53 protein-coding genes and 2 tRNA genes (2 of these 55 cut by a window edge) are annotated in these 56,678 nt (G+C 66.1%); 23 read left to right on the forward strand and 32 right to left on the reverse strand.

From position 1 onward, the window contains the following. The 15 genes from LX70_RS03005 to LX70_RS03075 all read left to right on the forward strand — a co-directional run. Positions 1–93, forward strand: the final stretch of a protein-coding gene (locus LX70_RS03005) for an NADP-dependent isocitrate dehydrogenase (protein WP_105513036.1). The gene continues 1,119 nt to the left of window position 1, outside the view; 93 of the gene's 1,212 nt are visible here — the last part of the coding sequence; its start codon lies beyond the left edge, outside the window; it ends in the stop codon at positions 91–93. A 144-nt stretch (positions 94–237) separates the two neighbouring features. Then, complete coding sequence (locus LX70_RS03010) at positions 238–840, forward strand: YitT family protein (protein ID WP_105513569.1); 603 nt, start codon at positions 238–240, stop codon at positions 838–840. A gap of 10 nt (positions 841–850) precedes the next feature. After that, complete coding sequence (locus tag LX70_RS03015; RefSeq protein ID WP_105513037.1) at positions 851–1,186, forward strand: SMR family transporter; 336 nt, start codon at positions 851–853, stop codon at positions 1,184–1,186. Positions 1,187–1,250: 64 nt separating this feature from the next. Beyond that, complete coding sequence (gene typA, locus LX70_RS03020; RefSeq protein ID WP_105513038.1) at positions 1,251–3,068, forward strand: translational GTPase TypA; 1,818 nt, start codon at positions 1,251–1,253, stop codon at positions 3,066–3,068. Positions 3,069–3,252: 184 nt separating this feature from the next. Beyond that, on the forward strand, positions 3,253–4,173 hold the full coding sequence (locus LX70_RS03025) for a TAXI family TRAP transporter solute-binding subunit (protein ID WP_245884907.1): 921 nt from the start codon (positions 3,253–3,255) through the stop codon (positions 4,171–4,173). A 64-nt stretch (positions 4,174–4,237) separates the two neighbouring features. Further along, positions 4,238–6,340, forward strand: a complete 2,103-nt coding sequence (locus tag LX70_RS03030; RefSeq protein ID WP_425430567.1) for a TRAP transporter permease — start codon at positions 4,238–4,240, stop codon at positions 6,338–6,340. Continuing rightward, positions 6,337–6,699, forward strand: a complete 363-nt coding sequence (locus LX70_RS03035) for a DUF1850 domain-containing protein (protein ID WP_105513040.1) — start codon at positions 6,337–6,339, stop codon at positions 6,697–6,699. Before LX70_RS03030 ends, LX70_RS03035 begins: the two co-directional genes overlap by 4 nt. Before the next feature lie 136 nt (positions 6,700–6,835). Continuing rightward, positions 6,836–7,453 (forward strand): helix-turn-helix domain-containing protein, encoded by a 618-nt coding sequence (locus LX70_RS03040; protein WP_245884908.1) that lies wholly within the window; start codon positions 6,836–6,838, stop codon positions 7,451–7,453. Between the two features lie 136 nt (positions 7,454–7,589). Further along, the gene (locus LX70_RS03045) at positions 7,590–9,182 is read left to right on the forward strand and encodes an ABC transporter substrate-binding protein (RefSeq protein ID WP_105513041.1); all 1,593 of its coding nucleotides are present in this window, start codon (positions 7,590–7,592) and stop codon (positions 9,180–9,182) included. Positions 9,183–9,231: 49 nt separating this feature from the next. Next, positions 9,232–10,323: a M24 family metallopeptidase gene (locus LX70_RS03050; protein WP_105513572.1), complete on the forward strand. Its 1,092-nt coding sequence runs from the start codon at positions 9,232–9,234 to the stop codon at positions 10,321–10,323. Then, positions 10,323–11,330, forward strand: coding sequence for an ABC transporter permease subunit (locus tag LX70_RS03055; RefSeq protein ID WP_105513042.1), 1,008 nt, complete (start codon positions 10,323–10,325; stop codon positions 11,328–11,330). The genes LX70_RS03050 and LX70_RS03055 overlap by 1 nt, the downstream gene beginning before the upstream one ends. Then, entirely contained in the window at positions 11,330–12,235 is a 906-nt protein-coding gene (locus LX70_RS03060; protein ID WP_105513043.1) for an ABC transporter permease subunit, read from the forward strand. Before LX70_RS03055 ends, LX70_RS03060 begins: the two co-directional genes overlap by 1 nt. A 4-nt stretch (positions 12,236–12,239) precedes the next feature. After that, positions 12,240–13,217 (forward strand): ABC transporter ATP-binding protein, encoded by a 978-nt coding sequence (locus LX70_RS03065; RefSeq protein ID WP_105513044.1) that lies wholly within the window; start codon positions 12,240–12,242, stop codon positions 13,215–13,217. Continuing rightward, positions 13,214–14,170: a dipeptide ABC transporter ATP-binding protein gene (locus LX70_RS03070; protein WP_105513045.1), complete on the forward strand. Its 957-nt coding sequence runs from the start codon at positions 13,214–13,216 to the stop codon at positions 14,168–14,170. The genes LX70_RS03065 and LX70_RS03070 overlap by 4 nt, the downstream gene beginning before the upstream one ends. Positions 14,171–14,262: 92 nt before the next feature. Further along, positions 14,263–15,459 (forward strand): amidohydrolase family protein, encoded by a 1,197-nt coding sequence (locus LX70_RS03075; RefSeq protein WP_105513046.1) that lies wholly within the window; start codon positions 14,263–14,265, stop codon positions 15,457–15,459. A gap of 126 nt (positions 15,460–15,585) precedes the next feature. Here LX70_RS03075 and LX70_RS03080 read toward each other — a convergent pair whose 3' ends face one another. Beyond that, entirely contained in the window at positions 15,586–16,728 is a 1,143-nt protein-coding gene (locus tag LX70_RS03080; protein ID WP_105513047.1) for a pyridoxal phosphate-dependent aminotransferase, read from the reverse strand. A gap of 150 nt (positions 16,729–16,878) precedes the next feature. Here LX70_RS03080 and LX70_RS03085 point away from each other — a divergent pair, with 150 nt between their 5' ends. The 3 genes from LX70_RS03085 (at position 16,879) to LX70_RS03095 (ending at position 20,990) form a co-directional block, all read left to right on the forward strand. After that, entirely contained in the window at positions 16,879–17,625 is a 747-nt protein-coding gene (locus LX70_RS03085; protein WP_105513048.1) for a DsbA family protein, read from the forward strand. Between the two features lie 95 nt (positions 17,626–17,720). Continuing rightward, positions 17,721–18,878 (forward strand): low temperature requirement protein A, encoded by a 1,158-nt coding sequence (locus LX70_RS03090; RefSeq protein ID WP_105513049.1) that lies wholly within the window; start codon positions 17,721–17,723, stop codon positions 18,876–18,878. A gap of 78 nt (positions 18,879–18,956) precedes the next feature. Continuing rightward, a complete protein-coding gene (locus LX70_RS03095) occupies positions 18,957–20,990 on the forward strand; it encodes an ASKHA domain-containing protein (protein ID WP_105513050.1) in 2,034 nt (677 codons plus the stop codon). Between the two features lie 71 nt (positions 20,991–21,061). Here LX70_RS03095 and LX70_RS03100 read toward each other — a convergent pair whose 3' ends face one another. From LX70_RS03100 to hemA, 5 genes are all read right to left on the reverse strand, one after another. After that, positions 21,062–22,144: a CaiB/BaiF CoA transferase family protein gene (locus LX70_RS03100; RefSeq protein ID WP_105513051.1), complete on the reverse strand. Its 1,083-nt coding sequence runs from the start codon at positions 22,142–22,144 to the stop codon at positions 21,062–21,064. After that, positions 22,141–23,952 carry an ABC-F family ATP-binding cassette domain-containing protein gene (locus LX70_RS03105; protein WP_105513052.1) on the reverse strand — a complete coding sequence of 604 codons (1,812 nt, stop codon included), beginning with the start codon at positions 23,950–23,952 and terminating at the stop codon, positions 22,141–22,143. The genes LX70_RS03100 and LX70_RS03105 overlap by 4 nt, the downstream gene beginning before the upstream one ends. A 129-nt stretch (positions 23,953–24,081) precedes the next feature. Further along, positions 24,082–25,203, reverse strand: a complete 1,122-nt coding sequence (gene ispG, locus LX70_RS03110) for a flavodoxin-dependent (E)-4-hydroxy-3-methylbut-2-enyl-diphosphate synthase (RefSeq protein ID WP_105513053.1) — start codon at positions 25,201–25,203, stop codon at positions 24,082–24,084. A 67-nt stretch (positions 25,204–25,270) separates the two neighbouring features. Further along, complete coding sequence (locus LX70_RS03115; RefSeq protein WP_105513054.1) at positions 25,271–26,503, reverse strand: helix-turn-helix domain-containing protein; 1,233 nt, start codon at positions 26,501–26,503, stop codon at positions 25,271–25,273. Positions 26,504–26,611: 108 nt separating this feature from the next. Continuing rightward, entirely contained in the window at positions 26,612–27,835 is a 1,224-nt protein-coding gene (hemA, locus tag LX70_RS03120) for a 5-aminolevulinate synthase (protein ID WP_105513055.1), read from the reverse strand. Between the two features lie 193 nt (positions 27,836–28,028). Here hemA and LX70_RS03125 point away from each other — a divergent pair, with 193 nt between their 5' ends. From LX70_RS03125 to LX70_RS03135, 3 genes are read left to right on the forward strand one after another with little or no spacing between them, the layout of a single operon-like run. Beyond that, entirely contained in the window at positions 28,029–29,408 is a 1,380-nt protein-coding gene (locus LX70_RS03125; RefSeq protein ID WP_105513056.1) for a M20/M25/M40 family metallo-hydrolase, read from the forward strand. After that, entirely contained in the window at positions 29,405–30,268 is an 864-nt protein-coding gene (locus LX70_RS03130; RefSeq protein WP_105513057.1) for an alpha/beta fold hydrolase, read from the forward strand. The genes LX70_RS03125 and LX70_RS03130 overlap by 4 nt, the downstream gene beginning before the upstream one ends. Continuing rightward, positions 30,265–30,708, forward strand: a complete 444-nt coding sequence (locus LX70_RS03135; RefSeq protein WP_105513058.1) for a GNAT family N-acetyltransferase — start codon at positions 30,265–30,267, stop codon at positions 30,706–30,708. The genes LX70_RS03130 and LX70_RS03135 overlap by 4 nt, the downstream gene beginning before the upstream one ends. A gap of 42 nt (positions 30,709–30,750) precedes the next feature. On the opposite strand, the gene LX70_RS03140 is transcribed toward LX70_RS03135, so the two are convergent. From LX70_RS03140 to capB, 15 genes are all read right to left on the reverse strand, one after another. Beyond that, the gene (locus LX70_RS03140; protein WP_105513059.1) at positions 30,751–32,292 is read right to left on the reverse strand and encodes an alkaline phosphatase D family protein; all 1,542 of its coding nucleotides are present in this window, start codon (positions 32,290–32,292) and stop codon (positions 30,751–30,753) included. A 103-nt stretch (positions 32,293–32,395) separates the two neighbouring features. Then, positions 32,396–32,617: an RND transporter gene (locus tag LX70_RS03145; RefSeq protein WP_105513060.1), complete on the reverse strand. Its 222-nt coding sequence runs from the start codon at positions 32,615–32,617 to the stop codon at positions 32,396–32,398. Positions 32,618–32,708: 91 nt separating this feature from the next. Continuing rightward, positions 32,709–32,785, reverse strand: a tRNA-Asp gene (locus tag LX70_RS03150). A 57-nt stretch (positions 32,786–32,842) separates the two neighbouring features. After that, positions 32,843–32,919, reverse strand: a tRNA-Asp gene (locus LX70_RS03155). Positions 32,920–33,034: 115 nt separating this feature from the next. Continuing rightward, positions 33,035–33,472, reverse strand: a complete 438-nt coding sequence (aroQ, locus tag LX70_RS03160) for a type II 3-dehydroquinate dehydratase (protein WP_105513573.1) — start codon at positions 33,470–33,472, stop codon at positions 33,035–33,037. A gap of 117 nt (positions 33,473–33,589) precedes the next feature. Beyond that, positions 33,590–35,329, reverse strand: coding sequence for a dihydroxyacetone kinase subunit DhaL (gene dhaL, locus LX70_RS03165; protein WP_105513061.1), 1,740 nt, complete (start codon positions 35,327–35,329; stop codon positions 33,590–33,592). A 54-nt stretch (positions 35,330–35,383) separates the two neighbouring features. Next, positions 35,384–35,788, reverse strand: a complete 405-nt coding sequence (locus LX70_RS03170; RefSeq protein ID WP_245884909.1) for a LysR family transcriptional regulator — start codon at positions 35,786–35,788, stop codon at positions 35,384–35,386. A gap of 141 nt (positions 35,789–35,929) precedes the next feature. Beyond that, complete coding sequence (locus LX70_RS03175; RefSeq protein ID WP_105513062.1) at positions 35,930–36,220, reverse strand: cupin domain-containing protein; 291 nt, start codon at positions 36,218–36,220, stop codon at positions 35,930–35,932. Positions 36,221–36,280: 60 nt separating this feature from the next. Then, positions 36,281–37,462 carry an ABC transporter substrate-binding protein gene (locus LX70_RS03180; RefSeq protein WP_105513063.1) on the reverse strand — a complete coding sequence of 394 codons (1,182 nt, stop codon included), beginning with the start codon at positions 37,460–37,462 and terminating at the stop codon, positions 36,281–36,283. Next, entirely contained in the window at positions 37,459–38,541 is a 1,083-nt protein-coding gene (locus tag LX70_RS03185) for a branched-chain amino acid ABC transporter permease (RefSeq protein WP_105513064.1), read from the reverse strand. The genes LX70_RS03180 and LX70_RS03185 overlap by 4 nt, the downstream gene beginning before the upstream one ends. A 2-nt stretch (positions 38,542–38,543) precedes the next feature. Beyond that, positions 38,544–39,458, reverse strand: a complete 915-nt coding sequence (locus LX70_RS03190; RefSeq protein ID WP_170076103.1) for a branched-chain amino acid ABC transporter permease — start codon at positions 39,456–39,458, stop codon at positions 38,544–38,546. Beyond that, on the reverse strand, positions 39,458–40,192 hold the full coding sequence (locus LX70_RS03195; RefSeq protein WP_105513065.1) for an ABC transporter ATP-binding protein: 735 nt from the start codon (positions 40,190–40,192) through the stop codon (positions 39,458–39,460). The genes LX70_RS03190 and LX70_RS03195 overlap by 1 nt, the downstream gene beginning before the upstream one ends. After that, entirely contained in the window at positions 40,189–40,941 is a 753-nt protein-coding gene (locus tag LX70_RS03200; protein WP_105513066.1) for an ABC transporter ATP-binding protein, read from the reverse strand. Before LX70_RS03200 ends, LX70_RS03195 begins: the two co-directional genes overlap by 4 nt. Next, positions 40,941–43,028, reverse strand: a complete 2,088-nt coding sequence (capA, locus tag LX70_RS03205; protein ID WP_105513067.1) for a caprolactamase subunit alpha — start codon at positions 43,026–43,028, stop codon at positions 40,941–40,943. The genes LX70_RS03200 and capA overlap by 1 nt, the downstream gene beginning before the upstream one ends. A 13-nt stretch (positions 43,029–43,041) precedes the next feature. After that, complete coding sequence (gene capB, locus LX70_RS03210) at positions 43,042–44,829, reverse strand: caprolactamase subunit beta (RefSeq protein ID WP_105513068.1); 1,788 nt, start codon at positions 44,827–44,829, stop codon at positions 43,042–43,044. A 254-nt stretch (positions 44,830–45,083) separates the two neighbouring features. On the opposite strand from capB, the gene LX70_RS03215 reads away from it, so the two are divergent. Then, positions 45,084–46,046, forward strand: coding sequence for an AraC-like ligand-binding domain-containing protein (locus LX70_RS03215; protein ID WP_105513069.1), 963 nt, complete (start codon positions 45,084–45,086; stop codon positions 46,044–46,046). Here LX70_RS03215 and LX70_RS03220 read toward each other — a convergent pair. The 6 genes from LX70_RS03220 to LX70_RS03245 are packed head-to-tail and all read right to left on the reverse strand — an operon-like array spanning position 46,043 to position 50,808. Then, positions 46,043–46,588, reverse strand: coding sequence for a biotin transporter BioY (locus LX70_RS03220; protein ID WP_105513070.1), 546 nt, complete (start codon positions 46,586–46,588; stop codon positions 46,043–46,045). The two genes, LX70_RS03215 and LX70_RS03220, sit on opposite strands and share 4 nt — an antisense overlap. 22 nt (positions 46,589–46,610) lie before the next feature. After that, positions 46,611–47,582: a 5-oxoprolinase subunit C family protein gene (locus tag LX70_RS03225; RefSeq protein WP_105513071.1), complete on the reverse strand. Its 972-nt coding sequence runs from the start codon at positions 47,580–47,582 to the stop codon at positions 46,611–46,613. After that, a complete protein-coding gene (locus LX70_RS03230) occupies positions 47,572–48,447 on the reverse strand; it encodes a 5-oxoprolinase subunit B family protein (RefSeq protein WP_105513072.1) in 876 nt (291 codons plus the stop codon). The genes LX70_RS03225 and LX70_RS03230 overlap by 11 nt, the downstream gene beginning before the upstream one ends. Before the next feature lie 13 nt (positions 48,448–48,460). Next, positions 48,461–49,837: an acetyl-CoA carboxylase biotin carboxylase subunit gene (locus LX70_RS03235; protein WP_105513073.1), complete on the reverse strand. Its 1,377-nt coding sequence runs from the start codon at positions 49,835–49,837 to the stop codon at positions 48,461–48,463. Further along, complete coding sequence (locus LX70_RS03240) at positions 49,837–50,070, reverse strand: acetyl-CoA carboxylase (protein ID WP_105513074.1); 234 nt, start codon at positions 50,068–50,070, stop codon at positions 49,837–49,839. The genes LX70_RS03235 and LX70_RS03240 overlap by 1 nt, the downstream gene beginning before the upstream one ends. Positions 50,071–50,073: 3 nt before the next feature. Beyond that, positions 50,074–50,808: a LamB/YcsF family protein gene (locus LX70_RS03245; protein WP_105513075.1), complete on the reverse strand. Its 735-nt coding sequence runs from the start codon at positions 50,806–50,808 to the stop codon at positions 50,074–50,076. A 110-nt stretch (positions 50,809–50,918) separates the two neighbouring features. On the opposite strand from LX70_RS03245, the gene LX70_RS03250 reads away from it, so the two are divergent. Next, a complete protein-coding gene (locus LX70_RS03250) occupies positions 50,919–51,824 on the forward strand; it encodes a LysR family transcriptional regulator (RefSeq protein WP_105513076.1) in 906 nt (301 codons plus the stop codon). A 97-nt stretch (positions 51,825–51,921) separates the two neighbouring features. Here the strand turns inward: LX70_RS03250 and LX70_RS03255 are convergent, their stop codons facing one another. The 5 genes in view from LX70_RS03255 to LX70_RS03275 are tightly spaced (at most 10 nt apart) and all read right to left on the reverse strand, a layout consistent with a single transcriptional unit that may run on beyond the window. Then, entirely contained in the window at positions 51,922–52,845 is a 924-nt protein-coding gene (locus tag LX70_RS03255; protein WP_105513077.1) for a sugar kinase, read from the reverse strand. Further along, positions 52,842–54,911, reverse strand: coding sequence for an FAD-dependent oxidoreductase (locus tag LX70_RS03260; protein ID WP_105513078.1), 2,070 nt, complete (start codon positions 54,909–54,911; stop codon positions 52,842–52,844). Before LX70_RS03260 ends, LX70_RS03255 begins: the two co-directional genes overlap by 4 nt. Before the next feature lie 4 nt (positions 54,912–54,915). Beyond that, positions 54,916–55,941, reverse strand: a complete 1,026-nt coding sequence (locus LX70_RS03265; RefSeq protein ID WP_105513079.1) for a LacI family DNA-binding transcriptional regulator — start codon at positions 55,939–55,941, stop codon at positions 54,916–54,918. Between the two features lie 4 nt (positions 55,942–55,945). After that, positions 55,946–56,269 carry a Dabb family protein gene (locus LX70_RS03270; RefSeq protein WP_105513575.1) on the reverse strand — a complete coding sequence of 108 codons (324 nt, stop codon included), beginning with the start codon at positions 56,267–56,269 and terminating at the stop codon, positions 55,946–55,948. A 10-nt stretch (positions 56,270–56,279) separates the two neighbouring features. Beyond that, positions 56,280–56,678, reverse strand: partial view of a GMC family oxidoreductase gene (locus tag LX70_RS03275; RefSeq protein ID WP_105513080.1) — the 3' portion only. It continues 1,185 nt past the right edge of the window; only the last 399 of its 1,584 coding nucleotides appear in the window; the start codon falls outside the window, past its right edge; its stop codon occupies positions 56,280–56,282.

Here is a 56,678-nt window from a genome sequence, read left to right on the forward strand (position 1 = left end):
CTCGCGCTTCTGGTCGGGCCGGACCAGAAATGGCTGACCACGATGGGCTATCTGGAAAAGGTCGACGAGTACCTGAACAAGGAGCTCGCCTGACGATATTTCGCCCCGGCTGACGCCGGGGCGACCCGCCGGGAGGGCGCTGCCCTCCCGGACCCACCCGGAGTATTTTGGCAACGAAGAAGCCGGGGGATGGTCCGCCCTCTGGACCTTTGCGCGGCTTTGGCCCATCAGGCCGGGATGGCCGATCTGAACCGACACAGCATGCTGGAGGACGCGCAGGGCATCGCCTACGGGGCGGGCATGGCGGCCTTTGCGATCACCATCCTGACGCATCTGGGGCTGGTCACCGGCCAGACCGCCGGGCTTGCGGTGCTGATCTCCTACGCGACGGGCTGGGGCTTTGGCCCGGTCTTCTTCGCGGTCAACCTGCCCTTCTACTGGCTCGGCTACAAACGGATCGGCCTGCGCTTCGTCCTCAAGACCTTCGTCGCCGTGGGGCTGATGTCGGCTTTGGCCATGGTCTTCCCGCACTGGGTGCGCTTCGATCACCTGAACCCCATTGTCGGGGCGGTGCTGTTCGGGGCGATCTCGGGCTCCGCGCTGCTGGCGCTTTTCCGGCACGGGGCGAGCCTCGGCGGCGTCGGGATCGTGGCGCTTTACCTACAGGACAAGACCGGCTTTCGCGCCGGCTGGACACAGCTTATCTTCGACGTCGCGATCTTTGCGCTGGCGCTGACCCTGCGCGATGTTCCGACGGTCGCGATCTCGGCGCTGGGTGCGCTGGTCGTCAATCTGGTGATCGCGGTCAACCATCGCCGCGACCGTTACGTCGCCACCTGAGGAGCCGTCCATGGGCAAGACCTATCTTTATCTTCTCATCGCCGTCGCTTTCGAGGTGTTCGGCACCTCCTGCCTTCAGGCGAGCCAGCAGCTGACGCGGCTCTGGCCCTCGCTCGGGATCGTGGTGGGGTTCGGCGGCGCGTTCTTTTTCTTCATGCAGGTTCTGAAGGAACTGCCGCTTGGCATCACCTATGCGCTCTGGTCCGGGCTGGGCATCATCCTTGTCTCGATCTCCGGCTGGGTCGTCTTTGGCCAGAAGCTCGACCTGGCCGCGCTTCTCGGCATCGCCCTCATCATCGCGGGGATCGCGGTCATCAACCTTTTCTCGATCTCCTCGCCGCACTAGCTTTGGGCTGGCCTTTGTCCCGCCTTTCGTCTATCGCGGCGGCGCAGCACGAACAGGCGGACCCATGGACCTTCGCAATATCGCGATCATCGCACACGTTGACCACGGCAAGACCACGCTGGTGGACGAGCTTCTGAAGCAATCCGGCGCGTTCCGGGAAAATCAGGCCGTGGCCGAACGGGCGATGGATTCGAACGACATCGAGCGTGAGCGCGGGATCACCATCCTTGCCAAGGCGACCAGCGTCGAGTGGAAAGGCACGCGGATCAACATCGTCGACACGCCCGGCCACGCCGATTTCGGCGGCGAGGTGGAGCGAATCCTGTCGATGGTCGATGGCGTGGTCCTTCTGGTGGACGCCGCCGAAGGGCCTATGCCGCAGACGAAATTCGTGACCTCGAAGGCGCTGGCGCTTGGCCTCAGGCCCATCGTGGTGCTGAACAAGGTCGACAAGCCGGATGCCGAACCCGACCGGGCGCTGAACGAGGTCTTCGACCTGTTCGCCAATCTCGGCGCCGATGACAACCAGCTGGATTTCCCGCATATGTATGCCTCTGGCCGCTCGGGCTGGGCGGATATGGAGTTGGACGGGCCGCGCAAGGACCTGTCGGCGCTTTTCGACCTGATCGTCCGCCACGTTCCCGCGCCGAAGCAGGTGGCGGATGCGGGCAAGCCTTTCCGCATGCTGGCGACAACGCTGTCGGCCGACCCGTTCATCGGCCGCATCCTGACGGGCCGCGTCGAAAGCGGCACGCTGAAGGTGGGCGAGACGATCAAGGCGCTGTCGCGCAAGAACGAGCGGATCGAACAGTTCCGCGTGACCAAGATCCTCGCCTTCCGGGGCCTCGCGCAGGCGCCCATCGACATGGCCGAGGCGGGCGACATCGTCACGCTGGCGGGCATGACCAAGGCCACCGTCGCCGACACGCTTTGCGCGCTTGAGGTCGATACCGCCCTGCCCGCGCAGCCGATCGACCCGCCGACCATCTCCGTGACCTTCGGCATCAACGATTCCCCCCTCGCGGGCAAGGACGGCAACAAGGTGCAGTCGCGGGTGATCCGCGAACGGCTGATGAAAGAGGCGGAATCCAACGTCGCGATCAAGATCGAGGACACGCCGGGGGGTGAGGCCTTCGTCGTCTCGGGCCGTGGCGAATTGCAGATGGGGGTTCTCATCGAGAACATGCGCCGCGAGGGGTTCGAGCTGTCGATCTCCCGCCCGCGCGTGATCTTCCGCGAGGAGGACGCCCAGCGCATGGAGCCGATCGAAGAGGTCATCGTCGATGTCGATGACGAATATTCCGGCACCGTGATCGACAAGCTGACCGGCCAGCGCAAGGGCGATCTGGTGGAGATGAAGCCCGCGGGCGCGGGCAAGACCCGGATCGTCGCCCATGTGCCGTCGCGCGGGTTGATCGGCTATCACGGCCAGTTCCTGACCGACACGCGCGGCACCGGCGTCCTGAACCGCATCTTCCACGGCTGGGCGCCGCACAAGGGCGCCATCGAGGGGCGGCGCGTCGGCGTCCTGATCTCGATGGAAAATGGTGTCAGCGTGGCCTATGCGCTGTGGAACCTCGAAGAGCGTGGCAAGCTTTTCATCGGTGCGCAGGAACAGGTCTATGAGGGGATGATCATCGGCGAACATTCCCGCGACAACGATCTGGAAGTGAACCCGCTGAAGGGCAAGAAGCTGACCAACGTCCGCGCCTCTGGCACTGACGAGGCCGTGCGCCTGACGCCGCCGGTCAGGATGAGCCTTGAGGAAGCCATCGCCTATGTGCAGGACGATGAACTGGTCGAGGTCACGCCCAAGATCGTCCGCCTGCGCAAGCGCCACCTCGACCCGCACGAACGCAAGCGGCAGGCGCGGGCCAACTGACCGCCCCCGGCAGAAACCTGCGCCCTGCCGGGCAGAAAGCTGCGCCCGAAATCTCCCAAGGGGCAAAAAACCGGGTGACCTTCGGCCCCCGTCCGTCCTAGCCTGCATCATCCCGCGCCCCGCGTGAGGACGACATTGTCTATGGGAGGACATCATGATTACGTTGAAGGGCAGGATCGCTGCCATGATCACGGCTGCCGCGCTGGTGGTGCCGACGGCGTCTCAGGCCGAGGAATTTATCAATATTCTCACCGGCGGCACCTCGGGCGTCTATTACCCGCTGGGCGTCGGCCTGTCGGAGATCTATGCCGAAGGGATCCCCGGCGCGCGCACGCAGGTGCAGTCCACCAAGGCCTCGGTCGAGAACCTGAACCTGCTTCAGCAGGGCAAGGGCGAACTGGCGCTGGCGCTGGGTGACAGCGTCAAGATGGCCTGGGAGGGCAACACGGACGCAGGCTTCAAGGGGCCGCTCGACAAGCTGCGCGGGATTGCCGCCGTCTATCCGAACTACATCCAGATCGTCGCGACGAAGGAGAGCGGCATCAAGACGCTGGCCGACCTGAAGGGCAAGAGCGTGTCGGTCGGCGCGCCGAAATCGGGGACCGAGCTGAACGCCCGCGCGATCTTTGCCGCCGCCGGGATAAGCTACGACGACTTCGCCAAGACCGAATACCTGCCCTTCGCGGAATCGGTCGAGCTGATGAAGAACCGCCAGTTGGACGCGACGCTGCAATCGGCGGGGCTTGGCGTGGCCTCGATCAAGGACCTGTCCACCTCCATCGCCGTGCAGATGGTCGAGGTTCCGGCCGATGTCGTCGCCACGCTTGGCGCGCCCTATATCGACGCGACGATCCCGGCTGGCACCTATGACGGGCAGGACGGCGACGTGAAGACCGCCGCCGTGGTCAACTTCCTTGTCACCAATGACGGTGTGTCCGACGACACCGCCTATGCGATGACGAAGCTGCTGTTCGAAAACCTCCCGAAGCTTGAGGCCGCGCACAAGGCCGCTGCCCAGATCAAGCTGGAAAACGCGCTGAAGGGGATGCCGCTGCCGCTGCATCCGGGTGCGGAGAAGTATTACAAGGAACAGGGCCTGATGTAAGGCCCCGCGCCGGGCGGCCGCCGCGCCGCCCGGCCCATTCGATTTCCGGGGAGGGGAAATCCGCATGGCAACGCTTGCCCAGGACGATCACGAAATGCCGAAGGACGCGCCCGATCTGGGGCTGCACGATCCCCTGGCCGACAATTTCCCCGCCGGGTTCGAGGGACGGTTCCTGTTCTGGATCGCGGTCGCCTTTTCGGTCTTTCAGGTCGCCACCGCCGCGCATCTGATCGACATGCCAAGTCAGGTCGTGCGCGCCATCCATGTGGGCTTTCTGGCACTTCTGGGCTTTCCGCTGCTGGCGCTGGCCCGGCGCCGGGCGCTGCCTTTCAAGGCCGTCGCCTGGGCGCTGGCGCTGGCGGGCGTTTCGGTCGCGGCCTATCAGTGGGTGGAATACGCGCCCCTGATCCTGCGCGCGGGCGATCCCTTGCCGCGCGACATCGTCATGGGGGTGATCTCCCTCATCGTGGTCTTCACCGCCGCCTGGATGCTGATGGGGCCAGCACTGCCGATCATCGCGGGGCTGTTCCTGTCCTATTGCCTTTTCGGGCAACACCTGCCCTCACCCCTGAACCATCGCGGCTATGATTTCGCGCAGGTGATCGACCACATGACCTATGGGACCGAAGGGATCTACGGCATCCCGGTCTATGTCTCCTCGACCTATATCTTCCTCTTCATCCTCTTCGGGTCGTTCCTGGAACGCGCGGGGATGATCAAGCTGTTCACCGATGTCTCGCTTGGCCTTGTCGGCCACAAGCAGGGCGGCGCGGCGAAGGTCGCGGTGATCTCGTCCGGCCTGATGGGGACGATCTCGGGTTCCGGCGTCGCGAATGTCGTGACCACGGGCCAGTTCACCATCCCGCTGATGAAAAGCTTCGGCTACCGGCCGGCCTTCGCGGGGGGCGTGGAATCCACCGCCTCCATGGGCGGGCAGATCATGCCGCCGGTCATGGGCGCGGTCGCCTTCATCATGGCCGAGACGCTGGGCGTGGACTATGTCGAGGTCGTGAAGGCCGCGCTGATCCCCGCCATCCTCTACTTTCTCGGCGCCTTCTGGATGGTGCATCTTGAGGCCGGGCGCCATGGCCTTGTCGGCATGGCCAAGGAAGACCTGCCCTCGCCCCTGAAGGCGGTGAGGGAGAACTGGTATCTCCTCCTGCCGCTGGCTGTGCTGGTCTACCTCTTGTTCAGCGGTTACACGCCCCTCTTCGCAGGCACCATCGGGCTGGCGCTGACGATCCTGCTGATCCTTGGCGGGTCGGTCATCCTCGGCCTGCCGTCGCAGGCGCTGCGTATCCTCGTCTGGATCGGGCTTGGCCTTGTCGCCGCGTCGTTCTTCGAATGGGGGATCATGCCGGTTCTGGCCGCGCTGGTGGTGCTGGTCGGCTGGAACGCGCTGTCGAAGGGCGGGCGCGAGACGCTGATCCTGTGCCGCAACTCGCTCGCCGAGGGGGCCAAGACCGCCCTGCCCGTCGGCATCGCCTGTGCGCTGGTGGGTGTCATCATCGGCACCATGACCCTGACCGGCGTCGCCACGACCTTTGGCCAGTTCATCGTCCATGTCGGCGATAAAAGCCTGATCCTGTCGCTGATCCTGACCATGATCACCTGCATCATTCTGGGCATGGGCATCCCGACGATCCCGAATTACATCATCACCTCCTCCATCGCCGGTCCGGCGCTGCTGGAGCTGGGGGTGCCGCTGATCGTCAGCCATATGTTCGTCTTCTACTTCGGCATCCTGGCCGACCTGACGCCCCCGGTGGCGCTGGCCTGTTTCGCCGCCGCCCCGATTGCGAAGGAAAACGGGCTGAAGATCTCCATCGAGGCGATCAAGGTCGCGGCGGCGGGCTTCGTGATCCCCTTCATGGCGGTCTATACGCCCGCGCTGATGTTGCAGGATGGCGGGCCGCTGGCGGCGTCCATCGGCTATTGGCCCGCCGTGATCTGGATCGTCTTCAAGGCGGTGCTGGCGATCGGGCTTTGGGGCAGCGCGGTGATCGGCTGGCTGGGTCACCCGCTGCCCGTCTGGCTGCGACTGCTGGCGGCGGCCGCCGCCGCATCGCTCGTCGCGGCCCTGCCCCTGACGGATGAGATCGGACTGGCCCTGACGGCTGCCTTCGCGGTCCTCGCCTGGCGGATGCAGCCCGCCCGCGCGGCATGAGCGCGGCCTGCCTTCTGGTCGGCGCGACCGCGCTGTCGCTGGCCTCGGGCGGGTTCGAGCTCAGCTGGACCCATTCGGTCGAAAAGACCGGCTGGCGGGAGCATTGGGTGGTGGAGGGCCGCGCGCTCCGCCTGACCGAGGCGGCAGTGAAGGGATCGGGCGCGGGGATGGACCCCGGACCCGGCGCGATGCTGAAAGGCGGTTGGTGGGTCTGGACCCCCGACCTGCCCCCGGTGCCAGAGGTCAACCTCGCCGCCTCGGGCGCGACCATCGGCGGCTGGCATCTATGCGCCGACGGCGCCTGCCGCGACCTTGGCGTCACCCCCGGCGCGGGCATCCGCCTGCGCCCCTGCGACTGACCGCCCGGAAAGCCACACGCCGATATGCCGTCGCGCCTCGACATCCACCCCTGACGCCGCGCCGCAGAATAAATTTCTGCAAGACAAAAATTTTTTTACTCGTTACGTTCACGGTGTCGAGAGGGATTCGTCTGACTTGAGCCTGCCGCAGAAACACACGACGCCGACGCTTGGCCCGCTGATCCGGTCGCGCCGCCGCAAGATGTCGATCACGTTGCAGGACCTGTCCGACCGTTCCGGCGTGTCGGTCGGCTATCTCAGCCAGGTCGAACGCGACAACGCGACCCCCACGCTTGGCACGCTGGCGCAGATCGCGCAGGCGCTTGGCGTCGGCGTCGATTACTTCATCGCCACCCCGCGCCCCGCCGATGCGCTGACCCAGGCCGACGCGCGGATGCGCTTTTCCATCGACGGGTCGTCCATCGTCTACGAACGCATCGGGGCCGAGTTTCCGGGCAGCCAGATGTCCTCCTTTATCCTTCATGTGCCTGACGGGTTCCGCTCGGAAACCATGCAGCATGCGGGGGAAGAGATCGTCTATGTCCTTGAAGGCAACGTCGTGCAGGTGCTGGAGGGGGAGGAGTTTCGCATGATGCCCGGCGACAGCCTGCATTATCGCGGCAACCGCGCCCATGCCTGGTACAATGACAGCGGCGCGCCCGCCCGGATCCTGTGGACCGGCACGCTTGAGCTCTTTCACGGAATGCCCGCCCCCGGTGGCGCGATGAAGCGGGGGGCGGACACGACGACTTGACCTTGCGGCAGGCCCCGACGTCACCCGACGCGCGGGGTTGAAGGCCCACAAGAAGGCGCTAAGCCTCATCTATCGAGCCAAAAGAACGAAACTTTCAGCCAGAGCGGCCGATGCGCCGCCAACACGGAGGAAGACCATGAATCTCAGATATCAACTCGCCACGGGCCTCGTCCTTGCCGCGCTCGCGGCCGGATCGGCCGGCGCCAAGACGCTGGTCTATTGCTCGGAAGGCTCGCCCGAGGGCTTCGACCCGGCGCTTTACACCGCCGGCACGACCTTCGACGCCTCCTCGCACCCGGTCTACAACCGCCTGGTGGAATTCGTCACCGGCACGACCGAGGTCGTCCCCGGCCTTGCCGAAAGCTGGGAAACCTCGGAAGACGGGCTGGAATACACCTTCCACCTGCGCAAGGGCGTGAAGTTCCATGCCAGCGACAAGTTCACGCCGACGCGCGACATGAACGCCGATGACGTGATCTTTTCGTTCGAGCGTCAGTGGAAGGAAGACAATCCCTACAACAAGGTCTCCGGCGGGACCTGGGAATATTTCAACGGCATGTCGATGCAGGACCTGCTGAAAAGCATCGACAAGGTCGATGACTACACCGTCAAGTTCGTCCTGAACCGGCCCGAGGCGCCGATGATCGCCAACCTCGCGATGGACTTCGCCTCGATCCAGTCGAAGGAATATGCCGACGCGATGCTGGCCGCGGGTACGCCCGAGATGCTGAACCAGGAGCCGATCGGCACCGGCCCGTGGAGCTTCGTCGCCTATCAGAAGGACGCCGTGATCCGCTACAAGGCCAACCCGGACTACTGGGAAGGCAAGCCCGCGATCGACGATCTGGTCTTCGCCATCACGCCCGATGCCTCGGTGCGCTACCAGAAGATGAAGGCGAACGAATGCCAGATCATGCCCTATCCGAACCCGGCCGATATCGAGGCGATGAAGGCCGACCCGGACATCAACATGCTGGAACAGGAAGGCCTGAACGTCGGCTACCTCGCCTATAACACCAAGCAGGCCCCCTTCGACAATCCGAAGGTCCGCAAGGCGCTGAACATGGCGATGGACAAGCAGGCGATCATCGACGTCGTCTTCCAGGGCTCGGGCAAGATCGCCAAGAACCCGATCCCGCCGACCATGTGGTCCTACAACGACGCCGTGGTGGACGATGCCTACGATCCCGAAGCCGCCAAGGCGATGCTGGCCGAGGAAGGCGTTTCCGACCTGTCGATGAAGGTCTGGGCGATGCCGGTGCAGCGCCCCTACAACCCGAACGCGCGGCGGATGGCCGAACTGATCCAGTCCGACTTCGCCAAGGTTGGCGTGAACGTGGAAATCGTCTCCTACGAATGGGGCGAATACCTCGACCGGTCGAAGGCCGAGGACCGCGACGGCGCCGTGCTTCTGGGCTGGACCGGCGACAACGGTGACCCGGACAACTTCCTCGCCGTGCTGCTGGGCTGTGACGGTGTGGGCGGGTCGAACCGCGCGCAATGGTGCTACCAGCCGTTCGAGGACCTGATCCAGAAGGCCAAGGTGACCTCGGACATGGCCGAGCGCACCAAGCTTTACGAAGAGGCGCAGGTCGCCTTCAAGGAGCAGGCCCCCTGGGCCACGATCGCCCATTCGGTCGTGTTCATGCCCGTCCGCAAGGAGGTGACCGGCTACAAGGTTCACCCGCTGGGCGGCCATATCTTCTACGGCGTCGATATCGCCGAATAAGCGACACGGCGCGGGGGTTCCGGCCCCCGCGCCTGCCCGCCTTATGCACATGACAGATCGTTATCAGGATTTCCGGCGCCTTGCCGCAGCGCTTGGGACCGAGGCCGTGGCCCTCGTCCCCGGTCCGAATTTCACCCGCCTTTACGGGCATGTGTTCCACACCAACGAACGCCCGCTTGTCGTGGTGATCCCGGTGACGGGGACGCCCGCCGCCGTGGTGCCGAACCTTGAGCTGACCAGCTTTGCCGCGCTGAATTTCGAGGGCGAGGTTTTCGACTGGCGCGACCAGACCGGCTACGCCGACGCCTTCGCCGCGCTGGCCGCCCATATGCCTTTGAAATCATTGGCCGTCGAAGGCCAGGTCATGCGCGTCTTCGTCCAGCTTGCGCTGACCGAAACGCAGCCGAGGCTACGGATCGTCGATGGCGAAAAGGCGATCACCAGCCTGCGCTACCGCAAGACACCCGAAGAGATTGCCGCGATGGAACGCGCCATCGCTATTTCCGAGGCCGCCCTTGGCGACACGCTCGACCGCGTCCGCATCGGCCAGACGGAACGCCAGATCGAGGCGATGCTGGTGCAGGCCATGTTCGCCCACGGGGCCGAGGAACAGGCCTTTGGTGCGCTTGTCGCCTGTGGCCCGCATTCCGCCGCCTCCCACGCCCATGCCCGCGATGTGGCGGTCAGGGCGGGCGATCCCTTGCTGATCGACTTCGGCGCCCGCTGGGGCGGGCTGTGCGCCGACATCACCCGCACCGTCTTTGTCGGCCATTGCACCGACGCGGCAGCGGCGGTCTATGAGGTGGTGCTGGCCGCGAACGAAAAGGGCCACGCGGTCACCAAGCCCGGCATCACCGCCCATGACGTCGACGATGCGGTGATCTCGGTGCTTGAGGCCTCCGCCTATGCCGACCGCATCCGCACCAAGACCGGGCATGGCCTCGGCCGCGACGTGCATGAGGCGCCCTATATGATGCGCGGCAATCATCAGATCCTTGAACCCGGCGTGGTGTTCACCAATGAGCCGGGGCTTTACCACCCCGACCATTTCGGCATCCGTATCGAGGATGATATGCTTGTCACCGAAACCGGAAGCCGGTCGCTGACCCGCTTCCCCAAGGACATCAGGATTGTCGGCTGATGCTCAGATTCATCTTCTCGCGACTGCTCACCTTCCTGCCGACCTTCTTCGGCGTGACGCTGATCGCCTTCGCCTTCATCCGCGTGCTGCCGGGCGATCCGATCATCGTCATGGCGGGCGAACGCGGCGTGACGCCGGAACGGTATCAGGAGCTTATCACCCAGTTCGGCTTCGACCGGCCGGTGATCGTGCAATACTGGGACTACCTGAAAGGCGTGCTGCACGGCGATCTGGGACACAGCTTTGTCACCAAGAAGCCGGTCTGGGACGAATTCTTCACCCTCTTCCCGGCCACGCTGGAACTGTCGCTTTGCGCCATCGTCTTCGCCACACTCCTTGGCCTGCCCGCGGGCGTGATCGCCGCCGTGAACCGGGGCAAGTTCTTTGACCGGACGCTGATGTCCTCGGCCCTGATCGGCTATTCGATGCCGATCTTCTGGTGGGCGCTGCTGCTCATCATCGTCTTTTCCGGCTGGCTTGGCTGGACGCCGGTGTCGGGCCGGATCAGCCTGATGTATTACTTCGACAATCCCACCGGCTTCATGCTTTGGGATGCGCTCTGGTCGGGGCAGAAGGGCGCGCTCTGGTCCGCGATCCATCACCTGATCCTGCCCACGATCGTCCTTGGCACCATCCCGCTGGCCGTCATCGCGCGCCAGACCCGGTCGGCCATGCTTGAGGTGCTGTCAGAGGATTACATCCGCACCGCCCGCGCCAAGGGCCTTGCCCCCTTCCGCGTCAACGGCGTCCATGCGCTCAGGAATGCGCTGATCCCGGTCATCACCGTCATCGGCCTGTCGGTCGGCACGCTTCTGGCGGGCGCCATCCTGACCGAGACGATCTTTTCCTGGCCCGGCATCGGCAAGTGGATGGTCGATTCGATCTTCCGCCGCGACTACCCGGTCGTGCAGGGCGGGCTGGTCCTGATCGCGGTCATGGTGATGATCGTGAACCTGACCGTGGACATGCTCTACGGCTTCATCAATCCCAAGATACGGAAGCGCTGATGGCCGAGACAACCGCCTCCACCCCGACCGCCGCCGTCGCCCGTCCCGGCCGCCTGCGTGAGTTCTGGTATTACTTCCGCGAGAACCGGGGCGCCGTCATGGGCTTCTGGGTCTTCGCGGCCTTCATTGTCGTGGCGCTGTTCGCCCCCTGGATCGCGCCGCATGATCCCAGCCAGCAGTTCCGCGACCACCTGCTGCAACCGCCCTTCTGGCAAGAGGGCGGCAGCCTCGCCTTCCCGCTTGGCACCGACGCGCTGGGCCGCGACATGCTGTCGAGGCTGCTGAACGGCGCGCGCTATTCCTTCTATGTCGGCATCGTCGTCGTCGCCTTTGCCGCCACCGGCGGGATCATCATCGGCCTGATCGCGGGCTTCGCGCCGAAATGGCTCGACACGATCATCATGCGGATCATGGATATCGTGCTGGCCTTCCCGTCGCTTCTGCTGGCGCTGGTGCTGGTGGCGATCCTCGGGCCCTCGCTGACCAATGCGATGATCGCCATCGCCATCGTTCTGCAACCCCACTATGTCCGCCTGACCCGCGCCAGCGTCATGTCCGAACGATCCAAGGACTATGTGACGGCGGCCAAGGTCGCGGGCGCCGGGACGGTGCGGCTGATGTTCGTCACCGTCCTGCCGAACTGCCTGTCGCCGATCATCGTGCAGGGCGCGCTGTCGTTTTCGACCGCGATCCTCGACGCGGCAGCGCTCGGCTTTCTCGGCATGGGCGCACAGCCGCCGACCCCGGAATGGGGGACCATGCTGGCCGAGGCGCGCGAATTCATCCTGCGCGCCTGGTGGGTCGTGACCTTCCCCGGCCTCGCCATCCTCATCACCGTTCTGGCCATCAACCTGATGGGCGACGGCCTGCGCGACGCGCTCGACCCGAAACTGAAGCGGAGCTGATCCGATGCCCCTTCTTGAACTCCGCAACCTCTCGGTCGATTTCGCCACCGCCTCCGGCCCGTTCCGCGCCGTCGACGGCGTCGATGTCTCGGTCGACAAGGGCGAAATCCTCGCCATCGTGGGTGAAAGCGGCTCTGGCAAATCGGTCTCGATGCTCGCCATGATGGGCCTCTTGCCCTGGACCGCGACCGTCACCGCCGATGTGATGAACTTCGACGGCAAGGACCTGCGCCAGCTTTCGCCGAAAGCGCGCCGCAAGATCATCGGCAAGGACATGGCGATGATCTTTCAGGAGCCGATGTCCTCGCTGAACCCCTGCTTCACCGCCGGCTACCAGATCAAGGAAGCGCTGCGCCTCCACCTTGGCCTTGACGCGAAGGCCCGCCAGAAACGCGCGGTGGAACTCTTTGAGATGGTCGGCATCCCGGCGCCTGAGGAACGGCTGAAAGCCTTCCCGCACCAGTTGTCAGGCGGCATGAACCAGCGCGTGATGATCGCCATGGCCATCGCCTGCAACCCCAAGCTGCTGATCGCCGACGAACCCACGACCGCGCTTGACGTGACCATTCAGGCGCAGATCCTCGACCTTCTGACCGGCTTGCAGCGCGACACCGGCATGGCGCTGATCCTCATCACGCATGACATGGGCGTGGTGGCCGAAACCGCCGAACGTGTGTCGGTCCAATACGCGGGCCAGAAGGTCGAAGAGCAGCCGGTCGCGGACCTTTTCGCGACCCCGCACCACCCCTATACATCCGCCCTTCTGGCAGCCCTGCCCGAACGCGCGACCGAACGCCACCTGCCGACCATTCCCGGTGTCGTGCCGGGACAGTTCGACCGGCCCGAGGGCTGCCTCTTCAGCCCGCGCTGCAAATTCGCCGATGACCGCTGCCGCACCGTACCGCCCGTCCCGGCCAGCGCCGATCTGGGCTTTGCCCGCTGCCACTATCCCCTTTCCGTTTCCGCCGAGGCCGAAGCATGACCGCCCCCGTCGTCGTCGCCGACAAGCTGACCCGCCATTACGAAGTCAAGCGCGGCCTCTTCGCCGCCCCCGGCATCGTCAAGGCGGTCTCGGAAACCTCCTTCACGCTGGAACCGGGCAAGACGCTGGCCATCGTGGGCGAAAGCGGCTGCGGCAAGTCCACGCTGGCCCGCGTGATTACCATGATCGAGGAACCGACCTCGGGCAGCTTCTCCATCGGCGGCGTGACGGCGGGGCCGGACACGCAGGCGCAATTGCGCACCGATGTGCAGATCGTCTTTCAGGACCCCTACGGCTCGCTCAACCCGCGCCAGCGGATCGGGTCTATCCTTGAAGAACCGCTGAAGATCAACCGCCCGAAGATGAGCGCCGCCGAACGCACCGCGAAGGCGCGCGAGATGCTGGCGCTGGTCGGCCTGCGCCCCGAACATTTCGACCGCTACCCGCATATGTTCTCCGGCGGTCAGCGCCAGCGCATCGCGGTCGCCCGCGCGCTGATGCTGGAACCCAAGGTCCTCGTGCTGGACGAACCCGTCTCGGCGCTCGACCTGTCGATCCAGAGCCAGATCCTCAACCTTCTGGTGGATCTGCAGGAACGGATGGGGCTGGCCTATCTGTTCATCAGCCATGACCTGTCGGTGGTCAAACACATGGCCGACGACATCATCGTCATGTATCTCGGTCGCCCCGTGGAAATGGGACCGAAGGACCTGGTCTTCGCCCATCCGCGCCACCCTTATACCAAGGCGCTTCTGTCGGCGACGCCGGTCGCCGACCCGAAGGGCGCACGCCAAAGGATCAAGCTGGAAGGCGAACTGCCCTCACCCCTGAACGTGCCGCCCGGCTGCGCCTTCGCGCCGCGCTGCTGGAAGGCCGAGGCGCGTTGCCGGGCCGAGAGGCCGGAACTGGAAGGCGCCCCCCAGTCCGCCGCCTGCTTCTTCCCCGAAGGCTAAGGCCGCCCGCGCAGCCCAAAATCATTTGCCTGCAAACGAAAGCTGTGGGAGCATCCGGGCGAAGAGTCCCCCGCAACGCGAAAGGCAATCCCATGGCCGATCCCGCCCCCGCCGCCACCGGCAAGACGAAACTCGTCATCCGCAACATCGGCCAGATCCTGTCCGGCAAGATCGAGGAACCGCTGATCGACGGCGATTGCGTGGTCTGCGACGGCGGCAAGATCACCGCCGTGGGCTACGCCAAGGACCTCGACACCGACCGGGCGACGACGGTGGTCGATGCCAAGGGCGTGACGCTCTGCCCCGGCCTGATCGACAGCCATGTCCACCCGGTCATCGGCGACTACACGCCCCGGCAACAGCAGCTGAACTGGATCGACTCGTGCCTCCACGGCGGCGTCACCACGATGATCTCGGCGGGTGAGGTCCACGCGCCGGGCCGTCCCAAGGACATCGTCGGCCTCAAGGCGATGGCGATCGCCTCGCAGCGCTGGTACGAGAATTTCCGCCCCTCCGGCGTCAAGGTCCATTCCGGCGCCCCGGTGCTGGAAGAGGGCATGGTCGAAAGCGACTTCAAGGACCTTGCCGATGCCGGCGTGACCCTTCTGGGCGAAGTCGGCCTCGGCTCCGTCAAGGCGGGTGAAACGGCGGCGCAGATGGTCAAATGGGCGCGCAAATACGGCATCCAGTCGACAATCCACACCGGCGGCCCCTCGATCCCCGGCTCCGGCCTGATCGACAAGGACGTGGTGCTTGAGGCCGACGCCGACATCATCGGCCATATCAACGGCGGCCATACCGCCCTGCCCGACGACCAGATCATGTGCCTTTGCGAAAGCTGCCTGCGCGGGATCGAGATCGTCCATAACGGCAACGAACGCGCGGGCCTTCTGGCGATGCGCACCGCCTTCGAACTTGGCCAGCCGGAGCGGGTGATCCTTGGCACCGACGCGCCCGCAGGCTCCGGCGTCCAGCCGCTCGGCATCCTGCGCATGATCGCGATGCTGTCTTCGTTGGGCGACGTCCCGGCCGAGATCGCCTTCTGCTTCGCCACCGGCAACACGGCGCGGATGCGCGAGCTTGACTGCGGCATCATCGAACCCGGCAAATCGGCCGATTTCATCCTGATCGACATGGCCCAGCACGCGCCCGGCAAGGACATGCTGGAATCGATCCGCCAGGGCAACCTGCCCGGTGTCGGCATGACGGTGATCGACGGCGTGGTCCGCTCGGCCCGCAGCCGCAACACCCCGCCCGCCGCCCGGTTGCCGGAAATCGTCGAAGGCTGATCCCGGCCGCCCCCGCCGGACGCCTCCGGCGGGAGTATTTGGACAACGAAGAAATCCGGCCTACTTCTTCGTTGGAAAAGTACTCTCCAGGGGGTCCGGGGGATGGAAAATCCCCCGGCCTTCGCCTTAGCCGCGCGCGGCCATGAAGGCCTGAAGCCGCTTCAGCCCCTCGGCAATATCCGCGGTGGAGCGGGCATAGGAAAAGCGCAAGGTACGCCCACCCCGGCGCGGATCGAAATCCAGCCCCGGCGTGACCGAGACGCCCGCCTTTTCAAGGAGTTCCGCCGCGAAGCTCAAGCTGTCATCGGTCAGGTCCGACACATCGGCATAGATGTAGAAGGCGCCATCGGGCGGCGCGATGCGGGTGAAGCCCGCTTTCGGCAGGCCTTCCAGCATCAGGCGGCGATTTTCCGCGTAGACGGAACGGTTTGCCTCCAGTTCCTCAACCGCGCCCAGCGCGCCGAGGGCGGCGATCTGGCTGGCATGGGGCGGGCAGATGAACATGTTCTGCGCCAGACGCTCCACCGTGCGCACATGCGCCTCTGGCACGACCATCCAGCCGATGCGCCAGCCGGTCATGGAAAAGTATTTGGAAAAGGAGTTTATGACGTAAACTTCATCCGATACTTCAAGGGCGGAGACAGCGCGCCCCTCATAATGCAGCCCGTGATAGATCTCGTCCGAGACGAAGCTGACGCCCTTCTTCCCGGCCGCCCCGATCAGCGCGGCAAGCGCGTCATGGTCGAGCATCGTGCCGGAGGGGTTGGCGGGCGAGGCGACGATCAGGCCCTGCACACCGTCAGGGATCGCCTCGGGGCGCGGCTGATAGCGGTCCCCGGCCGCCGTGGGGATGCCGACCGGGGTCAGCGACAGGGCGCGCAGGATCTGCCGGTAGGAGGGGTAGCCCGGCTCCCCCAGCGCCACGCGGTCACCGGCATCGAAAAGCGCGGTGAAGGCCAGCAGGAAGGCCGCCGAGGATCCCGCCGTCACCACCACCCGCGCGGGGTCAAGATCCACCCCGTACCAGCGGCGGTAAAGCGCCGCGATCCCCTCGCGCAACTCCGGCAGGCCAAGCGCCACGGTATATCCCAGCGCGTCGCCCTCCATCGCCGCCGCCAGCCTGTCGCGCGCCAGACGCGGCGCGGGGGTGGAGGGCTGGCCGACCTCCATATGGATGATGTGGCGCCCGGCGGCCTCGGCCTTGCGGGCGGCTTCCATGACGTCCATCACAATGAAGGGATCGACCTCACCCCGGCTTGATAAACGCATCCCCGCCCTCCATTCTGGCCACCGACAATCCGGGCCTTCTTTCCAGCGCCGCCGCGAAAGGTCAATCGGGCCTGCGACGGCGCGACGCTTGCGCGGGACCGGCCCACCCCCTATTCCCGGGCCAACGCCTTGGACAGACCGGAGCCGACGATGAAACTTGCCCCCCTTGCGACCGCCGCCCTTCTGGGCCTTGCCAGCCCCGCCCTGGCCGTCGATCTCAGCGCCATGTCGGCCGAGGAGAAGGCCGCCTTCGGCGATGCCGTGCGCGCCTACCTGCTGGAAAACCCCGAGGTGCTGACCGAGGCGATCGAGGTCCTGAAGGACCGTCAGGCGGCGGCGGAAGCGGTCGCTGATGTCGAACTGGTCAAGGCCAATGCCGCGGATCTTTTCGCCGACACCGCCAGCTATACCGGCGGCAATCCCGAGGGCGACCTCACGGTGGTGGAGTTCATCGACTACCGCTGCGGCTACTGCAAGAAGGCGCATTCCGAGGTCATGGACCTTGTGAACGGCGACGGCAATATCCGCTACATCGTCAAGGAACTTCCGATCCTGAGCGAGGACTCGGCGACCGCCGCCCGCTTTGCCATCGCCACCCTTCAGGTTGCGGGGCCAGAGGCCTATGCCAAGGTCAATGCGGGCTTTTACGAAAGCTTCCGGGGTGAGGTGACGCCCGACACGCTGTCGGCCTTTGCCGATGATCTGGGCCTTGATGCGGCGCCGATCCTGGCGCGGATGGAGGCGCCCGAGGTCACGAAGGTGATCGAGGACAATCACGCGCTGGCGCAACGGATGCAGATCTCCGGCACGCCGACCTTCGTCATGGGCGAACAGATGGTGCGCGGCTATATCCCGCTGGCCCACATGCAGCAGGTCGTGGCCGAGGAACGCGGCTAACCCCGCCCTTCCCTGCCCGGCACGGGTCTTGCGCTGCCGCGCCGGATCGGCTTGTCTGGACCGACCTCTGTCCAGCCAAGGGTCCGTGCCTCCCCGTGTCCAAAATCGCCCCCCTCACCGCCCGCGATCCCGACGAACATCACCGCGCGGCGACGACGCTTGAGCTTTTCTTCGACCTCGTCAGCGTGATCGCCATCGCGGCGGTGACGGTGGGCCTGCACCATGCCATCGCCGAGGGCCACGGGATCGAGGCGCTGCCGCGCTTTGTCTTCCTCTTCCTCGCGATCTGGTGGGCCTGGATGAACTTTACCTGGTTCGCCTCGGCCTTCGACAATGACGATACGCTCTATCGCCTGCTGGTCATGGTCATCATGGGCGGCGCGCTGATCTTCGCGGGCGGCGCGGGGCATATCTTTCAGACGCTGGATCTCTCCTTCGGCCTCTTCGGCTGGGTGGTGATGCGGCTGGGGATGATCGGGCTTTGGCTGCGCGCCGCGCGGGTGCCGGGCTATCGCACAACCTGCCTGCGTTACGCCGCCGGGATCGCCGTCGCGCAGATCGCCTGGTGCGTGACCTACTTCGCCGCCGCGCCGGGATCGGCGGTCTTCTACGCCCTCGGCCTTGCCTGTTTCCTGATCGAATTCGCCGTCCCGCCCTTTGCCGAAAGCGCCCGCGTGACGCCCTGGCACCGCCACCACATCATCGAACGCTACGGCCTTTTGATGATCATCTCGATGGGGGAGATCGTGCTGTCGATCAGCCACGGTTTCGGCGCGCTCTTTTCCGACCATCCCAGCCTTCATGCCGCCTTCGTCTCGGTCTCGGCGCTGGTCATCGTGTTTTCGATCTGGTGGGTCTATTTCTGCGAGGAAGAGCATCTGGTCAGCACGAAACTGCGGACCGCGCTGATCTGGGGCTATGGCCATGTCTTCCTGTTCATGGCCACGGCAGCCTTGGGCGCGGCCATCGCGGCCTCGATCGACGTGGCAACGGATCACGCCCATGCCAGCCAGCATGAGGTGTCGAAATGGCTGGGCGGCAGCCTTGCCGTGGGGAGCCTCGCGCTTTGGGTGACGCGCGACCGGGTGCTGGCGCTGCCAGCCCGGCTGAAAGCCGCGCTGCCGGTGATGACGCTGATCTTCGCCCTTGCCGCCACCCTTGGCCTGCCGGTCTGGGCCTTCGCCCTTCTCTCGGTCGTGACCGCGCTTTGGCGCGCGCCCGGTACGCGGCGCGACCATCCTGCCGCAGCCTGACCGCTTCATGCCGCTTGCGGGACATTGCCCTTGCCGCGAAAGGGCTTAGATAGGCAGGCGAACAGAGTGAGTAGTGCCATGACCGACGACGCCCTCGTGATCTTCACCCCCTCGGGCAAAAGGGGGCGGTTTCCGTTGGGAACGCCGGTCCTCACGGCCGCGCGGCAATTGGGGGTGGACCTCGACAGCGTCTGCGGCGGGCGCGGCATCTGCTCCAAATGCCAGATCACGCCGGGCTATGGTGAGTTTCCCAAGCATGGCGTCACCGTCACCGAAGCCGCGCTGTCGGAATGGAATGAGGTCGAGGCGCGCTATGACCGGATCCGGGGCCTGAAAGAGGGCCGCCGCCTCGGCTGTCAGGCCAAGGTGATGGGCGATGTGGTCATCGACGTACCGCCCGAAAGCCAGGTCCACCGCCAGGTGATCCGCAAATCCGCCACCGCGCGGGCGATCACCATGCACCCGGCGACGCATGCCTATTACGTCGAGGTGGCCGAACCCGACATGCACGAACCCTCGGGCGATTTTCAGCGCCTCTGCGTGGCGCTGAAGGACCAGTGGCAGATCGAGGGGGTAGAGGCCGACCCCGCCCTTCTGCGCCGCTTGCAACCGATCCTGCGCAAGGGCGAATGGAAGGTGACGGTGATCCTTTACAAGGACCACCACGACAAGGTGCGCATCATCGACATCCATCCCGGTTTCTGGGAGGGGCGGCTTTACGGCCTTGCCATCGACCTCGGGTCCACCACCATCGCGGCGCATCTGTGCGACCTGCGCAATGGCAATGTGCTGGCCTCATCCGGCCTGATGAACCCGCAGATCCGCTTTGGCGAGGACCTGATGAGCCGGGTCAGCTACGCGATGATGAACCCCGGCGGCGACCGCGAAATGACCAATGCCGTGCGCTCGGCGATCAACGAACTGGCGCTGGCGATTGCGACCGAGGGCGGCATCGACCCGATGCTGATCGTGGAAACGGTCTTTGTCTGCAACCCGGTGATGCACCACCTGCTTCTGGGCATCGACCCGGTTGAGCTTGGTCAGGCACCGTTTGCGCTTGCGACCTCGGAAAGCCTGTCGATCCCGGCGCGCGATCTGGACCTTCTGTCGATCCACGAAAACGCGCGGGTCTATATCCTGCCCTGCATCGCGGGCCATGTCGGCGCCGATTGCGCCGCCGTCGCGCTGTCGGAAGAGCCCTACACCTCCGAGGACATCGCCCTGATCGTCGATGTCGGCACCAATGCCGAGATCCTTCTGGGCAACAAGGACCGGGTTCTGGCCTGCTCCTCGCCCACCGGGCCTGCCTTCGAGGGCGCGCAGATTTCCTCCGGCCAACGCGCCGCACCCGGCGCCATCGAGCGGGTGGAGATCGACGCCGAAACGAAGGAACCGCGCTTCCGCGTCATCGGCTGCGATCTTTGGTCCGACGATCCGGGCTTTGCCGCCGCCACCGCGCAGACCGGCATCACCGGCATCTGCGGGTCGGGCATCATCGAGGTGGTGGCGGAAATGCGCATGGCGGGGCTGGTCGACCCTTCGGGCCTGATCGGATCGGCCGAACAGACCGGGACGGCGCGGTCGGTGCCGCAGGGGCGGACCCATGCCTATGTGCTTCATGACGGCACCGCCGAGGGCGGGCCGCTCATCACCGTGACGCAGGGTGACATTCGCGCCATCCAGCTTGCCAAATCGGCGCTTTACGCGGGCGCGCGGTTGTTGATGGACGAATTGGGCATCGAAACGGTGGACCGCGTCGTGCTGGCGGGCGCCTTCGGGGCGCATATCTCCCCCAAGCACGCGATGGTGCTGGGCATGATCCCCGACTGCCCGCTGGACAAGGTCACCTCGGCCGGAAACGCCGCCGGCACCGGCGCGCGGATCGCGCTTTGCGACACCTCCGCCCGCGCCGCGATCGAACGCGAGGTCGGCAATATCCACAAGGTCGAAACCGCCATCGAGCCGCGCTTTCAGGAGCACTTCGTGGCCGCCAACGCGATCCCCCATGCCACCGCCCCCTTCCCGGAGCTTGGCAAGATCGTGACCCTGCCCGATGTCAGCTTCAACACCGCGGGCGGTGGCGAGGGCGGCCGCAGGCGGCGGCGCGGGTAACGCGGGCCCTCCGTGGGGGCGCTGCCCCCACACCCCCGGAGTATTTTCGCAACGAAGAAGCAGCAGCGGCTTCAGGCGCTCCACCGTTTGAGCAGCGCGTCGGCGTCAAGCGGGCCTTCGGTCGTCTCCGCGATTTCCCCCGGCGTGCGCGACAGGCGCGGCGCGGGGGCGGGCTGGGTCCGTCCGCCGGGGGTGACATAGGTCTCGCGCGCGGCGTTGTGGCGGTGCAAGGGCGCCTCGGCGATGGTCAGGACCGGCGTCAGGCAGGCGTCGGAGCCTTCCATGAGGGCCGTCCACTCCTCCCGCGTTCGTTCGGCCAGACGCGCGGCGACGATGGCGCGCAGGTCCGGCCAGCGGGCGCGGTCCCACTGATCGGGCAGCGCTTCGGGATCGATATCCGCCAGACGCAGGAACTCGGCCCAGAACTTCGCCTCGATGGCGCCAAGCGCGACGAAACCACCGCATTTGCAGCGATAGACGCCGTAGAAGGGCGCCGCCCCGTCGAGGATATTCGCCTCGCGGTGATCGGACCAAAGCCCGCCCGCCGCCATCCCCTGCATCATCGCCATCAGATGCGCCGCGCCATCGCTGATCGCGGCATCGACGACCTGCCCCCGCCCGGTCCGCGCCGCATCGAAAAAGGCGCAGACCATGCCGAAGGCGAGATACATCGCCCCGCCGCCGAAATCGCCCAGCAGGTTCAGGGGCGGCACCGGGCGATCCCTGGTCCCGATCGCATGAAGCGCGCCGGACAGCGAGATGTAGTTGATGTCATGCCCCGCCGCATGCGCGAGCGGCCCCGCCTGCCCCCAGCCCGTCATCCGGCCATAGACGAGGCGCGGGTTGTCGGGGAAGTCGCCGGGGCCGAGGCCGAGGCGTTCCATCACGCCGGGCCGCATCCCCTCGATCAGCCCGTCCGCGGCCCCGATCAGCCGCCGCGCGATGGCGCGCCCTTCATCGGATTTCAGGTCAAGGGGCAGCGCGCCGCGCCCCCGGTCAAGGATGTCATGCTCGAGCCCCAGAAGGTGGCGGTTGCCGGGCCGTTCGATCCTGACGACCTCTGCCCCCATATCGGCCAGCGTCATGGCCGCGAAGGGCGTCGGGCCAAGGCCCGCGATCTCGACGATGCGAAGCCCGTCAAGCGGCCCGGTCATGTCGCGGCCTTTTCTTCCAGCATCAGCCATTCCTCCTCGGCCGCCGCCAGCGCCGCCTGCCGCTCCGCCAACCCTTCCGAGGCTTTGCGGAACTTTTCCGGCGCGGTCGTGAAGAGCGCCGGGTCAGAGAGGAAGGTGGAGAGCTTGCCGATCTCGGCCTCCAGCCGCTCGATCACGCCGGGCAGCGCCTCAAGCCGGTGTTTTTCCGTGAACGTAAGGCCTTGCGCGGCACTCTTCACCTTCGGTTCTGCCGCAGGCGCGGGTTTCGCGGCGGGTTTCGCCGCCTTCACCGGGGCGTCATCCCCGCGCTGCGCCTGGTAATCGGTCCAGCCGCCCGCATAGACCACCGCGCGCCCGTCGCCCTCCAGCGCCACGGTCGTCGTCGCCACCCGGTCGATGAAATCGCGGTCGTGGCTGACCAGCAGCACGGTCCCGTCATAATCGCCAAGGATGTCCTGCAACAGGTCCAGCGTCTCCACATCCAGATCGTTCGTCGGCTCATCGAGGATCAGAAGGTTCGACGGCTTCGCCATGATCCGCGCCAGCAAAAGCCGCGCCCTTTCACCGCCCGAAAGCGAGCCGATCGGCGCACGCGCCTGCGCCTCATCGAAAAGGAAATCCTTCAGATAGGCCACGACATGCTTCGGCGTGCCGCGCACCATGACCTGATCGGACCGCCCGGAAACGCGCATCTCGGGATCGTTCACCAACCCGTCCCAAAGCGTCATGCCCAGATCCAGCGCCGCGCGCGCCTGATCGAAAACGGCGATGTCGAGATTCGTCCCCAGACGCACCGATCCCGCATCCGGCGCGACCTCGCCCACCAGCATCTTCAGAAGCGTCGTCTTGCCGACGCCATTCGGCCCGACAAAGGCTACCCGATCACCACGCAGCACCTTCAGATCGAAGGGCCGCAGGATCAGCTTCTCGCCGAAAGCCTTTGAGATTCCTTTCGCCTCGATCACCAGCTTGCCCGACACCTGACCGGAGTCCAGCGCCATGTCGGCCGTTCCCTGCCGCCGGATCATCGCCGCGCGTTCGGCCCGCATCGCCTGAAGCGCCCTGACCCGGCCCATGTTCCGCTTGCGTCGCGCCGAAATCCCTTCGACCGCCCAACGCGCCTCGGCCTTGATCCGGCGGTCGAGCTTGTGGCGCGCCAGATCCTCCTCGGCCCAGGTCGTCTCACGCCAGTCCTCGAAGGCCTCGAAGCCCTTCTCGTTGCGCCGCACCTCGCCCCGGTCGATCCAGAGCGTCGCCTTGGTCAGCGCCCGCAGAAAGGCGCGGTCGTGGGAGATGATGACATAGGCCGCGCGCGTCTCGCGCAGCTGATCCTCCAGCCAGCGGATCGCCTGAATATCCAGATGGTTGGTCGGCTCATCCAGCAGCATCAGTTCCGGCGCCTCGGCCAGCAACTTCGCCAGCGCGGCGCGCCGCCGCTCCCCGCCCGAGGCCGATGTGACCGGGGTCGCGGGATCGAACTTCAACCCCTCGGCCACCACCGCGACCTTGTACCCTTCCCCCTCCGGCAGGGCCGAGGCGGCGAAATCGCCGAGCGTCGCGAAGGCGGTCAGGTCCGGCTCCTGCTCCATATAGCCGACGCTCACCCCCGGCGGCACGACGCGGCCCCCCGCATCCGCTTCCACAAGCCCCGCCATCACCTTCATCAGCGTCGATTTGCCCGACCCGTTGCGCCCGACAAGCGCCACGCGGTCGGCAGGCTGGACGACAAGGTCAAGCCCGTCAAACACCGGCGTGCCGCCGAAGGTCAGGGAGATGCCGGAAAGCTGAAGAAGAGGTGCGCGTGCCATGGCGCCTCAGCTAATCCGCCGCCGCCGGGCCGTCAACGTCCCTGCTTTCATCTTGCCGGAAATACCTCGGGGGGGTGTCCATTGGTGCGCCATTGGTCCGAGGACCAATGGACGACGGGGCTGGCCCCGCTACTCCGCCGCCTCTTTCGCGGCCTCGAGCTCCGCCGCGCGGCCTTCGACCAGTTCGACGATATGGTCGATCATCTGGTCATTCGTCATCTTGTGGCTCTGCCGTCCGGCGACATAGACCATGCCGGCCCCCGCGCCACCGCCGGTAAAGCCGAAATCGGTCATCAGCGCCTCGCCCGGCCCGTTCACCACGCAACCGATGATCGACAGCGACATCGGCGTCTTGATGTGTTCCAGCCGCTTTTCCAGCGTCTCGACCGTCTTGATGACGTCAAAGCCCTGCCGCGCGCAGGTCGGGCAGGAGATGATCTGGACGCCCCGCGTCCGCAGGCCCAGCGATTTCAGGATCTCGTACCCGACCTTCACCTCTTCCACCGGATCGGCCGACAGCGACACGCGGATCGTGTCGCCGATCCCAGACCAGAGCAGGTTGCCGAGCCCGATCGCCGATTTCACCGTCCCGGCGACAAGGCCCCCGGCCTCGGTGATGCCCAGATGGATCGGGGCGTCCGTCGCCTCGGCCAGTTGCTGATAGGCGGCGGCGGCAAGGAAGACGTCAGAGGCCTTGCAGGAGATCTTGAATTCGTGAAAATCGTTGTCCTGCAACAGCTTGATATGATCAAGCCCGCTTTCCACCATCGCGTCCGGGCAGGGTTCGCCGTATTTTTCCAACAGATGCCGTTCCAGCGACCCCGCATTCACCCCGATGCGGATCGAGCAATTGTGGTCCTTCGCCGCCCGCACGACCTCGGCCACCCGTTTCGCATCACCGATATTGCCGGGGTTGATGCGCAGGCAGGCGGCGCCCGCCTCGGCCGCCTCGATGGCGCGGCGGTAGTGGAAATGGATGTCCGCGACGATCGGCACCGGGCTTTCGGCGACGATCTGGCGCAGCGCGCGGGTCGAGGCTTCATCGGGGGTGGAGATGCGGACGATGTCGGCCCCGGCCCCGGCGGCGCGCTGGACCTGCTCCACCGTCGCCTTGACGTCGGTCGTCAGCGTGTTGGTCATCGTCTGAACCGTGATCGGCGCATCGCCCCCCACGGGGACATTGCCCACCATGATCTGCCGGGACGTGCGGCGCGCAATGTCGCGCCACGGTCGGATGGGGTTGTGAGACATGGGGCTTCCCGCCGCTATTCGCTGTCACGCCCTAGATAGTCGGTGCGGCCCGGCGCGGCAACCGGCGCTATTCCGTCGGGGCCAGGGCGCCGGTCATGCCCGCCGCGTCGGCGGTGGCGAATTTCGCCAGATCGGCGTCCTGGGTCATGTCGGCGACCGCATAGGCCGTGGTCAGCGCATCGGGCGACAGGGTGACGTTCTTGGTCACCGATCCGCGCGCGCCCGCCGGACCGTAGGTCTGGCCGTTCACGGCGAAATAAAGCGCCCCGGATTCGCCCACGCGCAGCACCGGCGCCTCCTCAAGCTTTGGCAGGGCATAGCGTTCGCCCGCGTCCAGAACCTTTTCGAAGATCGTGGTGCCATCGGCCGAGGTCACGCGGACCCAGGCCGGGCGCACCGCCAGAAGCTCCACCTGCGGCGCATCGGGGGCGACGACCTGCACCGGCGTATCCCCCAGCGCGAGTTTCACCGCCGCGTTGACGGCATCTTCGGCATCGGCCTGCGGAACGGCATCGGCCAGCGCGCCCACGGTGCGCGGGTCGATGGCGGCGATGGGACCGTCGCGGGCGACAAGGACGGGAACGTCCAGCGCCTCGGGCCGGTAGAGGCGGTCGAAGGCCTCGGGCTGCGGCGCCTCATCGGTGGCGGGGCGTTGGGCCAGCGCGATCTCCGTCGCCTCGGCCTGGTTTGCGGCCTTGCCGCCTGCCGAAGACAGCGGATCAAGCTCTGCCACCACGCCCGGCGCCTGATCGACGGGGGCAAGCTGCACCTTCTGCACCTCGTTCAGGACCGTCCAGCCGCCATAGCCCAGACCGCCGATCAGGATCAGCAGCACGGCGATGGAGCCGATGGCGCCCGGCTGGATGCCCGACCAGACGCTTTCCCCCTGCGGCACGAAGGGCGCCTTGGGATTGGCCAGCGGATCGGCATAGGCGGTCGCCAGAACGCCCACGGATTTCTTCGGACCAGAGGCGGCGGCGGACATGCCATGGGAGACGGTGAAATTCGCCTCTTCGCAGAAGCGCTGAAACGCCCATTCCGGGTCCATGCCCAGATAGCGCGCGTAGGACCGGACATAGCCCGCGACGAAACCCGGCGTTTCGAACGCCGAGACGTCGCAATTCTCGATCGCGGCAATGTAACTTGCCTTGATCTTCAATTCGCGCTGAACGTCGAGAAGGGATTTGGCCATCGTCGCGCGTTCGCCGCGCATGGTGTCGCCAAGGCGCACCTCGAAATCGTCAAACCCTTTGGGTTTGCTCTCTTCCTGCGTCGAAGGAGGAGTCCTCCGCCCGATCATCCCGCTGCCCCGTACTATCCCCAGACGGCCGACGATTCGTCGCCCTTTATGCCGTCCTATTGTTCAACTGTTACCACAGGGCAAGGCCGAATGCGACCGTTCATGCCCTCAGGCAGAGAGTTCAGCACGATTCAGCGCACAGTGCGACCAGAGTTTGTCCATCGCGCGGACAAGATGGTCGATATCGCCCGAAGAATGGACAGGCGACGGCGTGAAGCGCAGACGTTCCGTCCCGCGCGGAACGGTCGGGAAGTTGATCGGCTGAACGTAGATCCCGTAATGCTCAAGCAGCATGTCCGAGATTTTCTTGCAATGCACCGGATCGCCGACATGGACCGGCACGATATGGGTGCCATGGTCGATGATCGGCAGGCCAAGCGCCTTCAGCCGCATTTTCAGGATGCGGGCATGTTCCTGTTGCTTGTCGCGCAGGCCCTGATCGGTCTTGAGGTGCCGGACCGAAGCCGCCGCCCCCGCCGCGACCGCGGGCGGGATCGAGGTGGTGAAGATGAAGCCCGGCGCATAGGACCGGATCGCGTCGCACATCTTGGCGGTGGAGGCGATGTAGCCGCCCATCACGCCATAGGCCTTGGCCAGCGTCGCGTTGATGATGTCGATGCGCCCCATCAGGCCCAGCTTTTCGGCCACGCCCGCGCCACGGGGGCCGTACATGCCCACGGCGTGAACCTCATCGAGATAGGTCAGCGCGTTGAATTCGTCCGCCAGATCGCAGATCGCCTCCATCGGGCTGATGTCGCCATCCATGGAATAGATCGATTCGAAGGCGATCAGCTTCGGCGCGGCGGGATCGTCGGCCTGCAAAAGCTCGCGCAGATGGGCCACGTCGTTGTGGCGGAAGATGCGCTTGGCACCGCCGTTGCGACGCACGCCCTCGATCATCGAGGCATGGTTCAGCGCGTCGGAATAGATGATGAGGCCGGGGAAAAGCTTCGGCAGGGTCGAAAGCGTGGCGTCGTTGGCGATATAGGCCGAGGTGAAGACCAGCGCCGCTTCCTTCTGATGCAGGTCGGCCAGTTCGGCCTCAAGCCGCTTGTGATAGACCGTGGTGCCGGAAATGTTGCGCGTCCCGCCCGACCCGGCGCCGGTGGCGTCCAGCGCCTCGTGCATCGCCTGCAACACCACCGGGTGCTGGCCCATGCCGAGGTAATCGTTGCCGCACCAGACGGTGATTTCCTGTTCGGACCCGTCGGGGCGCGACCAGATCGCCTTGGGGAACTGACCCTTGCGCCGCTCGATGTCGATGAAGGTGCGGTACCGGCCTTCGTCGTGAAGCCGCTTCAGCGCCTGGTCGATCTGTGCGTCGTAGTTCATGTCTGTCTCCCGGCCCTTGTTCCTTACCCTCGGGCTTAGAGCCCCTGTTCGCATTCCACATTGATAAAGGTCAAGTCGCGATCCCGTCAGTGTACAAATTGCCGCCCCCCTTTCCCTTGGGGGGCCTCGCCCTCTGGACACCACCGGCGGCATCGCTAGGGTTGCCGCGAACCCGCAAGAAGGAGCGCGCCCCATGTCCCTCGACGCCGTCCTGGCCCGTATCGACGACACCCTTCCAGAAGCGATGGAACGGCTTTTCGGCCTCATGCGCATTCCGTCGATTTCCACCGATCCGGCTTACAGGGAAGACTGCGCCAAGGCCGCCGACTGGCTGGCCAAGGACCTGGAATCGCTGGGTTTCGACGCCTCGGCGCGCAAGACGCCGGGCCATCCGATGGTGGTTGGCCATGCGGGCGGTGCGGGCAAGCACCTGCTCTTTTACGGCCATTACGACGTGCAGCCGGTCGATCCGCTGTCGCAGTGGAAGACCCCGCCCTTCGAACCCGCGATCGAGGACACGCCGAACGGAAAAGTGATCCGGGGCCGCGGGTCATCGGATGACAAGGGCCAGTTGATGACCTTTATCGAGGCCTGCCGCGCCTGGAAGGCGGTGCATGGCACCCTGCCCGGCAAGATCACGGTGTTCCTTGAGGGGGAAGAGGAATCGGGGTCGCCCTCCCTCATCCCCTTCATGCACGAAAACGCGGGCGAGCTGACGGCCGAGATCGCGCTGATCTGCGATACTTCCATGGTCTCCCCCGGTGTGCCGTCCATCGCCGGGCAGTTGCGCGGGATGCTGAAGGACGAATTCACCCTGCACGGGCCGAAGATCGACCTGCATTCGGGCCATTACGGCGGGCCGGGCCTGAACCCGCTGCGCGAGATTGCGAAGATCGTCGCCTCCTTCCACGATCCCGAAACCGGCCGCGTCGCGGTCGAGGGGTTCTATGACGGCGTGCATGAGGTGCCGCCCGCGCTGCTGGAGCAATGGAACAACACCGGCTTTGACGAGAAGGACTATCTGACCAGCGTCGGCTACACCGTCCCGCATGGCGAACAGGGCTATTCCACGCTGGAACAGCAATGGTCGCGCCCGACGCTTGAGATCAACGGGCTTTGGGGCGGCTATCAGGGCGCCGGGTCGAAAACCGTCATCCCGGCCGAGGCGCATTGCAAGATCACCTGCCGACTGGTCGGCGACATGGACCCCGACGACCTGCGCGAAAAGATCCGCGCCCATGTCGCGGCGCGCCTGCCGGTCGATGCGCGGGTGACATGGGACAGCGACCTCGAAGGTTCCCCCGCCGCCGTGATGAACACCGACCGGCCGGAATTCGCCGCCGCGAAACGGGCGCTGTCGGACGAATGGGACCGCGAGGCGGTGATCGTCGGCATGGGCGGGTCGATCCCCATCGCCGGTTTCTTCAAGGAAATCCTTGGCATGGACGCGATGTTGATCGGGTTCGCCAATGATGACGACGCGATCCACAGCCCGAATGAGAAATATGACGTGAAGAGCTTTCACAAGGGCATTCGGAGCTGGGCGCGCATCCTTGCCGCGCTGAACGAATGACGGGCTTTGCCGGGCATCGGATCGCCGTGAACGGGCAGGAGATCGCCTGTTCCACCGGCGGTTCCGGCCCGGCGGTCCTGCTGCTGCACGGCTTCCCGCAGACCCGCGCGTTATGGCACAAGGTGGCGCCGGTGCTGGCCGGGCATTTCACCGTCGTGACCGCCGATCTGCGCGGCTATGGCGCGTCCTCGAAGCCCGAAGGGGTGGAAAACTACACCTTCCGCGAGATGGGCCGCGACATGGCGGCGCTGATGGCGGCGCTTGGGCATGATCGCTTTGACCTTGCAGGCCATGACCGGGGCGCGCGGGTGGCGCACCGGATGGCGCTGGACGATGACGCGGGCCGGATCGGCAGGCTGGTGCTGATGGACATCGTGCCGACCCAACACCTGCTTTGCGACCTCACAAGGCAGGTCGCGGCGAGCTATTACCACTGGTTCTTCCTCGCCCAGCCGGAACCCTTCCCCGAACGGCTGATCCTGTCCGACCCCGACTATTTCTTCGAAAGCTGCCTTCTGGGCTGGGGCGGTGCGCGGCTGGACGATTTCGATGCAGACCAGCTGGAGGCCTACCGCACGGCCTGGCGCGACCCGAAGACCGTGCGCGCGATGTGCGACGACTACCGCGCCGCCGCCAGCCTCGATTTCGCGCTGGATGAGGGCGATCTGGGCCGCAAGGTCCCCCACCCCGCGCTTGTCCTTTACGGCGCGGCGGGCGCCATGGCGCGGGCCTATGACGTGCCTGCCACCTGGGCCGACCGGCTGGCCGACATGCGCTCTGCAACCATCCCCGGCGGGCATTTCTTCATCGACACCGCACCCGGGGAAACGGCCCGCGCGCTTCTGGAGTTCCTGACATGACCCCGACCATCCGCGACGCGCGGGCAGAGGATGAGGCCGGGTGGCGGCGCCTCTGGCAGGCCTACCTGACCTTCTACGACCATCCGCTACCGGAAGAGACGACCGCCTTCACCTGGGCGCGGCTGATGTCACCGGATTCCGCGCTGAACATGCGCCTTGCCGTGAACGGCCCCGACATCCTCGGCTTCGCCATCCATCAGCATCACGCCTCGACCTGGGTCGCGGGCGACGACTGCTATCTTGAGGACCTTTTTGTCGATGAAGCGCAACGTGGCGGCGGTATCGGCCGGGCGCTGATCGACGATCTGAGGGCGCTTGCCCGCGCGAAGGGCTGGAAACGCCTCTACTGGCACACCGGCCGCGACAACGCCCGCGCCCGCGCCCTTTACGACAGCTACACGCCCGAGGACGGGCATGTGCGCTATCGCATGACGCTTTGAGGCGGGCGGAGGCCGGGCGGGCCTGAACCCGCCCGGTCCGGTTCAGGCCAGAACCGGCTGAAGTTCAACCGACCAGAGTTCGGTATCGGCCACATCCATCAGGCGCACGCTCATCACCCGGGTCGCCGCCGAGATATCGACCTTGCCGAAGAACTGAAGCCCGTCGGAAGGCGGCAGGTTCGCGCCCTGCGCCTCGCTCGGGTGCTTGGCAAAGCGGATCTCGGGGCCGAAGGTGTTGTCATAGCCGTTCGGCCCGAACGTCCCGGCATGAAGCGGACCAGAGACGAATTCCCAGAACGGTTCGAAGTCCTGAAACTGCGCCCGGTCAGGGCTGTAGTGATGCGCGGCGGTGTAATGCACGTCGGCGGTCAGCCAGACGGTATTGGTCACGCGGGCATGTTTGATGAAGCTCAGCACCTCGGCGATGTCGAGTTCCCGGCCAAGCGCCGGCCCGTCGCCATTCGCGGCATTCTCAAACGCCGTGTCGCCGTCCTTGACCACCATCCCGATCGGCATGTCGGCCGCGATCACCTTCCAGACCGCACGGCTTGCCGCCAGTTCACGCTTCAGCCAGGCTTTCTGCTCGGCGCCAAGGAAGGGCGCGCCGCCGGGTTCGTCATTCGCGGTGTTGTCACCCCGGTAGCTGCGCATGTCGATGAAGAAGATGTCCAGAAGCGGCCCGTAGGCAACCTTGCGGTAGACCCGATAAGGCTCCGACAGGTTTGAGCGGATCGGATACATCTCATGAAAGGCGCGCGCCGAACGCGACGACAGCAGTTGCATGGACTTGACGGTATAGCGGTCGTCCGTGGCGAGGATTTCATCGGGATACCAGTTGTTCGTCACCTCATGGTCGTCCCACTGGTAAAAGACCGGCACATCGGCGTTGAAGGCGCGCACGTTCCGGTCGAGCATGTTGTAAAGATGCTGGCCACGGAATTCGTCCAGCGTCTCGGCTACCTTGGACTTGGCCTCGGTCAGCAGGTTCTTCCACTTTGTGCCGTCCTTGAGGTCGACCTCGGCCACCATCGGGCCATCGGCATAGACGGTATCGCCGGAATGGATCAGGAAGTCGGGCCGATGCGCGGCCATCGTGGCATAGGTCTTCATCCCGCCGCGCGCCTCGTCGATGCCCCAGCCCTGCCCAGCCGTATCGCCGGACCAGACGAAGGAAATGTCGCGCAGGCCCATCGGCGCCGTGCGGAAATGCCCCGTGACGGGTTCGGAGGTCGCATTGGCATCGGCCAGATCGCGCATCGTGACGCGGTAGAAGATGTCCTGATCCGAGGGCAGCCCGTCGAGCAGAAGCTTGCCGGTGAAATCGGTCGGCGCGCCGACGTCCAGCGGCTGCACGCGGGTGGCATCGGCGAAACCTTCGGTCGTCGCCCATTCGATCATCATCTTCGCCTCGCGGTCGGCGCGCGCCCAGATCACCGCCCCGTCATGGGTGACATCGCCGGACTGGACGCCATGGGTGATAAGCGGTCGCGACTGCGCCCGGCTGAGAGACGGCAGGGCGAGGCTTGTGGCAAAGGCGGTCGATCCGATCAGGGTCTGGCGGCGGGACATACGGATGGCAGGCATGGATGATCTCCGAAACGGGTTGCTTCACAGGCCTGCGGTACGGCACCATCGTGTCGCCCCGATGCCGGGGCGATGACGTTTGGGAAACGGTTTGGTAACGCCCCTACCCGCGCAGCAGCGCCATGCGGATCAGTTTCGCGATCAGCACCGCCCAGGGCGCGGCGTGAAGCATGAGGTCGAAGATATCGAGCGGCCTGACCAGCGTCCCGGCGACCAGCATCTTCAGCTTTTCCCAGAGATGCGGTTCGGGGAAAAACGGCGCAAGTCCCAGCGTCAGAGCCGCCAGAACGGCGATGTTCATCGGTATCCTGTCGAGAATCTCCACCGCGTTCCCCTTTCTCCTGCGCCCATGGGGCATAGCCGAAAGACAAGCGACCGTCACCGGGACGAATCAACGCGGGCGGGGCGGGGAGAGGTGGCGCGGTTGACGGGGCTCGAACCCGCGACCCCCGGCGTGACAGGCCGGTACTCTAACCGACTGAGCTACAACCGCGCATGGGTGCCATTTCTGGCGGTCCCTTTCGGGAACGGCTCGGGCGATCCGGGGTGGTGGCGCGGTTGACGGGGCTCGAACCCGCGACCCCCGGCGTGACAGGCCGGTACTCTAACCAACTGAGCTACAACCGCGTGTCCACCCGCCCGGATCGCCGCCCGAGCGTGGAGTGCGTAATAGGCATGCGCGCGGGTCCCGTCAAGCGCTGCCGAACGCTTTTTGATGCCGCCGTCGCGACGGCCCCGCACGTCAGGCCAGAAGCGTGGCCAGACGCCTGAGCGCGAGGTCGTAACCTTCCGTCCCGCAGCCCGCGATCACCCCGTCCGCGCGCAGCGAGACATAGGAGTGATGGCGGAACGCCTCGCGCTTGTGGATGTTGGAGATATGGACCTCGATCACCGGGCCGTCGAAGGCGTTCAGCGCGTCGAGGATGGCGACCGAAGTATGGGTGAAAGCGCCCGGATTGATGACGATCCCGGCGGCCTTGTCGCGCGCCTCATGGATCCAGCCGATCAGCTCGCCCTCATGGTTGGACTGAAGGCCACGCACCGTCAGGCCAAGCGCCTTCGCAACGCCGCCCGCGCGGGCCAGCACGTCCTCCAGCGTCTCGCCCCCGTAGATCTCCGGCTGGCGGCGACCAAGGAGGTTCAGGTTCGGCCCGTTCAAAATGTAGATCTGCTTGTCCATCGGCCTGCCCTTCGCGGTCTTGCACCTGCCGCCCTTGTAGCCCGCTTTCACCGCCCGCGCACCCATGCCGCGCGCCTTTGTCGGCGGACGTGTCGTTCCGGCGTCAGGGGGGGCGCGTCAGACCGCGTCTCGGATCGCCGCAAGCAGGACATGGGCCGAGGCGGCGCCGGGGTCCACATGGCCGATGGAGCGCGCCCCAAGCTTGGCCGACCGGCCCCGGCGGCTTTCGATCGTGGCGGTGTGGTCGCGCCCCTTTCGCGCGCCTTCGGCGGCGGCGGCGAGGCAGGCGCGCAGGTCGCCACCCCCGGCCAGTGCGGCCCGCGCCGCCTCGAGCGCAGGCACCCAGGCGTCGATCATCGTCTTGTCGCCCACCGCGGCCCCGCCACGCGCAAGGATGCCGTCGCACATCCCCGCCACCCAGGCGACCAACGCCCCGGCGTCAAGGTTCAGCCGGTCCGACACCGCCGCCCCGGCGCTGCGGAAGGCGCTGGCGTAAAGCGGGCCGGAGGAGGCGCCGACAGCATCGAGGAACGCCTTGGCCATGCGGTCGGAGGTCTCGCTTACCGTCTCATCCCCCGGCGCGGCGTCCAGGGCCTTGCGCACGGCGGTCCAGCCGATATCCATCGTTATGCCGTGGTCGCCATCGCCGATCACGCCGTCAAGCTCCGACAGCCAGTCGCGGTTTTCGGCAATCGCATCGCCCGCCTTCCGCATCATCGCGCGGAAGATCGCGGGCGTGACCTCACCCTCCGTCTTCAGCGTGCTGCGATCCACCACCGCTTTCGCCTGCGCATTCCCCGCCGCCCTGCGGACCCGGCGCCCGGCGGCGGGCGGCAGGACGTTGCCGACCGTCAGCGCGGGCGTCCGGCAGGGCGTGTCGAGCAAGGCCTTGAGGTCGGCGTCAAGCTTCATCAGCGTGACCGAAGCCCCGGCCATTTCCAGCGAGGTCGCGTATTCGCCGACCCAGGAATGATGGATCGCCACGCCGAGCGATTTGAGCGTCTGCGCCACGCGGCGGTGGATGATGTAAAGCTCAAGCTGCCCGGTCGCGCCAAGGCCGTTGACCAGCACCGCGACCTCATCCCCCGCAGCCAGGCCAAGATCGGCGATCACCGGGGCCAGCAATTCGTCCGTCACCGCGTCCGCCGGTTCCAGCTTGCCACGCCGCATCCCCGGCTCGCCATGCAGGCCCATGCCGATTTCCATCTCGTCATGACCGATCTCGAAATTCGGTTTGCCGGTCTGGGGCATGGAACAGGCGCTGAGCGCCACGCCCATCGACCGGGTGTTGGCGTTCGCGGCGCGCGCGGCGGCCTCGCAGCCGTCAAGGTCGCGGCCCTGTTCGGCGGCCGCCCCCGCGACCTTGAAGACAAAGAAATCGCCCGCGATGCCGCGCCGTTCGCCCGCCCGTTCGGCGGGGGCCGAGGCGACATCGTCGGTGACCTGCACCGACCGCGCCGGGATGCCCGCCGCCGTGCATTCCTCCGCCGCCATGTCGAAGTTCATCACATCGCCGGTGTAATTGCCGTAAAGGAACATCACCCCGGCCCCGCCCTCGACCGCGCGGGCGGCATCCATGATCTGTTCCGGGCTGGGCGAGGCAAAGACATTGCCGACCGCCGCCGCATCGGCCAGACCGCGCCCGACATAGCCAGCAAACGCCGGTTCATGCCCCGATCCGCCGCCGATCACGATGCCCACCTTGCCCTCGCGCGGGCCATCGACGGCGACCACCGCGCGGCCCGTGGCACCTTCGACCACCAGCATGTCGGGATGGGCGGCGACCATGCCCTCGATCGCCTCGGCGATCAGGTCCTCGGGCGCGTTGATAAGCTTCTTGGTGCGGATATCGGTCATGCGGTCCTCCCTCAACGGCCTTTGATGAAATCCTTGGCGGCGGCGACCGTCTGGTCAAGCCACGGTTTTTCCTGCGCGCGCGTCGATGCGGATGTTCCATTCGGCATTGTCGGCCAGAAACCCCGCGATCCGGGGGCCAAGCCAGCGGACACCGAAGCTGGGGCTGACCCGGATGATCAGGTTGCGCAGATCGCGCTGCCGGGTGATCGCGCTGCGCACGTTGCGAAGCGCGCCAAAGGCCTGCGCGGCAGTCTGAAACAGGATCTCCCCGTCCTGGGTCAGGGTCAGGCGGCGCTTTTCGCGACGGAAAAGCTTCACACCGAACTGGGTTTCCAGATGGCGGATCTGCTGGCTGACGGCAGAGGGCGAAACGCCAAGCTCCTCCGCCGACTTGGTGACGGAGCCAAGCCGGGCTACGGATTCGAAATACTCGATTGCCTTGATGTTGATGTCACGCATGGGCGGAGATTAAAGCGTTTCGGGTTTACGTTGAGAAAGTAAGTATCAGAATTCGAACGAAACAGGTTCAAATTCTGAGTCAGTGTAAACCCGAAATGCTATAGCGAAAGCCCGAGCGCCGGGCCACAGCGCTTTGCCCGTTCAGGGCTTCAGTTCCACCTCGATGAAGCTCATCGGGTCGGGGCCGTTGTTGACGACGTTGTGTTCGACACCGGCGGCGCGCTTGTAGGCCTCGCCCGCGCGCACCAGAACCTCGCGCACGGCGCCGCCCGGTTCTTCCAGCAGCATCGCGCAATCGGTGATCGCGGTGATGACATAGTCCATTCCGTGCCGGTGCCAGCCGGTCTCCGCGCCGGGGACGAAGTCGAAACGGGTCACGCGGACGGCGTCATCCTCGATCAGTTGCGTGGCGCGGGCTTCGGGCCGGGTCATGGGTCTGTCTCCTGCAAGGGCCGGCCGCGCGGGGGCGCGACCGGCAAGGGTAGTGAAGCCTTACTTCATCAGTTCGGCAACCGGGATCGGCTCGGCGATCGTCCATTCATCGACCACGGCGGGCTTGCCGCCCGTCGTCTCGACGATCAGGTAGCGCGCCTTGTTCTGGTGGTGCAGTTCCGGCGTGAAGGTGCGCGGGCCGAAAAGGGTCGGCTCCTCGTTCATCTTCTCAAGTTCCGCCACCACGGCGCCTGCCTCGGTCGTCCCCGCACGCTCCACCGCCTTGGCCCAGACGTCGATCATCACATAGCCCGGATAGGTGTACTGGGTCGACGGATCGCCGCCGGTCGTTTCCTTGTACTTGGCGTTGAAGGTGGTCACGTCGGCGTTCGGATCGTCGCCATAGACGGAGCCCTGCACCGGCACGAAGAAGTTCGACAGGTCCGGCACGGCGGACAGCCAGTAGGACCCGTCCACGGCCGAGCCGTTCAGGATCATCGAATTGATGCCCGCCGCGCGGATCTGCTTGATGGCCGACACCGCGCCCGGCATCATCGTGCAAAGCATGATCGCGTCGGGTTCTTCGGGCAGCGACTTGATCCGGGTGATCTGCGCGGCGATGGAGGCGTCTTCGTTCTTGAACGTATCCTCGCCCACCAGCTTCGCCTCGGACAGTTGCGGCATGGCCCAGTCGAAGCCGTCGCAGATGCCCTTGTTATACTCCGTCCAGGTGTCAAGCAGGCGGTAGAAATTGCGCGCGCCCTTCTTCTCATAGGCCCATTGCGCCATGGTCGCGCCCTGCACGGCGGCCAGCACCGAGGCGGAGAAGCTGTGCGGGCCGACGCCCTGAATGCCCGCCTTGATCGACTCCGCGCAGAGGAAGAAGGACACAAGGCCCTGGCTTTCCGCCGCCAGCGCCGCCGGGGCGCCAAAGTCATAGTCGCAGGAGACGACGACAAGGTCCGCGCCCTCGTCTATCACCGTCAGACCGGCCTTCGCGCCCTCGGCCCGGTCGGTCTTGGTGTCGGCATTGACCACCTCGATCTGCTTGCCGAGCAGCCCGCCCGCCTCGTTGATCTCCTTGATGCGGATCATCGCGGCGTCCTGCGCGGGCTTGTCATAGGCCTGCATGAAGCCCGATTCCGCCGTCGCAAAGCCGACCACCACCCGGTCGTCCTGCGCCAGCGCCGGTCCGGTCGCGCCCACCAGCGCGGCCGTCGTCAGACATGTCAGTCTTTTCATTTCGATACTCCCTTGTTGAGCTCTGGTTGTTGTTGTCCGGTCGTTGCCGGAGCCACCGGGCGGGCCTTTGGCCAGCCGAGTTCGCGGTTGCCCATGATGCCCGCCGAGCGGAAGGCGAGGATCGCTACCATGACGATCCCAAGGGCGATTTCCTGCACCCCGTTGGGGATGGCGAAGGTCGATGTGCCGATGCTGACCCCGGCCTCAAGCCAGCGCAGCGCCTGGATCAGGCTCGACAGGATCAGGACGCCAAGAACGGCGCCCGACAGGCTGCCCATGCCGCCGACGACCAGCATCGAAAGCGTGATGAAGGTCAGGCCGAGGTAGAAGGTATCGGGCGTCACGACGCCGATGGAATGGGCAAAAAGCGCGCCCCCCATGCCCATGATCGCGCCCGAGACGATGAAGGCGATCAGCCGTTCGCGCGGCAGGTCGATGCCCGAGGCGGATGCCGCCGTCGGTTCGTCCCGCGCGGCGCGCAGCGCAAGGCCGGTGCGGCTGATGGCATGGCCCCAGGCGATGAAGACGGCAAGGATCGCGGCAATCAGGAAGGGCCAGATGGAGCGCAGGATCGGGATGCCCACGACGGATGAGGTCGCGCCCGTCACGTCCTCCCAGTTCGAATAGATCGTGTTGATCATCGCCAGCATCGCGAAGGTCGCGATAGAGGCCGCGATCCCCGACAGCCGCATCAGTACCTTGCCGAAGATCCCCGCCCAGAGCGCGGCCCAAAGCGCGGCCAGGATCGCCCCCGCCCAGTAGGGCAGTTGCAGCGCGATCAGCCAGTCCGGCAATCCCGGCAGCAGGGTCTGTTTCATCATCGGCGGCATGGTCAGCCAGGCGGCGGCATAGGCGCCAAGGCAGGTGAACCCGATATGGCCAAAGCTGATGACGCCGGAATTGCCGACAAAGACGTAAAGCCCGACGACAAGGATCACCCGCAGGAAGATGTCGATGATGGTCTGGTTGAAGGGCTTCGACCCGACCATGACGGCCAAGAGCGCGAAGGCCAGAAGCAGCGCCGACAGGATCAGCGGCGTGGCGATGGTGCGCCCGGCGATAGAGGTCCGCTTGGCCATGGTCACACCCTTTCCTTCGTGCCGCGCCCCGAGAGCAGGCCCTGCGGCCGCACGATCAGGATCGCGATCACCGCGCCATAGACGAAGGCATCGCGGAAGGGCCGCGCGTCGATGGGCAGCGTCACCTGCATCACGACCGAGGCCGCGCCGAGGAGGAACCCCGCAATGACCGCGCCCGGCAGACTGCCCAGCCCGCCAATGACGGTGGCGATGAAAGCCATCAGCATGACATTCGCGCCCATCTGGATATCCGCCGTCCCGGTCTGGCTGCCAAGGATCAGGCCGATGGCGGCGGCCAGCGCGCCCGACAGCGCGAAGGCCCCCATGATGACCCGGTTGGCCCGCACCCCCAGCATCCGCGCCATGGTGAAGTTTTCCGCCGCCGCCCGCATCTCAAGCCCGAAGCGGGTGCGGCGCAGGAATGAGGTCAGCCCGAAGAGGATGGCGACGGTCGCGAGGATGGTGATGACCTGCAAGAGCGGGATACGCGCGCCCAGGATCTCGACCGGCTGGCTCAGCGCCGGAAGAAGCGAGATCGACTTCGGCCGGCTCGAATAGAGCATCAGGAGGAAGTAGCGGATCACGAAACCCAGCGCGAAGGAGGCGATCATCATCGTCGCGGGACTGGCGTTGCGGAAACGGCGAAAGACCGTCAGCTCCGCCAGCACCGACAGCCCCGCACCGACGGCAAGGACGAAGGGGATCAGAAGGAACCACGGCAGGTTCCCCGCCCCCACCCGCGCCACCACATCGACCGACGGCCAGAGGAGCGCGAAGATCGAAAAGGCGATCACGTCGCCATGGGCGAAGTTCACCAGCCGCATGACCCCGAAGATCAGCGCGATCCCCAGCGCGCCGAGCGCATAGAGGGACCCGAGGCTGAGCGCGTCGAACAGGATTTGCAGGATCGCGGACATCAGTGTTCCCCATAACCGAAATAGGCGGCCTGCATGGCCTCGGACTGTCCCATGGCGCGGGCATCGCCGTCGATCAGCACCTCGCCGCCGCGCATCAGGATCATCCGCCCGCCGACCATCATCGCGCGGGTGGAGCTTTGTTCGACGATCAGAAGTGTCAGCTTGCGCTGGCCTTGCAGTGCGATCAGCCGTTCATAGACCTGGTCGGTGATGTTCGGCGCAAGGCCAAGCGAGGGTTCGTCGATAGCGACAAGGCGCGGGTTGGTCATCAGCGCGCGGCCGATCACCAGCATCTGCTGCTGCCCGCCCGACAGAAGCCCCGCCTGCGCGTGGCGGCGGTCCCTGAGGATCGGGAAGGTCTCATACACTTCCTCAAGCGCATTCGTCACCCTTGCGCGCCAGTTGCTTTCCTTCACATGCATCCCGGCGCCGACCATCAGGTTTTCCTCGATGGTGAGCGAGGCGAAGACGTCGCGCCCCTCCGGCACCATCGAGAGGCCAAGCCGCGCGATATCCTCGGGCGCGCGGCCGGTGATGTCGTGATCGGCAAAGTCGATCCGTCCCCCGGCGGGCGGCGTCACCCCGGCGATGGCCCGCAGAAGCGAGGATTTGCCCGCCCCGTTCGGCCCGGTGATGAACAGAACCTCCCCCTCTGCCAAGGTCAGGGCGACATTGCGCACCGCCGTCAGGCGGCCATAGCGGATGGTGACGTCCGAAAGCGCCAGCAAGCTCATTCCATCACCTCCAGAACCGGCAGGTCAGAATCGGCGGCGGTCCCCATATAGGCGTGGCGCACCTTTTCCGAAGCGCGGATCGCGGCGGGCGCCCCGGTTTCGATGATCGCGCCGGAATCGAGGACCGCGATAGGATCGCACAGGTCCAGCACCAGCCCGACATTGTGTTCGATCAGAAGAACGCCGCAGCCCATCTCGCCCGCGATGCGGCGGATCAGGGCGGCAAGATCGGCGGCCTCAGCCGCGCTCATCCCCGCGGCGGGTTCGTCGAGAAGGACGAAGGCGGGCTTGCCCATCAACGCCCGACCGATGGCGACGCGGCGTTCGTCGGTATAGGGCAAGGTCCCCGCGATCCGGTCGGCCAGCGCGCCGATGCCGACCCAGTCGAGCATCCGCTCCGCCTCGGCAATCGCCGCCCGGCGGCTTTGGCCAAGCCCGATCCCCGTCACCTCAAGATTGTCGATCACCGGCAGATCGCGGAAAAGCCGCCCGCCCTGAAAGGTGCGGGCGACGCCCTGGCGGCGGATCTCATGCGGTTTCAGGCCCGACAGGACGGTGCCGCCAAGCGACACCGCCCCGCCGGTCGGGGCCTGAAACCCGGTCAGCACGTTGACAAGGGTGGTCTTGCCCGCCCCGTTCGGCCCGATCAGCCCGACGATCTGGCCGGGAGAAACCTCCAGATCGACCTCGCTGAGCGCCGTGAGGCCTTCGAAGGCCACCGTTACCTTGTCTGCGCCGAGCCGTTGCATCAGCCCCCCTTCCTGACCCTGGTGATGAGGTAGGACCCGCTTTCATCCAGCGCCGCAACCCAGCCGGGCTGGATCACGATGGTGGTGGTCACCTCTTCGATGATGGCGGGGCCCGCGATCTTGGCACCGGCCCCGATCAGCGCGCCGTCATAGACCGGCGTCCTGACCCGCTTGCCATCGGCCGAAAACACCGCCTCGCGATGCGCCTTCAGGGCGTTTGCCACCGGCTTGCCCCTGGCGATGGCCATCCGTTTCGGCTTTTCCACACGGCCGTAGACGGTGCTTTCGATATTCACCACCTCGACCGTCGAATGGCGTTCGGAGTAGGTGTAAAGCTGCTCGTGCCGCTTGTGGAACGCCTCCTTGATCTTCTCGATCGACTTGGCGTCGACCTTGAAGGTCCCGATGTCCACCGTGCATTCATGCACCTGCCCGACATAGCGCATGTCAAGGCTGCGGCGGATGTCGATGTCCTTCTTGGCGAAACCGTCATCCTTCAGATGCGCGATGCCCTGTGCCTCGATCTCATTGAAAAGGCTGTCGATCTTCGCGTAAGCCTCGTCATTGTCGAGCCGTAGCGGCGCGGTGGCCATGTAGTTGTACTTCACGTCCGAGATGATCTGGCCAAAGGCGCAAAGGCCCGAGGCGAGCTTCGGCAGGACGATGGTCCCGATCCCCATCTCCTCGGCCAGCGCCGTGATATGGGCCGCCGTCGCGCCCCCGGCGCCGACCAGCACGAAGTCGCGCGGATCATAGCCGCGTTCCACGGTCACGCGGCGGATGCCGTTGACCATGTTGGCGTTGACGATGGTGAACATCCCATAGGCCGCGCGTTCGACCGACAGGCCCAGCGGATCGGCCAGCCGCGATTTCACCGCCTCGCGCGCCAGTTTCGCGTCGAGCGGCAGCCGCCCGCCCACAAGCCCGTCCGGGTTCAGGTAGCCCAGCACAAGGTTGGCGTCCGACACGGTCGGTTCGGTCCCGCCCTGCCCGTAGCAGGCCGGTCCGGGGTCCGATCCGGCCGATTGCGGCCCCATCTGCATCAGCCCCATCTCATCAATCCAGCCGATGGAGCCACCGCCCGCGCCCAGCGTTTCGACCTGGATCATCGGCACCCCGATCCGGTAGCGCAGGAAGTCGATATTCTTGTTGATGTTGGTCAGGCCATCCTTGGTCAGCGTGATGTCGAAGGAGGTGCCGCCCATATCGACGGAAATCACGTCGCGCTTGCCGAAGGGTTCGCAGACATATTGCCCGGCGGCGGGCGCCGAGGCGGGGCCGGAGTTGATCGCGTAGACCGACCGGTCCGTCATCGCCTGCCCGATGGCAAGGCCGCCGTTCGACTGGTAGTAGCGCACCGGCTGCTTCGCGCCGAGCGCGCGGAAATAGGCATCCACCGCATCGACATAGCGCTTCATGATCGGGGCGAGATAGGCGTTCACCACCGCGGTCGAGGTGCGGGTATATTCGCGCACCTGCGGATAAAGCTCCGACCCCAGCGTCAGGATCACGCCCGGCATCATCTGGCGCACGATCTCGGCCGCGCGGCGTTCGTGGTCGGGGTGAAGGACCGACCAGACGAAGCTGATCGCGACAGTTTCCACCCCTTCCGAGCGGAACAGCTCGCAAGCCGCGCGCACGTCATCCTCGTTCAGCGCCGTGCGGACGGTGCCGTCCGACAGCACCCGTTCGCTGACGCCCCGGCGCAGGTAGCGCGGCACGATCATCGTCGCGGGCGGGTATTCGGGATCGTAGCGGTAGCCGTCTTCCTTGTGGCCCAGCCGGATTTCAAGGCTGTCCTCATGCCCGGCGGTGCAGATCAGGCCGGTCTTCGCGCCCTTGTGCTGGATCAGCGCGTTCAGGCCCACGGTGGTGCCGTTGATGCAAAGATCGCAGTTGGAGATGACGTGTTCGGCCGAAACCCCAAGCTCTTCGGTGATAAGGCCAAGGCCGTTTCGGATGGCCTGCGTCGGGTCCTGCGGCGTGCTGAGCGCCTTGAACAGCCGCACCTGCCCGCTTTTGTCGGCCAGAACGAAGTCGGTGAAGGTGCCGCCGGCGTCGATGCCAAGACGATATTCGGTTTTCATGTCAGGGTCCCCCTCAGTTCGCGGCCACGGTTGCGCGGCGTCTTGCGCGCAGGGCATCGGTTGCGGTCATGTCGACGGCAAGCGTCGCGGGGTCCTTGATGATGACGCCGTAATCCTCCCTTGCGCCTTCCAGTGAAACGAGGCCGTTCTTCACGTCCCAGACGACCTTTTCGACGGCGCGGTCCATCGGGTTGCCATAGCCGCCGCCGCCGGGGTTCATGTTGGTGATGCGGTCGCCGGGCCTGATGACCTCGATCACGTTCTCGCGGATCGTCTTGGCATCGTCGCCCTTGACCAGTTCCAGCCGCCCGACCTTGGTCCCCACCATGGTGCTGGCCGCCCCCGCCGCGCCGACGGCCGGGATACGGCGACCTTCGCCGAAGGTGATGAAGGTCATGTCGTCGTTGAGGGGTTCCACCTCCCACGCCGTTCCCGACCCGCCGCGGAACTTGCCCGCACCCCCACTGTCGGTCATCAGCGAGTAGCGGTGGATGATGATCGGGTAGGAATATTCCAGAAGCTCCACGTCCCCCGAGGTCAGCGCGCCGAAGCAGCATTCCGGCCCGCAGGCGTGCCAGCCGTCCTGGCTGGGCGTGGCGCCCGCGCCGGAGATGATGGTGGCCAGCACCATCGTGACGTATTCCTCATCATGCCGCTTGTCCCAGCCCGCGATGTTCAGCCCGTTCGCGTGGCCCCAGCTTGCCGAGACCTTGGACGGCACCGCCTTTTCAAACGCCAGACGCACCGCATCGGTCAACGTCTCCATCGGCGTGGTGGTGCAGTTCATGTGCGGCGCGGGTTCTTTCGCGTTGCAAAGCGTCCCCTTCGGCCCCATGTCCACGCTGACACAGCGGTAAAGCCCCTCGTTATAAGGCGGTGGCAGCTGGGCGAACATCATCAGGCCAAGGTAGACGCCGGAATAGCTGTTCCCCTCATAGCTGTTGATGAAATAGGGGATCTGCGGCGGGCTTGAGATTTCGATATGGCAGGTGTCGTCCTTGATCGTGACCTTCGCCTTGATCTCGAAATCGCCGAAGCCGTGGCCCGCATCCTCAAGGATCGCCGCGCCCTCATAGGTGCCGTCGGGGACGGAGGCGATCAGCGTCCGCATCTGCTTTTCGGCCATGTCCAGAAGCGTATCGACGCAGGCGTCCACCTGCTCCTCGCCATACTTCTCAAGCATGTTCAGAAGCGCGCGTTCACCAACCTGGCAGGCGCCGATCAGCGCGTTGAAGTCGCCCTCCTGATCGCGGCGCGCGCGCATGTTGGTCAGGATCATGTTCAGCACGTCCTTGCGCGGCTGGCCCCGGTCCCAGACCTTGACGGGCGGAATGCGCAGGCATTCGGCGTAGATCTCTTTCGCACCGGGGTTGTAGCCCGCAGGCACCGGGCCGCCGACATCGGTCAGGTGGCCCTTGCAGACGGTCCAGTATTTCAGGCGCCCCTTCCAGAAGACCGGCCGGTAGAAACAGGTGTCGATGGCGTGGCTGCCACCCCAGGCGGGGTCGTTGTGGATGATCAGGTCGCCCTCGTGGATGTCGTCGCCGAAATACCCCGCGACGACCTTCATCGCCGGGATGAGAGAGCCGAGATGGATCGGAATATCCTGCCCCTGAAGGATCATCTCGGGCGCCGCGTTGAACAGCGCCGTGGAATAGTCATGCGCCAGGTTGAACACGCTCGACCGCGCGGTCTTTTCCAGGCTCAGCGTCATTTCGCGCTGGGTGGTTTCCAGAATCCCGCGCACGACCGATAGTGTGATCGGATCGACCTTCACGGGCTTTTTGGCAGCTTTGGCCATTATCGCGCCTCTCTTCTGAGGCCGCGCAAAAGGGCGTCGGTCGGGCGAAAGGCCCGGCGGAATGGTGGATACTCCCTGTCGCGCGGCGTTCTTTGCACCGTTGCGACAGGAAGGCTAGCGCCGCCCCCGAAGGCCGGTCTTTGCGCGGGGCGCACGGTTTTTTGACGCTGAGCGCATTCCGCCGACCTGACCGTAAACGCAGCTTTACAGGGCATACGCCCCTCTTCCACACTAAGCGAAGGGAGGACGCGGCGATGAAGACCACCATCACCACGCGCGGGATCGACACGGCGGCGCGCAGCCGTCACTGGCATGAGACGATCGGGCGTACCTACTTTCCGCTCGACCTGACGTTCCGGCGGCCCGAGGCGTTCGACGGGGAACTGACCTGTTGGGACCTTGGCACGGTCTCCCTCTCGCGGTTGACCTCCGACGCGGCTCTCTACCGCCGCCTGCCGCGCCATCTGGCCGCGCAGCGGGCCGAGGAATTCCTGGTCACGGTGCCTGCCAAGGCCGAGCTTCGATTTTCCCAATGCGGCAAGGACATCCGCGCCAATCCCGGCGCCTTCTTCATCGAGCGCAGCCATGAGCCTTACGATTTCAGCCATGCCGAATGCGCCGACCTCTGGGTGCTGAAACTGTCCTCGGACATGCTGGCGGGGCGGGTGCGGGCGCCCGACCGTTTCTGCTCGCTCGAATTCGACGCGACGAACGGGGCCAACGGGCTGTTCGTCGACATGCTGCACCTGATCCCGCACCGCTATGACATGATGAGCGAGGAGACGCGGCTGACCGTCGGGCGGCAGTTGGTCGATCTTCTGGCGCTGGCGCTGCAAGCGGATGAACGGGTGCTGACCTCGGGCCTCTCCACCGTCCGCGCCGCGCATCTGGCGCGGATCGAGGCCTTCCTGAACCGCCATATCGACGATCCCGACCTTGGCCCCGACAGCGTCGCCGCCGGATGCGGTATCTCGGTCCGGTATCTGCATGAATTGCTGCGTGAGACGAACACGACGCTGGGCCAGTGGATCCGCGACCGGCGCTTGCAGGCCGCGCATGAGGACCTGTCCGACCCGGCCAACACCCGCAGCATCGGCGAGATCGCCTATGCGCGGGGTTTCGCGGATCAGGCGCAGTTTTCCCGCGCCTTCCGCGCCCGGTTCGGGCTGACCCCCAAGGACCTGCGCGCGCAGCATCGCCGCCCCGCCCGGCCCTAGCCGCGCCCGCGACGGGCGAGCGGACGGGCCAGAAGGACGGCCAGCGCCAGCTTGAACGCCTCGGCCGGCAGGAACGGGATCAGACCGCCCGCGACGGCCTTCTCCGCCCCGATCAGCGTCGCCAGCCAGGCCACGCCCGGCAGGTAGATCAGCGCCATCGCGGCGAACATGACCGCCGCCACCGGCACCACCCCGCGCAGCCAGCCCCGGTCGGCGGCAAGGCCCACGAAGGTCGCGGCCAGCAGGAAGCCCAGAAGGTAGCCGCCCGTCGGCCCCGCCATATAGGCCAGCCCCGCACCCGAGGCGAAGACCGGCAGGCCAACCGCGCCCTCGGCAAGGTAGGCGAGCAGCGTCGCCCCCGCCATCCGCGCGCCAAACGTCGCGCCGATCATCAGGACGGCCAGCGTTTGCAGCGTCATCGGCACCGGCCAGAACGGCACCTGCACCTTTGCCGCCAGCGCCAGCAGCGCGGTCCCGGCCAGGACCAGCGCGATTTTTGCCGGAAGACGCGCCGGGCGGGTCAGAAGGATGTTCCTGTCCATGGTCTTTCTCCTCTCTACGGGGTCAGTTGCGGCCCAGATGATCGCGCACGCGCTGGATCGCGGCCTGCCGGTCGGCCCGCGCCGCCAGCGCCTGATCCATCGTCACCTCGACGAAGCGCGCGGGCGAATGCGGCTGAAGCTGGCCGATCAGGTCCATGTCGGCCGAGATCACGCAGCCCACCATCATGTAGCCGCCGCCCGACACCGCGTCGCGATGCAGCACGATCGGCTCGGTCCCGCCAGGCACCTGGATGGAGCCGTAGGGATAGCAGGCATCGACGATATTCGACGGGTTCGACCCGGCGCCGAAGGGCTGCTCACGCGGCACGAAATCAAGCGCTGTGCCGCCCCGGAAGCGGTATCCGATCCGGTCCGCCTCGGGCGCGACCTTCCAGGTATCCGCGAAGAACCGCTTGCCGCTTTCGCCGGTGATCCGGTGCCAGTAAAGCCCCGGCAGCATCCTGAGTTCGGCGGGGTTGCCCGGCATCCGCCGCAGGGTCGCCGGAACGGACCCGCCGCCCTTGCCCCCCTGCCCGACCGGCAATTCATCGCCCGCAGCCAGCGCGCGGCCCTGATGCCCGCCAAGCGCGCCCAGCGTATAGGTGGAGCGCGATCCGAGCGTCACCGGAACGTCGATCCCGCCAGAGACCGCGATATAGGCCCGCGCGCCCGCTTTCAGGAAACCGAAGGACAGCCGGTCCCCCGCCCTGACCTCGAAGGCCGACCAGCTCTCGCGCTCCGCACCGTTCAGCTTTGGCGGCAGATCGCCGCCGGTGATCGCGACGGTGGCAGGCGCGGTGAATTCCAGTTCCGGCCCCAGGAACACGGCCTCAAGCACCGCCGCGCCCTCCTCATTGCCGACCAGCATGTTGGCGGCGCGCAGCGCGAAACGGTCCATGCCCCCGGAGAGAGGAATCCCGAGGTGATAAAAGCCCGGACGGCCAAGGTCCTGAACGGTGGTCGACAGACCGGGGGTGATGACTTTAACGGCCATGGAGAACCTCCATCAGCTTGGCATTGGTGCCGTCGATGTCCTTGTTGAAATCGCTCAGGCTGAAGCTGCATTCGCGCACGACCGGCTCGAAGGCATTACGCTCAACCTCCTCCAGCGCGGCGTCGTAGTCGTCGCGGCTGATCGGCTTCCATTTCACGATGTCGCCCGGCTTGAAGAAACACATCTCGTCGCGCAGGTAGCTGACCTTCTGTTCCGGGTCGTAGATCGGCATCGGCGTGATGCCGAACATCTGGTAGCCACCCGCGCCGCGCACCGAATAGATGCAGGAAAAGCAGCCGCCATAGCCCACGGTCAGTTTCGGCGTATCGGTCCGGGGCCGCAGGTATTTCGGCACCTCGATCTGCCGCTGCCGTTCCACCATCTGGTAAAGGAACGGCAGACCGGCGACGAAGCCGACCATGGAGACGAACCACGGGCTGCCCGAATGGGCGGCAATGAACTCGTCAACGGATTTGAAGCCGTTGATCTCGGCCGCATATTCGATATCGGTCGCGTTCGGGTCCTGATGGCGTTCGCGAAAGCGCATCAGCGTTTCGTGCGTCCAGGGGTCCTGATAGAAGACCGGGATTTCCATGATCCGGGTCCTGAGGCTGGCATCGGATTTCGACGCCGCGCCCTCCATCGACTGAAGCTCCCGCAGAAGATCGCCGGGCTTGATCCGGTCGGGGTCGAACTTGATCTGGAAGCTGGCATTGGCCGGACATATCTCGGTCACGCCGGAAATCCCGGCCTCCCGCACGGCATTGGTCATCGAGAGGCTGGTGAAGAACGCCTCAAGCGACATGGATTCGGAAACCTCGGCGAAGATGTGTTCGTCACCGCCAAAGCTGAAACGGATCGACATGGCCCCTCCCTTCCTAAAGTTGCGCGGCCGCCGCGACGGCGCCCGCATGAGCATCCAGCCAGCCCTCAAGCCAGCGCGTATGAACCGCCCCCGCCCGCACACCGGGATCATCGGCCAGCGCAAGGAACAGCGGTTTGGTGGTTTTCAGCCCGTCGATCTGGAGTTCCCCAAGCGCGCGGGTCAGCCGGGTGATCGCGCCGTCGCGGTCCTCGGCGTGGACGATAAGCTTGGCCAGCAGCGAGTCGTAGAAGGGCGGCACCTGATACCCGGCGTAAAGCATCGAATCGAACCGCACCCCCGGCCCGCCCGGCAGGCGCAGCCCGGTGACGGTTCCGGGGAAGGGCGCGAAGTTGTTGACCGGGTCTTCGGCGTTCAGCCGCACCTCGATCGCATGGCCGCGCACGGCGATGTCGGATTGTCGCAGCCGCAGCTTCTCCCCCCCGGCAATCCGCAACATCTCCGCCACAAGGTCGATGCCGGTGATCATCTCGGTCACCGGATGTTCGACCTGAATGCGGGTGTTCATCTCGATGAAGTAAAAGCGGTCGGCCGCGTCGTCATAAAGGTATTCGACCGTCCCCGCCCCGGAATAGCCGACCTCGCGCGCGAGCCTGACGGCGCTGGCGCACAATTCCGCGCGCACACGATCCGACAGCGCCATCGACGGCGCCTCTTCCCAGACTTTCTGGCGGCGGCGCTGGAGCGAGCATTCGCGTTCGTAGCAATGGACCGCGTCTGTGCCGTCGCCCAGCACCTGCACCTCGATATGGCGGGCCTGTCCGATGACCTTTTCCATGTAAAGCCCGCCATCGCCGAAGGCGGCCAGCGCCTCGGCTTCGGCCTGCGGGAAGGCCTGCTCGAACTCGGCGAGGTTGCCCGCGATGCGGATGCCGCGCCCGCCACCCCCGGCGGCGGCCTTGATCATGACCGGAAAGCCGGTCTCGGTCAGGATATGGCGCGCCTCCTCGATCCCGGCCACGCGGCCCGTGGAACCGGGAACGACAGGCACACCCGCCGCCGCGGCCGCCGAACGCGCCGCGACCTTGTCGCCCATCAGCCGGATCGCATCGCCCGAGGGGCCGACAAAGACCATCCCCGCCGCCGTCACCGCATCGGAAAACGCCGCATTCTCGGCCAGAAAGCCATAGCCGGGATGGACGGCGTCGCAGCCGGTATCGGCGGCGGCCTTCAGGATCGCCTCGACATTCAGATAGCTTTTCTTCGCCGCCGGGGGGCCGATATTCACCGTCTCATCCGCGATCAGCACATGCAGCGCTTCGGCATCGGCGTCGGAATGAACCGCGACCGTCCGGATGCCAAGGTCCCGCGCCGCCCGGATCACCCGGACCGCGATTTCCCCGCGATTGGCGATCAGAAGCTTTTTCAGCATCAGTCGAGATCCGCCAGAACCGCGCCCGCCATCACGGGTTCCTCATTGTCGACCGCGAAGCGGACATTGGCCCCCGCGACCTCGGCCTTCACCTCGTGAAAGCTTTTCATCACCTCGATCAGCCCGATCACGTCGCCCACCGCCACGCTGTCGCCATCGGCCTTGTAGGGCGGCTTGTCGGGCGAGGAGGCGCGGTAGAAAGTGCCGGGCAAGGGGGACAATATCTGCGTCATGGGTCAGGTCCTCTTCTCGGAGTAAGGGGCGATGGCGGTGCGCACCGCGCGGGCGATGTCGAGCGCGTTGGGCGTGTCGGAATGGATGCAGATCGATTCGCAGCGCGTCGGGAAATGGGACCCGTCGGTCGCCGTCCCCTCACCCTGCTCGATGGCGCGCAGAACGCGGGCCGCCATCTCGTCGGGGTCCTTCGCGTCATGCTCGCGCGTCACGATCAGCGTACCATCGGGGCGATAATCCAGATCGCCGTAATATTCGGCGATCATCCTGTGGCCGCGCGCGGGATAAACGGTTTCATGCAGTGTGCCGGTCATGCCCAGAAGCGGCACGGTGTAGACATCGGCCGCGTCGCAGACCGCCTGCGCGATCTCCTCCAGCCGCCCGGCCATCCCGAAGAGGGAGCCATGCGGCTTGATATGGTTCAGCTCCATCCCCTCGGCCTTCAGGAACCCCGACAGCGCGCCGATCTGGTAAATCAGGCAATTCGCCATCTCCTCCCGGCCCATCTTCATTTCACGTCGGCCAAAGCCCTGAAGATCGGGCAGCGAGGGATGCGCGCCGACTTTCACGCCATGTTTCTTGGCCAGTTGCACCGTCGCGCGCATGTGGTTGAAATCGGACGCATGAAACCCGCAGGCGACATTGGCGATGTCGATGAAGGGCATCATCCCCGCATCGTCGCCCATCCGGTAAAGGCCGAAGCTTTCGCCCATGTCGCAATTGATGGTGATCGCCATCTTACCCCCCGGATGCCGTGATCAAGGGAATGTTGCGACGGGTTCTTCGTATTGTAAAATTCGAAAAATTGCATGACCGTATCTGAAAATTCGATACAAGAGGTGCGATCATGTCGCTGACGCTGAAACAGGTGCGCTATTTTCTTGCCGCCGCCGAGACCGGGCAGATCAGCCATGCGGCGATGGAGATGAACATCTCCCAATCCGCCGTGACGGCGGCGATTCAGCAGCTTGAGGCGCAGCTGGGCGTCACGCTTCTGGAACGCACCACGACCGGCGTCCGCCCGACGATCGAGGGCGCGCGGTTCCTGAACCATGCGCGCAACATCACCGCCGCGGTCGAGGACGCGGTGCGCAGCCCCTTGGGCGAAAGCGGCGGCGTGACCGGGACGCTGCGGGTGGCGACGACCTATACCGTCGCGGGCTATTTCATGTCGCGCCATTACACCCGCTTTCGCCGCGCCTATCCCGACATCACCATCGAAATGATGGAACTGCCGCGCGGCGAGATCGAGAAGGGTATCGTCAACGGCTGGATCGACATCGCCGTCATGCTGGTCTCGAACCTCGCCAACCACGCCGAGATCGACCACGAACCGCTGTTCCGCTCGCACCGCAGGCTCTGGCTGCCCGCCGATCACCGGCTTCTGGGCGCCGACCGCGTCACGCTGGCCGAGGTCGCGGCGGAACCCTACGTCATGCTGACGGTGGATGAGGCACGGGTGACCGCCGGGCGCTATTGGGACAAGGCCGGGCTTGAGCCGAACGTGGTTTTCGCGACGAGTTCGGTCGAGGCGGTCCGATCCCTCGTCGCGGCCGGGATGGGGGTCACGATCCTGTCGGACATGGTCTATCGGCCCTGGTCGCTGGAAGGTCAGCGGATCGAATTGCGCACGCTGAATGATGAGGTGCCGAGCATGGATGTGGGCCTTGCCTGGTCCAACGCGCGCCCCCTGTCGCCCGCGACGGGCGTCTTCCGCGCCTTCATGTCGGTGGCGTTGGGCGGCGGCGGGTAAAGCGTTTCGGGTTTACGTTGAGAACGTAAGTATCGGAATTCGAACGAAATAAGTTCGAATTCTGATTCAGTGTAAACCCGAAATGCTATAGGCTGCGTCAGGCGAAAAGCGCGCGGCACGCCGCCAGCTTTTCCGGCAGCGCCCGCGCGCCCGGCGATTGCAGCACGGCGGCGGCGGTGGCCTGACCGCGCGCGATGGCCTCGCCCAGCCCGGCGCCGGTCAGCCGGGCGGCGAGGTAACCCGCGTTGAAGGCATCCCCCGCGCCGGTCGTGTCGCGGATGCCCGTCACCGGCGGCGTGGGGTGGCTTTCGCAGGTCCCGTCGAGGCAGGCCGTGACCGCGCCCGCGCCGTTCTTGACCACGATCTCCCCGATCCTTGCCGCGCGATAGCGCGCCACGGTCGCGGCGGGGTCGGCATCGCCCCAGGTCGCGGCCTCATCATCGAAGCTGGGCAGGATCACGTCGGTGAGCGACAGGAAGCCCGGCAGCACCTCGCGGACCTCGTCGGGCGAGGACCAGAGACGGGGGCGGATATTCGGGTCGAAGGAAATCCGCGCGCCCTGCCCGCGCGCCCTGGCCAGCGCGTCACGCAGCCGGGCGCGCGCATCGGGCGCAAGGATCGCCAGCGTGATGCCCGACAGATGGATCAGCCCGGCACCCTCGAAGGCGGCGCCAAGCGCTGCCGGATCGTCGGCCAGCCTCCGCGCGGCCGAGGTGCTGCGCCAGTAGTGAAAGCGCCGCTCCACCCCGTCGAGTTCGATCAGGTAAAGCCCCATCGTGCGGGCCGCGTCCCGCCCGACGCCCGCGATGGACAGCCCGTCCGCCTGAAGCCCCGCGACAAAGCTGTCCGACAGGCTGTCCTGCCCGACACGGGTCGCAAAGCCGACCTCGGCGCGGCCGCCCAGAAGCTGCGCCATGTGCCAGGCGGTGTTGTAGGTGTCGCCCGCAAAACCCCGGCGAAAGAGGCCCTCGCCCACCGGCGCAAGCTCCACCATCGCCTCGCCAATGCTGACGACCTTCACGCGCCGTTCCCCCGATAGATCGCGCCGGTCAGCCAGGCGGGCCAGTCGCGTTCGAAGAAAGCCCGGCGGTGTTCGTCAAGGGCGCGGTTGGGGCGCGTCGTGACGGCGAAGGCGTCGCCCGACAGGCTTAAGGTGATCTGTTCATCCCGGTCGCCCGCGCCTTCCTCGCGGAAGCGATAGGCGTCAAGCGGGCCGCTTCGCCCCTCCGGCACCCGGCTGCCCGCCGGATCGCAGATCGCCCGCGCCCCCCGACTGCCGCCGCCATGGGAGATGTAGAAATCCAGCGCCGTCAGAACCGCCTCGGACACCAGCGCCATCTGCTGCCATTGCACCACCCGGCCCAGTTCGGCGGCACGGCCCGGCGCGATGCCCTGCCCGCGTATCTCGGCAGTCAAGGCCCGCGCCTCGGTCAGCGCCCCGGTCACGCCGGATGGGGTGCAGAAAAGACCCGCCCGCTCGCTCATCCTCGCCTGAACCTCGCGCTTCACATCGTTGATCTTCAAAGCGCTTTTCGGGTTCGCGATGGCGCCGATCCGGGCCACGGCGCGGGCCAGTTCCGCCACCGGCACCGCCCCGTCAGGCGGCTGCGCACGGCCCGTCGCGGCGATATGCTCCGCCACCCTTGTGCCAAAGACCTGCCCCGCGTTCAGGGCGGAACCGCCGGGGCGGGTGACGCCATGGGTGCCGGCCGCCTCCCCCACCGCATAAATGCCGGGGCGGGAGGAGCGGCCCCAGATATCGACCGCGATCCCGCCGTTCATGTGCTGGTTGTTGACGGCGAATTCCAGCGGCTCGGCGGCGATGTCGATCTTGTAGCGGCGGTAAAGCTCGATCGAGAGCGGGTTCATGTGCCGCAGCCGGTCGATGGGCCTGTCCTGCACCGCGCCCGCCGTGGTCAGATAGTCGGACACATCGGCATCCAGCCGCGACAGGCTGAAGGGCTGATCCCCCGGCACCGGAAGCGGGTTGCGGTTGAAATCCATGAAGACGCGCCGCCCCAGCTCCCCCTCGCGGTAGATCGCCAGATCGACAAGGCTCGACCCGAAATCGAGCATCCGGCTGGCATGGAAGGGCCATTGATAGCCCTTGCGGAAGATGTTCGACGCCAGTTCCCGCGTCGTGCGGTAATAGGCGGCCAGGAATGGGTGTTCCGTCCCCTCCTCATCGACCGAATAGATATGCGGCATGGCCTGCACATAGGTCCCCGACAGGTTCCACGGGAACCCCTCGCGCCTTGTGCCGATGCCGAACTGGCTTTCGGTCAGGTTGACGAGGTCCAGCCCCGCCTCAAGCGCAAGGCCAAGCGCGCCGAAGCAGCCGTTGGGGAAGACGCTGTCACGGTAAAGCTCCCCTGGACCACCGGCGGCGAGCACGATCACCGGCGCACGGAAAAGCGCCAGCCCCCAGGGGTTCGCCTCCGCCCGGTCCTTCGCGCGCACGGTCAGGATGCCGTCGGGGCCGTCCGTCCCCTCAATGATCCGCACGCCCGTGGTCTGGTTGAAGATCGCCACGCCCAGCCGGATCGCCTCTTCCGCCAGAACCTTGACCATCAGGCGCGAGGTGCGCGGCCCGCAGCTTGTGGCGCGGCCGGTTTCGTCATGGTCGGTCTGGTAGCGCAGCGTCCCGCCATAGGCATCCTGCGGCAGCGGCAGGCCGAGATATTGCAGCGACGCCATGGCGCGGCCCGACCCGACCGCCTCAATATAGGCGGTATCCTCATCCATCGCGCCGCCCGCGCGGATGGCGCGGGCCATGGCGCGGTAATTGTCGCCCCGGTCGGCGGTGTTGGCGGTGTGCAGCGTCTGCTTGTCCGAGCCGGAGCAGGCCGAGGTTCCGCCCCAGGCGCTTTGCGTCAGGACCGCAACGTCGATCCCGCGCCGCGTCATCTCAACCGCCGCGCGCAGGCCCGCCGCGCCGCTGCCAAGGACGATGGCGCCAGAGGTATGGACGGGGATGCGGTGACCCGCGACCTTGACCGCGCCGCCAGGCGCCGGTTCGGGCGGCAGGCGCGGCATGTCGACATCGGTCAGCGCGTCAAGGATGGACTGGTCGATGGGGGCGGGCATGGGTCTATCTTTCCTTGGACGGCTGGGCGGCGCTGGACGCCCGGATGACCAGATCGACGGCGGGGCGATCTTCGGCCGGGGGCGTCACGTCGCCCTCGACCCAGGCGAGGATCGTCGCGGCCACCGCCTGCCCGAACCCGGCAATGTCGCAGCGCACGGAACTGAGCGGCGGCCAGCTTTGGGCGCAATCCTCGATATCGTCGAAGCCGACGATGCGCAGCCCGCCGGGGCCGACCGGGCGGCCGATCTCGGCGCAACCGGAGAGAAGCCCCAGCGCCACCTGATCGTTGAAGCAGAGCGCGGCGTCGACCTCGGGATGATCCTCGGCCAGCCGCCGGGCCATGGCGCGCCCCATGCTGCGGCCCGACCGGCCCGGCAGGACAAGGGGCGCCAGCCCCGCGCCCGCCAGCGTCGCGCGATAGCCCGCCAGCCGTTCTTCCGTCACCATCCGGCCCTCCAACCCGCCGACAAAGGCGATGTTTCGCGCGCCTTCCGCGATCAGGTGTTCGGTCGCAAGACGGCTGCCCGCCGGGTAATCGGGCGCGGCAAAGGGAAAGAGGTCGGTGCGCCCGTCCACCCGACGCAACACCTGCATCGCGGGCAGCCCGGCGCGGGCGATGGCGTCAAAGCCCGTCTCCCCCCCGCCATAGGCGGGCGAGACGATCAGGGCGGAAACACCATGTTCGATCATCGCCCCGATCACCTGCGCCTGAAGCGCGGGGGTTTCGTCCGTATTGGCCAGCACCGCCGCAAAGCCGCGTTCCGACAGCGCCATCTGAAGCGAGATGGCGAATTCGGTGAAGAAGGGGTTGCGCAGGTCGTTGATGACAAGGCCGATCAGCCCGGCGCCGGAGCTTCTGAGGTTGGCGGCGGCGCGGTTATAGACATAGCCCAACGCCTCCATCGCCGCGCGGACGGCGGCGCGGGTTTCCGCGCGCACCGAAGCGCTGTTTTGCAGGACAAGGCTGACGGTCGATTTCGACACGCCCGCCGCCCGCGCCACGTCGATGATGGTGGGCCTGCGCTCCATTCCCCTACCCTTCGCCCGCCGTCACCGGCAGGTCGAAGACAAGGATACCGTCCAGCCCGCCGACCGCATTGGCCACCAGCCGCGCGCCCAGCTTGCGGTGCGCCGGGTGGTCCTGATAGGCCGCCAGCGCCGCCCAGTCGGTGAAATCGGCGGTGAAGCCGTGCATATAGCCCCGCTCGATCTTCTCGGGGCTTTCGGAGCGGCCGGAGCGGATGTTCATCAGCCCCGCCACCTTGCCCTCGATGGCGTGCAACTCATCGAAGATGTCGGCGACCTCAGCCTCGGGCAGGTCGGGGTTGAAACGGATCAGGACGATGTGGCGGATCATGGCGCCCCCTTCAGGCATGGTCTTCGCGGATCATGTCGGCGGCCTTTTCGCCGATCATGATCGCCGCGGCGTTGGTGTTCGACGAAATCACCGTCGGCATGATGGAGTTGTCGACGACGCGCAACCCGTCGATCCCGTTGAAGCGCAGCCGGATGTCCACGACGGCGCCGTCATCCGGCCCCATGCGGCAGGTGCCGACGCAGTGGTGTGAGGTCTTGGAATGCTGGCAGATGAAATCGAAATAGTCGGCCTCGGTCCTGACCTCCGGCCCCGGCAGGCGTTCGGCCTTGATGAAGGGTTTCAGGGGCGCCTGCGCAAGGATCTGCTGCGTCAGCTTCAGGCCCGCGATGGACATGGCGCGGTCATGCGGGTCTTGCAGGTAATTCGGGTCGATGAGCGGCGCCTTGGC

The organism is Albidovulum denitrificans, assembly GCF_002973535.1.
Taxonomy (GTDB): Bacteria; Pseudomonadota; Alphaproteobacteria; order Rhodobacterales; family Rhodobacteraceae; genus Albidovulum; species Albidovulum denitrificans.

Bases quoted from the DNA above. Each gene is read 5' to 3' on its own strand.
- LX70_RS03245 (WP_105513075.1), bottom strand. From the start codon at position 50,808: ATGGCGATCACCATCAATTGCGACATGGGCGAAAGCTTCGGCCTTTAC.
- LX70_RS03230 (WP_105513072.1), bottom strand. From the start codon at position 48,447: ATGTCGATCCGTTTCAGCTTTGGCGGTGACGAACACATCTTCGCCGAG.
- LX70_RS03080 (WP_105513047.1), bottom strand. From the start codon at position 16,728: ATGCGTTTATCAAGCCGGGGTGAGGTCGATCCCTTCATTGTGATGGAC.
- LX70_RS03010 (WP_105513569.1), top strand. From the start codon at position 238: ATGGCCGATCTGAACCGACACAGCATGCTGGAGGACGCGCAGGGCATC.
- LX70_RS03060 (WP_105513043.1), top strand. From the start codon at position 11,330: ATGGCCGAGACAACCGCCTCCACCCCGACCGCCGCCGTCGCCCGTCCC.
- capB (WP_105513068.1), bottom strand. From the start codon at position 44,829: ATGGCCAAAGCTGCCAAAAAGCCCGTGAAGGTCGATCCGATCACACTA.
- LX70_RS03070 (WP_105513045.1), top strand. From the start codon at position 13,214: ATGACCGCCCCCGTCGTCGTCGCCGACAAGCTGACCCGCCATTACGAA.
- LX70_RS03200 (WP_105513066.1), bottom strand. From the start codon at position 40,941: ATGCAACGGCTCGGCGCAGACAAGGTAACGGTGGCCTTCGAAGGCCTC.
- LX70_RS03240 (WP_105513074.1), bottom strand. From the start codon at position 50,070: ATGACGCAGATATTGTCCCCCTTGCCCGGCACTTTCTACCGCGCCTCC.
- ispG (WP_105513053.1), bottom strand. From the start codon at position 25,203: ATGTCTCACAACCCCATCCGACCGTGGCGCGACATTGCGCGCCGCACG.
- LX70_RS03130 (WP_105513057.1), top strand. From the start codon at position 29,405: ATGACGGGCTTTGCCGGGCATCGGATCGCCGTGAACGGGCAGGAGATC.
- LX70_RS03190 (WP_170076103.1), bottom strand. From the start codon at position 39,458: ATGTCCGCGATCCTGCAAATCCTGTTCGACGCGCTCAGCCTCGGGTCC.
- LX70_RS03045 (WP_105513041.1), top strand. From the start codon at position 7,590: ATGAATCTCAGATATCAACTCGCCACGGGCCTCGTCCTTGCCGCGCTC.
- LX70_RS03055 (WP_105513042.1), top strand. From the start codon at position 10,323: ATGCTCAGATTCATCTTCTCGCGACTGCTCACCTTCCTGCCGACCTTC.
- LX70_RS03115 (WP_105513054.1), bottom strand. From the start codon at position 26,503: ATGATCGGGCGGAGGACTCCTCCTTCGACGCAGGAAGAGAGCAAACCC.
- LX70_RS03225 (WP_105513071.1), bottom strand. From the start codon at position 47,582: ATGGCCGTTAAAGTCATCACCCCCGGTCTGTCGACCACCGTTCAGGAC.
- LX70_RS03265 (WP_105513079.1), bottom strand. From the start codon at position 55,941: ATGGAGCGCAGGCCCACCATCATCGACGTGGCGCGGGCGGCGGGCGTG.
- typA (WP_105513038.1), top strand. From the start codon at position 1,251: ATGGACCTTCGCAATATCGCGATCATCGCACACGTTGACCACGGCAAG.
- LX70_RS03175 (WP_105513062.1), bottom strand. From the start codon at position 36,220: ATGACCCGGCCCGAAGCCCGCGCCACGCAACTGATCGAGGATGACGCC.
- capA (WP_105513067.1), bottom strand. From the start codon at position 43,028: ATGAAAACCGAATATCGTCTTGGCATCGACGCCGGCGGCACCTTCACC.
- LX70_RS03270 (WP_105513575.1), bottom strand. From the start codon at position 56,269: ATGATCCGCCACATCGTCCTGATCCGTTTCAACCCCGACCTGCCCGAG.
- LX70_RS03220 (WP_105513070.1), bottom strand. From the start codon at position 46,588: ATGGACAGGAACATCCTTCTGACCCGCCCGGCGCGTCTTCCGGCAAAA.
- LX70_RS03105 (WP_105513052.1), bottom strand. From the start codon at position 23,952: ATGGCACGCGCACCTCTTCTTCAGCTTTCCGGCATCTCCCTGACCTTC.
- LX70_RS03100 (WP_105513051.1), bottom strand. From the start codon at position 22,144: ATGACCGGGCCGCTTGACGGGCTTCGCATCGTCGAGATCGCGGGCCTT.
- LX70_RS03260 (WP_105513078.1), bottom strand. From the start codon at position 54,911: ATGCCCGCCCCCATCGACCAGTCCATCCTTGACGCGCTGACCGATGTC.
- LX70_RS03180 (WP_105513063.1), bottom strand. From the start codon at position 37,462: ATGAAAAGACTGACATGTCTGACGACGGCCGCGCTGGTGGGCGCGACC.
- LX70_RS03050 (WP_105513572.1), top strand. From the start codon at position 9,232: ATGACAGATCGTTATCAGGATTTCCGGCGCCTTGCCGCAGCGCTTGGG.
- LX70_RS03185 (WP_105513064.1), bottom strand. From the start codon at position 38,541: ATGGCCAAGCGGACCTCTATCGCCGGGCGCACCATCGCCACGCCGCTG.
- LX70_RS03215 (WP_105513069.1), top strand. From the start codon at position 45,084: ATGAAGACCACCATCACCACGCGCGGGATCGACACGGCGGCGCGCAGC.
- LX70_RS03065 (WP_105513044.1), top strand. From the start codon at position 12,240: ATGCCCCTTCTTGAACTCCGCAACCTCTCGGTCGATTTCGCCACCGCC.
- LX70_RS03135 (WP_105513058.1), top strand. From the start codon at position 30,265: ATGACCCCGACCATCCGCGACGCGCGGGCAGAGGATGAGGCCGGGTGG.
- LX70_RS03125 (WP_105513056.1), top strand. From the start codon at position 28,029: ATGTCCCTCGACGCCGTCCTGGCCCGTATCGACGACACCCTTCCAGAA.
- hemA (WP_105513055.1), bottom strand. From the start codon at position 27,835: ATGAACTACGACGCACAGATCGACCAGGCGCTGAAGCGGCTTCACGAC.
- aroQ (WP_105513573.1), bottom strand. From the start codon at position 33,472: ATGGACAAGCAGATCTACATTTTGAACGGGCCGAACCTGAACCTCCTT.
- LX70_RS03140 (WP_105513059.1), bottom strand. From the start codon at position 32,292: ATGCCTGCCATCCGTATGTCCCGCCGCCAGACCCTGATCGGATCGACC.
- LX70_RS03095 (WP_105513050.1), top strand. From the start codon at position 18,957: ATGACCGACGACGCCCTCGTGATCTTCACCCCCTCGGGCAAAAGGGGG.
- LX70_RS03235 (WP_105513073.1), bottom strand. From the start codon at position 49,837: ATGCTGAAAAAGCTTCTGATCGCCAATCGCGGGGAAATCGCGGTCCGG.
- LX70_RS03030 (WP_425430567.1), top strand. From the start codon at position 4,238: ATGGCAACGCTTGCCCAGGACGATCACGAAATGCCGAAGGACGCGCCC.
- LX70_RS03015 (WP_105513037.1), top strand. From the start codon at position 851: ATGGGCAAGACCTATCTTTATCTTCTCATCGCCGTCGCTTTCGAGGTG.
- dhaL (WP_105513061.1), bottom strand. From the start codon at position 35,329: ATGACCGATATCCGCACCAAGAAGCTTATCAACGCGCCCGAGGACCTG.
- LX70_RS03035 (WP_105513040.1), top strand. From the start codon at position 6,337: ATGAGCGCGGCCTGCCTTCTGGTCGGCGCGACCGCGCTGTCGCTGGCC.
- LX70_RS03250 (WP_105513076.1), top strand. From the start codon at position 50,919: ATGTCGCTGACGCTGAAACAGGTGCGCTATTTTCTTGCCGCCGCCGAG.
- LX70_RS03025 (WP_245884907.1), top strand. From the start codon at position 3,253: ATGATCACGGCTGCCGCGCTGGTGGTGCCGACGGCGTCTCAGGCCGAG.
- LX70_RS03085 (WP_105513048.1), top strand. From the start codon at position 16,879: ATGAAACTTGCCCCCCTTGCGACCGCCGCCCTTCTGGGCCTTGCCAGC.
- LX70_RS03075 (WP_105513046.1), top strand. From the start codon at position 14,263: ATGGCCGATCCCGCCCCCGCCGCCACCGGCAAGACGAAACTCGTCATC.
- LX70_RS03170 (WP_245884909.1), bottom strand. From the start codon at position 35,788: ATGCGTGACATCAACATCAAGGCAATCGAGTATTTCGAATCCGTAGCC.
- LX70_RS03195 (WP_105513065.1), bottom strand. From the start codon at position 40,192: ATGAGCTTGCTGGCGCTTTCGGACGTCACCATCCGCTATGGCCGCCTG.